This window comes from Sphingobacterium endophyticum, from assembly GCF_009733535.1.
Classification (GTDB): domain Bacteria; phylum Bacteroidota; class Bacteroidia; order Sphingobacteriales; family Sphingobacteriaceae; genus Sphingobacterium; species Sphingobacterium endophyticum.
This window is the reverse complement of record NZ_SMMI01000023.1, coordinates 1-51304: the sequence shown is the minus strand read 5'-3', so window position 1 is coordinate 51304 and position 51304 is coordinate 1. Positions and strand designations below refer to the sequence as shown.

46 protein-coding genes and 2 tRNA genes are annotated in these 51304 nt (G+C 35.7%); 20 read left to right on the top strand and 28 right to left on the bottom strand.

The annotated features are described in order from the left end of the window. Positions 1-973 precede the first annotated feature (973 nt). From E0Y80_RS19120 to E0Y80_RS19100, 5 genes are all read right to left on the bottom strand, one after another. Positions 974-1210: a hypothetical protein gene (locus E0Y80_RS19120; protein WP_156309261.1), complete on the bottom strand. Its 237-nt coding sequence runs from the start codon at positions 1208-1210 to the stop codon at positions 974-976. Positions 1211-1371: 161 nt separating this feature from the next. Further along, positions 1372-1653: a hypothetical protein gene (locus tag E0Y80_RS19115; protein WP_156309260.1), complete on the bottom strand. Its 282-nt coding sequence runs from the start codon at positions 1651-1653 to the stop codon at positions 1372-1374. A 218-nt stretch (positions 1654-1871) separates the two neighbouring features. Continuing rightward, positions 1872-4169 carry a GH92 family glycosyl hydrolase gene (locus tag E0Y80_RS19110; protein WP_156309259.1) on the bottom strand — a complete coding sequence of 766 codons (2298 nt, stop codon included), beginning with the start codon at positions 4167-4169 and terminating at the stop codon, positions 1872-1874. Next, entirely contained in the window at positions 4156-5304 is a 1149-nt protein-coding gene (locus E0Y80_RS19105) for a glycerate kinase family protein (RefSeq protein WP_156309258.1), read from the bottom strand. The genes E0Y80_RS19110 and E0Y80_RS19105 overlap by 14 nt, the downstream gene beginning before the upstream one ends. Next, the gene (locus E0Y80_RS19100; RefSeq protein ID WP_156309257.1) at positions 5297-6277 is read right to left on the bottom strand and encodes a 2-hydroxyacid dehydrogenase; all 981 of its coding nucleotides are present in this window, start codon (positions 6275-6277) and stop codon (positions 5297-5299) included. Before E0Y80_RS19100 ends, E0Y80_RS19105 begins: the two co-directional genes overlap by 8 nt. 164 nt (positions 6278-6441) lie before the next feature. Here E0Y80_RS19100 and E0Y80_RS19095 point away from each other — a divergent pair, with 164 nt between their 5' ends. Next, the gene (locus tag E0Y80_RS19095; protein WP_156309256.1) at positions 6442-6690 is read left to right on the top strand and encodes a hypothetical protein; all 249 of its coding nucleotides are present in this window, start codon (positions 6442-6444) and stop codon (positions 6688-6690) included. A 265-nt stretch (positions 6691-6955) separates the two neighbouring features. Further along, positions 6956-7573: a hypothetical protein gene (locus E0Y80_RS19090; RefSeq protein WP_156309255.1), complete on the top strand. Its 618-nt coding sequence runs from the start codon at positions 6956-6958 to the stop codon at positions 7571-7573. Positions 7574-7932: 359 nt separating this feature from the next. Here E0Y80_RS19090 and htpG read toward each other — a convergent pair whose 3' ends face one another. Beyond that, positions 7933-9822, bottom strand: coding sequence for a molecular chaperone HtpG (gene htpG / locus E0Y80_RS19085; protein WP_156309254.1), 1890 nt, complete (start codon positions 9820-9822; stop codon positions 7933-7935). Between the two features lie 149 nt (positions 9823-9971). Here htpG and E0Y80_RS19080 point away from each other — a divergent pair, with 149 nt between their 5' ends. The 4 genes from E0Y80_RS19080 (at position 9972) to smc (ending at position 15553) form a co-directional block, all read left to right on the top strand. Next, positions 9972-10541 (top strand): suppressor of fused domain protein, encoded by a 570-nt coding sequence (locus E0Y80_RS19080; protein WP_156309253.1) that lies wholly within the window; start codon positions 9972-9974, stop codon positions 10539-10541. Positions 10542-10635: 94 nt separating this feature from the next. Continuing rightward, entirely contained in the window at positions 10636-11337 is a 702-nt protein-coding gene (locus tag E0Y80_RS19075; protein ID WP_156309252.1) for a DUF4397 domain-containing protein, read from the top strand. A 100-nt stretch (positions 11338-11437) separates the two neighbouring features. Further along, entirely contained in the window at positions 11438-11911 is a 474-nt protein-coding gene (locus E0Y80_RS19070; protein ID WP_156309251.1) for a DUF6882 domain-containing protein, read from the top strand. A gap of 96 nt (positions 11912-12007) precedes the next feature. Next, on the top strand, positions 12008-15553 hold the full coding sequence (gene smc / locus E0Y80_RS19065; protein ID WP_156309250.1) for a chromosome segregation protein SMC: 3546 nt from the start codon (positions 12008-12010) through the stop codon (positions 15551-15553). A 9-nt stretch (positions 15554-15562) separates the two neighbouring features. Here smc and E0Y80_RS19060 read toward each other — a convergent pair whose 3' ends face one another. The 4 genes from E0Y80_RS19060 to E0Y80_RS19045 form a co-directional block, all read right to left on the bottom strand. Then, the gene (locus E0Y80_RS19060) at positions 15563-15745 is read right to left on the bottom strand and encodes a hypothetical protein (RefSeq protein WP_156309249.1); all 183 of its coding nucleotides are present in this window, start codon (positions 15743-15745) and stop codon (positions 15563-15565) included. Between the two features lie 106 nt (positions 15746-15851). Next, positions 15852-18185 carry a S9 family peptidase gene (locus E0Y80_RS19055; RefSeq protein WP_156309248.1) on the bottom strand — a complete coding sequence of 778 codons (2334 nt, stop codon included), beginning with the start codon at positions 18183-18185 and terminating at the stop codon, positions 15852-15854. Positions 18186-18323: 138 nt separating this feature from the next. Continuing rightward, complete coding sequence (locus E0Y80_RS19050) at positions 18324-21722, bottom strand: 3-keto-alpha-glucoside-1,2-lyase-like domain-containing protein (protein ID WP_156309247.1); 3399 nt, start codon at positions 21720-21722, stop codon at positions 18324-18326. A gap of 11 nt (positions 21723-21733) precedes the next feature. Further along, positions 21734-23002, bottom strand: coding sequence for a Gfo/Idh/MocA family oxidoreductase (locus E0Y80_RS19045; protein ID WP_156309246.1), 1269 nt, complete (start codon positions 23000-23002; stop codon positions 21734-21736). 513 nt (positions 23003-23515) lie between these two features. Here E0Y80_RS19045 and E0Y80_RS19040 point away from each other — a divergent pair. The 4 genes from E0Y80_RS19040 to E0Y80_RS20680 are packed head-to-tail and all read left to right on the top strand — an operon-like array spanning position 23516 to position 27518. Continuing rightward, entirely contained in the window at positions 23516-25084 is a 1569-nt protein-coding gene (locus E0Y80_RS19040) for a glycerol-3-phosphate dehydrogenase/oxidase (protein WP_156309245.1), read from the top strand. Between the two features lie 27 nt (positions 25085-25111). After that, a complete protein-coding gene (gene glpK / locus E0Y80_RS19035; RefSeq protein WP_156309244.1) occupies positions 25112-26605 on the top strand; it encodes a glycerol kinase GlpK in 1494 nt (497 codons plus the stop codon). A 35-nt stretch (positions 26606-26640) separates the two neighbouring features. Next, positions 26641-27366, top strand: coding sequence for an MIP/aquaporin family protein (locus E0Y80_RS19030; protein WP_156309243.1), 726 nt, complete (start codon positions 26641-26643; stop codon positions 27364-27366). Between the two features lie 5 nt (positions 27367-27371). Then, a complete protein-coding gene (locus E0Y80_RS20680) occupies positions 27372-27518 on the top strand; it encodes a hypothetical protein (RefSeq protein ID WP_197091683.1) in 147 nt (48 codons plus the stop codon). Here the strand turns inward: E0Y80_RS20680 and E0Y80_RS19025 are convergent. After that, positions 27515-28369, bottom strand: coding sequence for a mechanosensitive ion channel family protein (locus E0Y80_RS19025; RefSeq protein ID WP_156309242.1), 855 nt, complete (start codon positions 28367-28369; stop codon positions 27515-27517). The two genes, E0Y80_RS20680 and E0Y80_RS19025, sit on opposite strands and share 4 nt — an antisense overlap. 86 nt (positions 28370-28455) lie before the next feature. Here E0Y80_RS19025 and E0Y80_RS19020 point away from each other — a divergent pair, with 86 nt between their 5' ends. Continuing rightward, positions 28456-29625: a cysteine desulfurase family protein gene (locus E0Y80_RS19020; protein WP_156309241.1), complete on the top strand. Its 1170-nt coding sequence runs from the start codon at positions 28456-28458 to the stop codon at positions 29623-29625. Between the two features lie 73 nt (positions 29626-29698). Further along, positions 29699-30025 (top strand): HesB/IscA family protein, encoded by a 327-nt coding sequence (locus E0Y80_RS19015; protein WP_156309240.1) that lies wholly within the window; start codon positions 29699-29701, stop codon positions 30023-30025. A gap of 28 nt (positions 30026-30053) precedes the next feature. Here the strand turns inward: E0Y80_RS19015 and E0Y80_RS19010 are convergent, their stop codons facing one another. From E0Y80_RS19010 to E0Y80_RS19000, 3 genes are read right to left on the bottom strand one after another with little or no spacing between them, the layout of a single operon-like run. Then, a complete protein-coding gene (locus E0Y80_RS19010) occupies positions 30054-31130 on the bottom strand; it encodes a DUF3810 domain-containing protein (RefSeq protein ID WP_156309239.1) in 1077 nt (358 codons plus the stop codon). Positions 31131-31132: 2 nt separating this feature from the next. Then, positions 31133-32188, bottom strand: coding sequence for a nucleoid-associated protein (locus tag E0Y80_RS19005; protein WP_156309238.1), 1056 nt, complete (start codon positions 32186-32188; stop codon positions 31133-31135). A 9-nt stretch (positions 32189-32197) separates the two neighbouring features. Then, on the bottom strand, positions 32198-33103 hold the full coding sequence (locus E0Y80_RS19000) for a histone deacetylase family protein (RefSeq protein WP_231596106.1): 906 nt from the start codon (positions 33101-33103) through the stop codon (positions 32198-32200). Between the two features lie 420 nt (positions 33104-33523). Here E0Y80_RS19000 and E0Y80_RS18995 point away from each other — a divergent pair, with 420 nt between their 5' ends. From E0Y80_RS18995 to E0Y80_RS18985, 3 genes are read left to right on the top strand one after another with little or no spacing between them, the layout of a single operon-like run. Next, on the top strand, positions 33524-33850 hold the full coding sequence (locus E0Y80_RS18995; protein WP_156309237.1) for a hypothetical protein: 327 nt from the start codon (positions 33524-33526) through the stop codon (positions 33848-33850). 37 nt (positions 33851-33887) lie between these two features. Further along, entirely contained in the window at positions 33888-34538 is a 651-nt protein-coding gene (locus tag E0Y80_RS18990) for a TatD family hydrolase (protein WP_156309236.1), read from the top strand. Positions 34539-34540: 2 nt separating this feature from the next. Then, entirely contained in the window at positions 34541-35260 is a 720-nt protein-coding gene (locus tag E0Y80_RS18985; RefSeq protein WP_156309235.1) for a tRNA threonylcarbamoyladenosine dehydratase, read from the top strand. Between the two features lie 114 nt (positions 35261-35374). Here the strand turns inward: E0Y80_RS18985 and E0Y80_RS18980 are convergent, their stop codons facing one another. From E0Y80_RS18980 to E0Y80_RS18965, 4 genes are read right to left on the bottom strand one after another with little or no spacing between them, the layout of a single operon-like run. Beyond that, positions 35375-36646: a M16 family metallopeptidase gene (locus E0Y80_RS18980; RefSeq protein WP_156309234.1), complete on the bottom strand. Its 1272-nt coding sequence runs from the start codon at positions 36644-36646 to the stop codon at positions 35375-35377. Further along, a complete protein-coding gene (locus E0Y80_RS18975; protein ID WP_156309233.1) occupies positions 36636-37895 on the bottom strand; it encodes a M16 family metallopeptidase in 1260 nt (419 codons plus the stop codon). The genes E0Y80_RS18980 and E0Y80_RS18975 overlap by 11 nt, the downstream gene beginning before the upstream one ends. 22 nt (positions 37896-37917) lie before the next feature. Further along, positions 37918-38814, bottom strand: coding sequence for an oxygen-dependent coproporphyrinogen oxidase (gene hemF / locus E0Y80_RS18970; RefSeq protein ID WP_156309232.1), 897 nt, complete (start codon positions 38812-38814; stop codon positions 37918-37920). Beyond that, positions 38815-39810: an NAD(P)H-dependent glycerol-3-phosphate dehydrogenase gene (locus E0Y80_RS18965; RefSeq protein ID WP_262885886.1), complete on the bottom strand. Its 996-nt coding sequence runs from the start codon at positions 39808-39810 to the stop codon at positions 38815-38817. Positions 39811-40063: 253 nt separating this feature from the next. On the opposite strand from E0Y80_RS18965, the gene E0Y80_RS18960 reads away from it, so the two are divergent. Then, entirely contained in the window at positions 40064-40813 is a 750-nt protein-coding gene (locus tag E0Y80_RS18960; RefSeq protein WP_156309231.1) for a hypothetical protein, read from the top strand. A gap of 82 nt (positions 40814-40895) precedes the next feature. Here the strand turns inward: E0Y80_RS18960 and E0Y80_RS18955 are convergent, their stop codons facing one another. The 3 genes from E0Y80_RS18955 to E0Y80_RS18945 all read right to left on the bottom strand — a co-directional run bounded on the left by E0Y80_RS18955 (position 40896) and on the right by E0Y80_RS18945 (position 42693). Next, entirely contained in the window at positions 40896-41354 is a 459-nt protein-coding gene (locus tag E0Y80_RS18955) for a GyrI-like domain-containing protein (protein WP_156309230.1), read from the bottom strand. Between the two features lie 70 nt (positions 41355-41424). Beyond that, entirely contained in the window at positions 41425-42363 is a 939-nt protein-coding gene (locus E0Y80_RS18950) for an alpha/beta fold hydrolase (RefSeq protein ID WP_156309229.1), read from the bottom strand. Between the two features lie 3 nt (positions 42364-42366). Then, positions 42367-42693 (bottom strand): winged helix-turn-helix transcriptional regulator, encoded by a 327-nt coding sequence (locus E0Y80_RS18945; protein ID WP_197091682.1) that lies wholly within the window; start codon positions 42691-42693, stop codon positions 42367-42369. A 117-nt stretch (positions 42694-42810) separates the two neighbouring features. Here E0Y80_RS18945 and E0Y80_RS18940 point away from each other — a divergent pair, with 117 nt between their 5' ends. Together E0Y80_RS18940 and E0Y80_RS18935 are read left to right on the top strand one after the other, a co-directional pair. Next, entirely contained in the window at positions 42811-43215 is a 405-nt protein-coding gene (locus E0Y80_RS18940; RefSeq protein WP_156309228.1) for a nuclear transport factor 2 family protein, read from the top strand. 71 nt (positions 43216-43286) lie between these two features. Further along, positions 43287-43682 carry a VOC family protein gene (locus tag E0Y80_RS18935; RefSeq protein ID WP_156309227.1) on the top strand — a complete coding sequence of 132 codons (396 nt, stop codon included), beginning with the start codon at positions 43287-43289 and terminating at the stop codon, positions 43680-43682. 35 nt (positions 43683-43717) lie between these two features. Here the strand turns inward: E0Y80_RS18935 and E0Y80_RS18930 are convergent, their stop codons facing one another. The 5 genes from E0Y80_RS18930 to E0Y80_RS18910 all read right to left on the bottom strand — a co-directional run bounded on the left by E0Y80_RS18930 (position 43718) and on the right by E0Y80_RS18910 (position 47668). Beyond that, the gene (locus E0Y80_RS18930) at positions 43718-44401 is read right to left on the bottom strand and encodes an acyltransferase (protein WP_156309226.1); all 684 of its coding nucleotides are present in this window, start codon (positions 44399-44401) and stop codon (positions 43718-43720) included. Positions 44402-44577: 176 nt separating this feature from the next. Continuing rightward, positions 44578-45693, bottom strand: coding sequence for a YARHG domain-containing protein (locus E0Y80_RS18925; RefSeq protein WP_156309225.1), 1116 nt, complete (start codon positions 45691-45693; stop codon positions 44578-44580). 222 nt (positions 45694-45915) lie between these two features. Next, complete coding sequence (locus E0Y80_RS18920) at positions 45916-46419, bottom strand: anthrone oxygenase family protein (protein ID WP_156309224.1); 504 nt, start codon at positions 46417-46419, stop codon at positions 45916-45918. Between the two features lie 87 nt (positions 46420-46506). After that, positions 46507-47280: a helix-turn-helix domain-containing protein gene (locus E0Y80_RS18915; RefSeq protein WP_156309223.1), complete on the bottom strand. Its 774-nt coding sequence runs from the start codon at positions 47278-47280 to the stop codon at positions 46507-46509. A gap of 300 nt (positions 47281-47580) precedes the next feature. Further along, positions 47581-47668, bottom strand: a tRNA-Ser gene (locus E0Y80_RS18910). A gap of 286 nt (positions 47669-47954) precedes the next feature. On the opposite strand from E0Y80_RS18910, the gene E0Y80_RS18905 reads away from it, so the two are divergent. Next, positions 47955-48028: transfer RNA gene (locus tag E0Y80_RS18905), tRNA-Arg, on the top strand. Between the two features lie 144 nt (positions 48029-48172). On the opposite strand, the gene E0Y80_RS18900 is transcribed toward E0Y80_RS18905, so the two are convergent. Beyond that, positions 48173-48799, bottom strand: coding sequence for a hypothetical protein (locus E0Y80_RS18900; RefSeq protein ID WP_156309222.1), 627 nt, complete (start codon positions 48797-48799; stop codon positions 48173-48175). 369 nt (positions 48800-49168) lie between these two features. Continuing rightward, a complete protein-coding gene (locus E0Y80_RS18895; RefSeq protein WP_156309221.1) occupies positions 49169-49636 on the bottom strand; it encodes a hypothetical protein in 468 nt (155 codons plus the stop codon). Between the two features lie 155 nt (positions 49637-49791). Here E0Y80_RS18895 and E0Y80_RS18890 point away from each other — a divergent pair, with 155 nt between their 5' ends. Next, positions 49792-50979 carry a hypothetical protein gene (locus tag E0Y80_RS18890; protein ID WP_156309220.1) on the top strand — a complete coding sequence of 396 codons (1188 nt, stop codon included), beginning with the start codon at positions 49792-49794 and terminating at the stop codon, positions 50977-50979. Positions 50980-51304: the final 325 nt, after the last annotated feature.

Sequence of the window (51304 nt, the reverse complement as noted above, 5' to 3'; positions counted from 1 at the left end):
CAAAACTTAAAGCTTTCAGGAGCGTCTTTCGTGGCGTAAGGGACACGACATTCTTTCTGTACAGAGTGATGAAATTGTATGCTTAAAAATCTTTACCCCCCAAACTTTCGGTATGATCCAAAGCTATTCCAGAGCTTTAGCTCTGGAAACCATTTCTTCCCATCTATCCAACTAGCACTTCCAATTATCTCCTGTTACAAAAAACTATTCCTTAATAGATTTATTGAATCCTTTTACAATTAATTAAAAAAAATTGCAACAAATAAACTTATTATACATAATAATAATTATCTTTAATAGTTATATTTATTTAAATAAATAATATTAAATTTCTATTAACGAAATATTAATAGTTTTTCCTTAAATATTTACAACAATTAAATGTAAAAATTTAAAAACATGGGACAGAAGTTTTTAAAATATCTTCATTTACCGTTTCCAAGATATTCATCAAAAGATTTCGGATATTCATTTTTTATCTTTCTTCGAATTAAAATCCTTCAGAAAAAATCTATTCCATTTATTAAAAGCCCCAATTCATCAATGAGAATTGGGGACTTATGGCTTTTAAAAATTCCTGAAAGGTATTGCTCCTTTTTGAACCGGCTCACACTAACATACTCTGCTAACTCGGAGGTTTTCTTGCCCTAAGCTTACTTTTGAAGAGTACAAAGCTTAGGGCATATTTTTAGGGAAAAAGCCAATCAATCATCCAATATTGAAGAAAAATTCTCAATAAATTGTCCTTTTTTAATAGCTCGATTTCGAAGTTCTTGATGAAATTTAATCTCATTTTTATTGATAAATCCACGATCAATTTCCTTAATTATTTCAAAATTATTATCCGTTTTCCATATTGAAACACAAACCCCTCCCTCCATTTGTTCCGAAATAATAACATAACATCTTCCATAAATATTTAAAGCTGTTTGTATCACTATATTTTTCCTTTGTTTATTTTATTAGCTTTATTTTAGTCCATTAACCAATTCAACCCTTCTCGCCAATCGTCAAATTCCCGAAGCTCTATTAAGTTATGGTCGACATTTTCCAACCTCAGCATACTTTCCATAATGGCTTGAAACAAGTTTTGACCTGAAATCCTAATCATGGAATTATCAAGCAATGAAATCAGATAAAAATCATTTCCTTTATTTCTTACAATATATTTCGCTCTTTTTCCAGCATTGATATAAATAGTATGTAACATAAGTCCTTTATTCTTGAGGTACGCTAACAAAAAGAGGCTACCTTGGGGTAACCTCTACATAGCAACATTCTAACTTCAGTTTAGGCACTTTCATCGGCCCGATGTATTTTTATTCTCCTGTTCATAGAGGAAATAAGTTCTTTTTTAATCCTTTGTGATTTTTATATATGATCTATTAGTTTGCTTAATCCAATCAAAAGTGGTTTTTGTATATCAAAATATACCATACCTGATGGCACATCATAAGGCCGACCAAAATCATTGATCGTATACCTCCACTCAAATCCACCAAAAAAACTCTTGGTCGGTGTCACATATACAAAAATATGATGCTCTATAAATAGCCATTCCTGAACTGCATAATGACTATTGTCCGGCAAATCATATCCCTTTGCCCTAGCCTTTGCTAAAACAACCTTACTTAATTGAGGAATCGAATTCATAATAAGTTAGTGTTTACTAGGAACTAAGTTAACTATTAATTTATTTTATATAATGTAAAATAGCTATCTAAAATAAGGAAGAAATTCCTAGCTTGGCATTTTTTCTAATTTTTATCTATCTAATTACTAATAAGTTAACAGTCAATTTCAAATTACCGCCTGCATTTCAATTAAAGAAATCACGAGCAATTAATCTGGCTTATGGACTTAAAAATTTTCTAATTCTTAATACTTGATGCCATTTCTAATTTTAACACACCTCCTTTAATTAAATCTTCATGTTTTAACTGTCGTAAAGTATATGTTTTTCCATTTAAGGTTGCTGACTGTATGTAGATGTTTTCTTTCGAATTATTATTGGCGATAATACTGAACTTCTTTCCATTTTCGAGATTGAAGGTGACCTCCTCAAATACTGGACTGGTGATTTCATAAACAGGATCCCCAGGAGCTAGCGGATGAATTCCGGCTGCCGCAAGTACATACCATGCTGACATTTGGCCGACATCTTCATTTCCAGTCAATCCTTCAACTTCATTTTTGTAAGCATGTTCACAAATATATCGGGTCCATTTCTGAGTTAGTTCTGGCGCTCCTAGTTTATTAAATAAAAAAGGAACATGATGAACAGGTTCATTTGCGTGGTTATAATAAATATTCCATAAAAAGTCTTGAGGAGTCTTTTCAAAAAATTCCTGAAGGTCCTTCAACACTTTTTCCCTTCCCCCCATTAATTTTACCATCCCATCTACATCATGTGGCACAAACCAACCCTGTTGATATGAATTGGCTTCAATACTACCATACCATTCCTTTAAACGGCCTTCCTCTGGCCATTCCTGCCAAGAACCATCCTTTTTCCTTGGCCGAAACCAATTCTTTTCCTTGTCATAAATGTTCTGATAATATTGTCCTCGCAACATATACTTCTCAAAAATCTCTTTTTTTCCTAAACTTTTTGCCATTTGAGCAATACACCAATCGGTGTATGCAAATTCCAATGTTTCTGAAATACTGTATCCATTTTCCATAGGAACATAGCCTAGCTCACCATTCCCAAACTTTTCAGAAGTTTTAATCATGAGGTCCAATGCTTCATCCTTATCATAATCCCGAATCCCTTTTGCATAAGCATCTGCAATAATAGACAAGGCTGGATTTCCAATCATGCAGCCACTATATGCGTTGAAGAACTCCCAACGTTCCAGATAGTTTTTATTACTCTGCTTTGCCAAAGTGATCAAGGAATTGATTTCGTCATTGACAAGCTTCGGATTGATAATCGTTTGCAAAGGAAATTGGCTCCTAAAGACATCCCAACCACTAAAAATTGTCCTTTTTGTAAAGTTACCTGCCTCGTAAACTTTGCCATTTGGTCGCGGATAACGTCCATCTACATCTGTTATGCTTCTCGGATCAATCATGGTATGATAAAGTGAAGTATAGAAAATTGTCTTCTCATCTTCCGTTCCTCCCTTTACCAAAATTTTGTTCAGTTGTTTCTCCCAAGCATCTTTCGCAGCCATTCGCATATCGTCAAATCCTCTTCCTTTCACATCAGCATTGAAATTATTCTCAGCCCCCTTTAAGTCTGTGAATGATATCCCTACTTTCAAAAGTACCTCCTCCTGTTCCTCCGTAGGAAACTCAGAGAAAAATCCAACATGGTCGGCCTCTACTTCATAAGCTCCCTTAATAATCTTTGCCTGTTCTATCAATCTCTGGTATGGCAAACTGGCAACATCTTGGTTTTTCCTCCCTTGATCTTTTGGAATTTCAACCGCCCAAAATCCAAAATCCTTGAGAGGCTTGCTAAATTCTGCATAAAAAAACACAGTATAATCGGGATGTCCATCACCATTTCCCCAGCCTCCTCCAGTGGAGTCACATTTGATCCATCCTCGAATGGTATGATCATTTACAACTTGAACAGATTGTCTTGTGGAGGTACCACCAACTCTTCTTGCTAAATCAATCTGAATTCTTGAAGTATCACTCTTCGGAAATGTAAAACGGAGCATTCCTCCATATGGCGATGCTGTTGCTTCGGTTTTTATCCGGTATCGATCCAAAAAAACCGAGTAATATCCTGCTTCAGCTTTTTCCGAACTTTTATCGTAGGTAGATCGATAACCTTCAATTTCATCCGAACCTTCCTTACCAGCTACCACCAACAGCTTTCCTGTCGTCGGCATCACCAAAAAATTCCCAAGATCTCCATACCATCCTATCCCGCTCATCTGGGTAAAAGCAAAGCCTTCAATAGTTTTATGCTCATCACTATATCCAGGACCATTATCCCCTCCAGTTATGGTATTAGGGCTTACCTGCGTCATACCAAATGGGGTAGTCGCTCCAGGAAACGTTTTTCCAAGTCCATGATATGAAGTTGCTGTATTGGTACTTGCTCCAATAAATGGATTGACATATTTGCTGAGATCATTTCCAGACTGAGCTGATAATTGGAAAGTAACTGCTGTAAATAATATAATGGAGGCTGTTCTAATTCTTAACATAACATAATTGATTTAATAAATTCCCTACCTGTTTACCGGTCCTTCTCAGATTTTCCTTCGTATTTGCTATAGCCTCCTCCAACTTTTCTGGCTTCGACCCAATTGATAATAGCATCATGAACAATTCCTGCAATTCAGAATTGATAGTTAAGGGAATTTTTCCTGCTAATCCAATACAAGGTATTTTATTTTTTCGGGCTAATCGAGCAACTTCAACCGGACCCTTTCCATTCAGAGATTGGCTGTCAATACTTCCTTCTCCAGTTATCAGTAAATCAGCACGTTTTAATTCATCCTCAAAGTTGCTTAGCTCACAGAAGGTCGATGCTCCAGGTTTTAATTTGGCATTCAAAAAGACATCAAACGCTGCCCCTAATCCGCCTGCTGCTCCTCCTCCTACAACGTTATTCAATGACTTGCCTATCGACTTTTTTGTTAGAGCATTAAACAACTTCAAAAAACTTTCTAATTTGTCCACATCCAGTTCATTGGCACCTTTTTGTGGACCAAACACATGTGAAGCCCCCTTTTTTCCCAATAGTTTATTATCAACATCACACAGGACAGTAAACGAACATAAGGACCTTATTTTCTGCAATGCTGAAATGTCCATTGATTCAACCTGATCAAAAGAATCAGGCATTGCTATGAATTCCTTGTTATCTGAATCCATAAATTTCAGCCCTAACTCCTGTAACATGCCTATTCCCCCATCCACAGTCACAGATCCGCCCAAACAAATGATAAAATCATGAATTCCAGCATCCATATTTTTGCAAATCAACTGACCCAATCCTTTGCTACTTGATTTCAGTGGTGACTTCAGACGATTTTGTATCGATTTGAAACCAGAAGTTTCTGCTATTTCGATAACCGCAGTTTTCCCTTGATTGATTACACCATAAGATACCCTTGTCTTTTTCAAATAGGCTCCATGTACTTCTGCCCTTTTCATGCTTCCTTTAAGATGCTTGACTAAGAGTGATGAGGTTTGATCGCCTCCATCAGCAATAGGAAATGAAATAAGTTCTGCCCGAAGTCCCGAATTCCTTAGACCAGAAGCAATCGCTTCAGATGCTTCTTCCGCCGTTAAGGCATTTTTAAAACTATTTGGGGCGATCAGTATTCTATTCATTAGTATATACTTCTGGATTTAGGCAGGTATTCAATGGTTTTCCTTCTATAAATGCTACGATATTCTCAGCAGCAATTCTTGCCATTCCTGACCTCGCCTCAATTGTGGCTGAACCAATGTGCGGCAATACACAAACTCGTTCATGCTTTAGAAGAGGATTGTCGGGCAACATAGGTTCTGGATCAGTGACATCCAATCCTGCACCCCATAGTTTCCCAGCATTTAAGGCTGAATCTAAATCGATTTCATTAACAAAACCACCCCTAGCCGTATTCAGCAAAATCGCATTCGGCTTCATCTGATTAAATACAGAGGCATTAAAATAACCATGATATTCCGGTGAATAGTTCGCATGTATAGACAGAACGTCAGATTGATTTAATAATTCTTCAAAACTGACATACCGAGCCCCTAATTTTTCCTCCAATTCCATATTGCGGTTTCGGTTGTGATAAATTACTGGCATTTGGTATGCCGCTTGGCATTTGATCGCCATCTCATACCCAATCCTTCCTAAACCGAATATGCCCAATGTCTTCCCATATAGTTCCTGTCCCAAATTTGCAATTGGATTAAAATATTTAAAGCGAACACCGATTCTAACTTGATTTGTATTGAATGAAGCTAATCTGGAGGTCATCAACATCAACATAAACGAAATATCTGACGTTGCTTTACTTAGCACATCAGGCGTATTTGAAACCGGAATTCCGCGTTTTGTTGCCTCCTCTAAATCCACTTGATCATATCCAACGGAAAACAAGGATACAGCTTTTACAGACGGACAGAGATCAAAAAACTTTGCATCGATTTTGTATGCTCCAATATTTAATATAGCATCGCATTGCTGGCAATAAGAAATCCATTCTTCATATGAAATCTCAGGATTCTCAGGCATTAATAAGTCAATGTCTGGACGTGCGAGTATTTGCATCCCAATTTCTGGAATAAGTTTATTTATAAAAATTTTCATGTTTAGGAGATTATATTTTGTTATTGGCTTAATATACTAAAAACGAATGGTTTCTTTCCAATTATTTCCATAACATTAAGTTTCTATTAACTTTTGAATGTCTAAAAAATCGCAGTTAAACGTTTATTATATTTATATAATAATCAAATAGATACGTTAATAGCATGACCACAAAGTTTCAAGAATTAAGCGAAGCTGTTTTGGTAAAAAAGCTGAGCAGGTTGAAGACCATAATACTCATTCATGTAATAGCATTAAGTCTTTATTGGGTTACCTCCATTTCACTTGGGATGATAACTGATCATATGTTCCTTTGGCTATGTTCAATTATATCGTTCCCTATCTTAATCTTAAATATCAAATCCATGAATGAAATTAAAGAAGAATTTGAATTCCGAAAAAACATCATCTAATTTCTGAAAGGCCAATCTTTTTTTCAATCATTCATCTTCCTAATTCATAATGCCAGTAGAACAATATCTGCAGGCCTTACCTTCGACTAAAACTGCTTTTCAAGTCTTCAAAAGGACTTTAAACTTGTTTTCACTATATTTTTGTTACAATTGAGCCCCTTAAATTGCGGTTTATTGAATTTCAATGCAGATTGACATGTTAAGAAAAGTTAAGAGTTATAAAAACACTTGCAAATCCTATAGTTTTGTTTCTATGATTAAACATATGTATTTAAAAATATCTGCCGTAATAATAGCATTAAGCGTATCGAGTAGCGTGTTAGCGCAAGAGTCAGACTCAATTTCCTACAAGGAGAATAAAGAAAAAGCAATCAAATTAGCAGTCAACAAGAATGTAAACCAAGCCTTGCCCTTATTAACTTCATGTTATCATGAAAATAATAATGATAAGGAAGTACAAACGATGATTTCGGCGTCTTTGATCAGCTTAGTTTCAGATAAAAACAATTTACAAAGCTCATTGGATAGTATCGATGCATGGACTGAAAAATTTCCCTTCCTAAAAGACGACAAGGAAGTACGTAAAGTTTATACTATTAATGCAAACCAATTGGCATTCTTAAGTTTTCAAGAAAAGAATATAGAGAAATCTTTGGCCTACCATGATTTAGTTATAGAAGAACTTGCAAAAAACCAAGGTCTTGGCTTGAAAGATAATAAAGATCTTATTTCCATGGCGGTGAATCTTGCATCCGATCAATTGGAAAAGAAAGAGTTCAGAATGGCTCGAAAAATTGCAAGTTCAAGCTTAGCATATTTTGACGATCCGGAACTCAAGAAAATGTTAAAATACATGGATGATAAACAATTGGGACTTAATTAAGTCCCTTTTTTTTTCTCCTAAAATTACATTCCCTGCCCTATTCCTAGAAAATTTCCCAATCATAAATGACAAAGTTTCATTCCTAATTTAGGTATTGATTTTTCCTAAAAGAGGGATTGATATTTAGTCGTGTTTTGCTCGTGTTTTGCTCGTGTCTCGTCCACACCTTGTCCAAAACTCATCCGGAGCTCGTCCGCTTGTGAGCGGACGAGCTGTGGACAATGTCCAACCAAGGTGCGGATTATTCACGACTAAAACACGACTGAAACTTGGCCAAAACCCGTGTTATTTCAATTGAGCAGGAAAAAAAAAGAGTTGCTCTCGCAACTCTTTTCCGATATATGATATTTGATAATGTATTAAATAAGATCTACGCTTCTTTTTACAAATGCTGTTAATTCAGCACCAGTAAGTAATCCACGTGATAATAGAGCTAAATCAAATGCTTGCTTAGCAAGTTTTTCGCCATCTTCTTCCGAAGATTCAAGGATTCGTTTTACCAAAGGATGGTTACCGTTTACAGTTACCTTATAATTATCTGGCAGAGTTCCATAAAATCCCATACCGCCTCCAGTTTTTGCCATATCTTTCATACGACGCATAAATTCATCGATAGTTACAGAAACAGGAAGATCATTTGCATTCAAAGCATCAACCTCTACTTTCATATCAGGACGTGAGATTGCTTTTTCAAACAGCTCAGATGCTTTTTTGCTTTCATCCTCCGTTAATGTTTGCTCTATTTTTTCATCTTTAGCAATCAACTTATCGATAACATCAGCATCAACGCGTTTCAACTGGATTTTTTCACCTCCATGCTGCTCTAGATAGCCTGCAAAGTGAGTATCCAAAGGACCATCAAAGTTTAAGACATCGTAGCCTTTTGCCAATGCAGCTGCAATATATCCATCTTGTTGGGACTTATCCTGCGTATATATGTAAATGATGTTACCATCTTTATCAACTTGGATATCCTTCACCTTTTCGTAATATTCCTTGAAGGTGTAATACTCCTTATTTACGTTTTGAAGAAGACAGAAATCATTTGCTTTTTCCGCAAATTTTTCATCGCTTAACATACCATATTTGATGAACAAACTAATGTCTGGCCATTTTTCTTCAAATCCTTTACGGTCTGCCTTAAAGATTTCATTCAATTTATCAGCTACTTTCTTCGTGATGTAATTATTGATTTTCTTCACATTACTATCAGCCTGCAAGAAAGACCTTGAAACATTCAAAGGGATATCTGGAGAATCGATAACTCCCTGCAATAGCATAAGGAATTCAGGAACGATATCTTTAACCTCATCCGTAATAAATACCTGACGAGAATAGAGTTGAATTTTATTTCTTTGGATCTCTAATTCATTTTTGATTTTAGGGAAATAGAGAATACCGGTTAAATTAAATGGATAATCCACATTTAAATGAATCCAGAATAATGGTTCATCCATTGAATGAGGATATAATTCGTGGTAGAATTTTAAGTAATCTTCATCTGTAAGCTCTGATGGGGATTTAGTCCAGGCCGGGTGCGTATTGTTGATGATATTAGGAACTTCAACAGTTTTATACTTCGGCTTGCCTTCTTCATCTTCGCCATCCGGTTCAGACTCTGATTTTGTTCCAAATTGAATAGGAACAGGTAAGAATTTACAGTATTTATTCAGGATTTGCTGGATTCTATTTTTTTGTAAGAATTCCAATGATTCTTCATTAATATGAAGGATTACATCCGTACCACGGGTTGTACGTTGTCCGGAGGATATTTCATAAGTAGTAGAGCCATCACATACCCAATGTGCAGGTTCAGCTCCTTCTTGATATGACAGGGAGTCAATTTCGACTTGGTCAGCCACCATGAATGCAGAGTAAAATCCAAGACCGAAACGTCCAATAATCTCATTGGCATCGTTAGCTTCCTTGAATTTCTCCATAAATTCGGTTGCACCTGAAAAAGCGATTTGATTGATGTATTTCTTGATTTCATCCGCTGTCATTCCGATACCATTGTCAGAGATAGTTATCATTTTTGCAGACTCATCTACCTTCACTTGAATGGTTAGGTCGCCAACTTCACCATTGTATTGACCTAGAGAGGCTAATCTTTTTATTTTTTGAGAAGCATCTACTGCATTTGACACTAACTCACGTAAAAATATTTCGTTGTCTGAGTATAAGAACTTCTTAATTACCGGGAAGATATTCTCGGTGTGAATTGAAATCGTACCTTTCTCTTCTTGCATATGTTTAATGTTTATATTTTTCTTTGATTTATACGTACACAATTTATCAACTTATATTCCAATGTTATTTTTAAGTCAATTTGACAGCTTTTTCTGTAATTTTTGCATAATTAGCTATTTTAGCAATAAAAAACAGGTTAATTCTTCAGATGATTTTTAAAAAACCCGACTTTCTAAAGTCTCCATTGGAATATTATCGTGGGCAATTGGAGTCAGTTTTTGGACAGAATGCTTCGGTATTCCGTGAGAAAAGTGTTAAAAAGAAACTTCCTTTTGTCTATACTTTAGTCTTTCCAAATACAGGCAACCATCCAATGATTAGTTTTTCCTATGGACTGTCGTTTGCTTCGCACCCTGACCAACATAATAAGGTAGAATTATACCTTGAAATGGATTCTAATGATATGGCCTGGGCTCATATTGTTGGGTATCTTACTAATCAATTGCGAGGAGACTGTCCGTTTAATTCTGGAGAGATCATACGAATTGGGCAGAAGATTAGTGAAAACTCTGATTTGAATGCTTTTGTAGTTATTCCCCCAATGGATGTAAAATTATCAGAACGCATAAAAGACGGCCGAAAATCTGCAGGCGTTGTTTTGATGGAGTTATTACCTATTTATGAACATGAAGTTTATAGCATCCAAAAAATAGGTTTAGAGGAGTTTATAAAAAGGATCGGGAAGGAAAAATTAAACCCAAATAGGAAGACTATCTAAATAATTTATATACAGCTGTAGCGAATTGAAAAGCACAACCGTTTTTTTATTGAACGTTCAAAAATGTTATTCAAAAAAAGAATTTACTGAACAAATGAAAAAACATAGCTTATTCTTAATCATCGTCCTAAGTATATTAACCTTAACTAGCTGTTTAAAGGAAGACGATAATTATCCAGATTTAAATTATCCTGCTGTATCCCTTTTTAATTTCTATCCAAAGAATACCGGAATCGTGTATGCCGTTAATGGAAATTTATTGAATCAGATTAATCCAAATTATAAAGGCATTTCCATGTTCTATGCGATACCTGGGAATAAAAAGCTTCAGGTTATCGACAGGCTAGATAATAAGGCAATAATTGATACAACCTTAACTTTTGCAGATAGCGTGGTTTATAGCTGTATGGTTTACGGCACGCAAGAAGATCCTGAATTCATCCGTGTTCCAGATGTAGAATTAAAAAATGCCGGAACAAAAACTGGGGTGAGATTCTTTCATTTAGCAAATGGAGTTGAAAAGGTAAACTTTAAGGTTGGAACCCAAGAGATTGTTGGATCTACCAACCGCGTAAAGGAAAATCCTTCCACTTTGGCACAAACACAAATTTTCAGAGAATCGAACACTGGTAAGACTTCTGTTACTGTAACAGATGACAAGGGGGCTGTATTGGCAAAAATTGATGAGATTGAATTAGAAAAAAACAAGCACTACAATTTTGTCCTTATAGGATCGAAGGGTGATTCAAATTATCCTTTGGAGCTTACTTACAGTGTTTATTATATCACTGAATAATATTTTCAACATAGGCAGCTTTACAATACATCCATAAAAACAGAAAGGCCCATTTATTTGGGCTTTTCTAATTTTCAATGATTTGTTATATTTATGGCCTATGAGCCTTGAGAAACCCAAGATAGATGAATCTTTTCGTGTATTACATGAAAAGGCGCATGAGTATATTACCGACCAACAGGAGATTTTAGAGAGTGACTATGGCTTTGGTCAATTTTCAAATTATACAGTCGATTGGGAACAATACATTATTACCTTTCACAATGAGGACAATTCTAGCCTAAAACTTACGTTTCAGAAAGTGGGATCTTTGGATTCAGAAGAATCGAAGTGGACATGGCGCTGGAATGAGCCTAATCTAAAACCTGAAGAAAAAGAGGATATTGAGATCATAAGGAATTATGGTGATTTCTATGATTTTGGATACCTTACCAGTCCTGAATTGGAGGTTACTACTCCTATAGCATGGGCATTGACTGCTATTTCAGGTTATCTCAGAATATCCAAAGGGATTTTTAGGATCCAACAGGATGCCATTGCACATTTTGTGTATTTTAAGGATATCAAAGGATAAGCTAACTTCCTTATAACGAGCATCATCGGTTTAGGCTATTTCAATCATAATTGAAATTCCTTAATTTCGCGAACATTTTTTTACGAAAAAGAGCTAATGCAATTAACAAAATTAGAAATCAAAGGATTTAAAAGTTTTGGTGATAAGGTAACTATCCATTTTAACGAGGGTGTAACTGCTATCGTTGGTCCAAATGGATGTGGAAAATCTAATGTTGTTGATGCGATGCGTTGGGTACTAGGAGAACAGAGCACGAAGAACTTACGCTCTGACAAGATGGAGAATATCATCTTCAACGGTACAAAGAATCGTAAAGCAGCAAACCTTGCTGAGGTTTCTTTGACTTTCGACAACAGTAAGAATATATTACCCACAGAATTTGCTACTGTAACCATCACTAGAAAACTATTTAGAACTGGGGAAAGTGAATACAGATTAAACGATGTAAAATGTAGGTTAAAGGATATCACTGATTTATTTTTAGATACAGGAATAGGTGCTGACACCTACTCTATTATTGAGTTGAAGATGATCGATGAGATTATTGCCAACAAAGATAATTCGAGGAGGACGCTATTTGAGGAGGCTTCTGGTATATCAAAATATAAAGTAAGGAAGAAACAAACTCTTTCAAAACTTAAAGATACTGAGGCAGACTTGTCAAGAGTTGATGATTTATTATATGAAATCAACAAGAACCTGAAATCCTTGGAGAATCAAGCTAAAAAAGCTGAAAAATACTTTAAACTGAAAGATGAATATAAAGAATCCAGTATTGGTTTAGCCTATTATAAATTAGAAGGATTTCAATCTGATTTAGAGCGTATAACAGACCAAGAGGAAGAACAGCAGTCTAAGCTTCATCAAGTCCTTGGCCAAATGGACAATAAGGAAAAAACGCTTCAGGAAATCAAAACGGAAATTCTTTCCAAAGAGCAGAATCTTTCAGCACAGCAAAAGGCAACAAATGAGTATGTGAATAAAATCAGGTCCTATGAATCTGAAAAAAAGATAAAGAATGCGCAGTTGGTACATTTGCAAGAAAAGGAAACTCGATTAACGAATGACCTTCAAAACGACAGGCAACAGTTAAGCCATGTTGAGTATCAAATAAAACGTCTTAACGAAGAGCTGTTTGAAGAGCAGAACACCTTAGATTCTGTTAAAACGAATTTAGACAGCCAAAAGGATGAGGTTGAAGAATTGAGGTCACAACAGCTTTCTGCTAAAGCAAAATTGGATGAATTCTCAAAGAACAGCCAGGCGCTTCAAAGTCAGATCTATGCTTTGGAAAAAGAATTGGCAGTATTAAGTATTCAAAAGGAAGCATTAGAACAAGAATCACTGCGCACTAGCAATGATACAGCATCGAAGGAAATAGAATTGAATCACTTCAATCAAGTTGTTGCTGAATTAGAAGAGCGGGTGAATATTCAGCAAGATCAATTTGCTGAAGCGATGCGCGTAGAGGAGGAAATCCAAAGGCAAATTAGCCAATGTGAAGAAAAACTGAGGACAGCATCCGAAGATTTGAGCAGAAAAGCGAGAAGTGTCGATTCAAAACAAAATGAATATAACCTTACCAAATCCTTAGTTGATAATTTAGAAGGATTTCCAGAATCAATAAAATTCCTGAAGAAACATGCTGGCTGGAAAAAAACTCCACCATTGTTTTCCGATATTTTATTCTGTAAAGAGGATTACAGAGTTGCTATAGAAAACTTCTTGGAACCCATCATGAATCATTATGTTGTGGAAACAAAGGAAGATGCTGTTCATGCAATTAAATTATTAAGTGATGCTTCAAGAGGAAGAGCTAATTTCTTTGTATTAGAAACAATTAAGGATTTAAACAAATCAGAACATTTACTTTCGGAAAGACAAGGAATTATTCCAGCAATGGATATCATCACTGTTGACGAGAAGTATAAATCGCTTTGCCAGATTTTATTAAAAGATGTGTATTTGGTTGATTCTGAATCAGGCATTGACCTTGATTCGGACCTTCCATCCGAGCACTTGGTCATATTGGAGAAAGCGGGAAAATATGCCAAGAACAAACTCGGCATCAGCGGAGGTTCAGTAGGTTTATTCGAAGGAAAAAGGATTGGACGAGCAAAGAACTTAGAAATTCTAGAGAAAGAAATCAAGGATCTCAATCAAGAAATTGATTCAATTCAAGAATTGCAGGAGGATATAAACGGACAATTGATTGGGTTGAAAGGAAGTTCGCAAAAGGAATTCATTGATGAACAACGTATTCAACTGAATAGACTTAGCAATGAATTAACTTCTGTCAAAACCAAACAGGAACAGTATCAGACCTTTATCAACACAAGCCAGACAAGAAGGCAAGACATTGAGGAAAAAGTCATGACAATTAAGTCTCAATTAGAGAAATCTGAGCCTGAATTGGACAGTTTTAAAGAAACTGCGAAGCAGAACCAAAGTGTATTGAGTGAATTAGAAGACCGCCACCATGAACTTTCAGAGGTTATGAACGAGAAATCATCACTTTTCAATCAAGAAAACATTAAATACCATCAGCAACAAAACAAGGTCAACAGCATTCAAAGAGATCTTGAATTCCGCGAAACACAACGTGATAATTTTGAAGAACGAATTGAAAAATTCAATCTTGAATTCGAAAAAGTGAAAGCAGACTTAAAAGAAGCCTTGAGTTTTGTAGACCATAACGACACTGACCTAGGTTCGATGTATGAGCAGAAGGAACTTTTGGAGAAGGGATTGCAGGAGGTTGAGGAAGACTTTTTTAAAACTAGAAAAATCATTAACGACCTGGAGGACGAGGTCAATCAACTTCGTAAATCCAAAGACATCTCCGATTCATTGATTTCTCAGCTCAAGGATAAGAAAACAACTTTACAGATCGACTTAAATGCACTTAAGGAAAGACTTTCAGTTGAGTTTAACATTGAACTACAAGATCTATTGGAGGCAGAGATACCAGAGGAAAGACCGGCAATGTCAGATTTAGAGACCAGCTGTAGAAAACTGAAAAAGCAATTGGATGATTATGGCAGCATCAATCCAATGGCAAAAGAGGCTTATGATGAAATGGATGAGCGCCATGGATTTATTCAAAAAGAAAAGACAGATCTTATGGAGGCGAAGGCATCGTTACTAAGTACCATTCAAGAGATCGACCAGTCGGCAAATGATAAGTTTATGTATGCCTTTACAACTGTCCGTGAGAATTTCATCAAGGTTTTCCGGTCCTTATTTAACGAGGAAGATTCTTGTGACATCGTTTTAAGTGACCCCAATAATCCATTAGAATCTGATATTGACATTGTTGCCCGTCCTAAAGGAAAACGTCCATTGTCGATCAACCAATTATCAGGTGGAGAGAAAACATTGACATCAACTGCCCTCCTATTTTCGCTGTACTTATTGAAACCGGCACCATTCTGTATATTCGACGAGGTAGATGCTCCATTGGATGACACCAACATTGATAAATTCAACAATATTATCAGAGAATTTTCGAGCCAGTCACAATTCATTGTCGTTTCCCATAATAAACGTACGATTGCAAGTACAGATATTATTTACGGCGTAACGATGGTTGAGCAAGGAGTTTCCCGAGTGGTCGCTGTCGATTTAAGAGATGTTGCTTAAGGAATTTGATTATCTTCTATCCTTTCGCCAATCATTGGAAAAGAAAAAATAAAAGGCATTGGTTCCAATGAGTACCAATAAAGCAAAATAGCCTAAGGTTTTATTTTCCTTGTTGGGGCCAAATAAAAAGTAGAACATAGTTGCTGCTGCAGAGAATGAAATAATCAGGAGAAGTAGTCGATTATAATTCATAACATACTGAATAATTGGTTAATAATTAGGTTTAAGATAAGAATAAATATATAAAAAAAGAGGGATGAAATTTAGATTTCATCCCTCTTTTTGTCTTTTAAAAGGTTTACTTTTTCAAGGTGGTTTCAAAAAGTTTAAATATACGCTTGTATTCATCAGTCCAACTGCTTGGTTGTACGAATCCATGATCTTCTACCGGATACACTGCCAATTCCCAGTTTTCCTTTCCAAGTTCTATTAAACGTTGATTAAGGCGGACAATGTCTTGGAACTGCACATTGACGTCGACCATACCATGCAACATTAGAAGATTACCTTTCAACTTGTCTGCAAAATAGATTGGAGAGCTTCTTTTGAAAGCAATAGGATCTTCAACAGGAGTGTTTAGAATATTAGCTGTATAACCATGGTTGTAATGTGCCCAGTCGGTAACCGACCTTAAAGCGGCACCAGACTTAAAAACATCAGGTTCGGTAAATAGCCCCATCAAGGTGATAAAACCTCCATACGAACCTCCGTATAACCCTACATTCGCAGGATTAACATCATAATGATCCACCAAGTACTTTACACCATCTACCTGATCGGTAAGATCCTTACCTCCCATATGGCGATAAATTCCTGTTCTATGGTTTCTACCGTAACCTGAGCTTGCTGTATAATCAATATCGATTACCGTATATCCATTATCAGCTAACATATTATTGAACATATATTCCCTGAAATACTGGCTCCACCAATAATGTACGTTCTGTAAGTAACCTGCTCCATGTACAAATACAACAGCAGGTTTATTAGGATGTGGATTTTTAGCAGGATATACACGAGCATATACATCGTCGCCATATCTATTCTGGAACTTTATCATATCAGGTTCCCTCCATGCATAGCTATCAAATTCAGCAGATGTAGACTTCGTAATCAGTTTGGCATCAGCATCGGATTTATTATTCTGCAAATAGAGTTCCCAAGGCTTGTTCATTGTTGAATGATTGATCGCCAACCATTTCTCATCTGGAGACATCGTTACCTCATTGCCACCTTTCATTGAAGTAATCTGGATTAGATTTCCACCTTCAACTGGCAACTTATAGAAGTGAGTAATTCCTGGATGTTCCTTATTTCCGGAGATGAAGAATGTCTTATCATCCTTAGAAAGTTTCACAGATTGTACTTCCCAATTACCATTGGTAAGCTGTTTCTTACTATTGTTATTGAGGTTATAGGTATAAAGATGAGAATAGCCTGAAGCTTCACTTTGAAAATAGAAATTATTTTCATTCAGCCATTTGACATCCCTTCCAATTCCCGGGCCAGAGATCCAAGCATCATCATGCTGTCGGTCCAAAGTTTGAATGGTTCCATCTTCTGGATTTACTTTTAGAATCCAAAAATCCTTATTATCCTGCGATTTTGCGGTTATAACGGCATATTTACCATCCGGAGACCATGAAGTTATTCCCCAATAGACATTTCTATCTTTATTTTCTTTTTGAAGTTCTGCCAATCGCTCGGGATAATCGGAAAGATATTTTGGTAAATCTTTAATTCCGGGAATATTTGCGGCCTTAACTTCAATGGCAGTATCCTGCTGAACTTGATAGACAAATGATTTGAACTGAGTCAAAGCATTGCCTACTTTAGTACGCATATTGAGATCTTCAACGTATCCCGACCGGGTAATAAAATCAGGCACAATGGTGTTTCTGTTACCTTTAGCCGGATAGATCAATCGATAACTTACATATTTCCCGTCTGGGCTGACAGACACCCCGCCTAAGAATCCATCGCCTAAATATTGAGTTTTTCTATCGGATGATTTTTTAGGTTTTTCTTTTAAACGGTCCTCTTCCTTAAAAACATCAAAAAGTTCTTCTTGATCCTTTTTTAACCATTGGTCCTGATCACTTAATTTGGAAGCATCTTTTTGAGCAGATCCTTTTTGAAAATTAGTCAACTGACGAGTGGCATTATTTGCAAAATCCATCACATAGAGGTTTTCATTGCGCTGGAAAACCAGTTCATTATTGATTAAGAAGGCAAGAGGATTTTCACGATCTATAGTTTCGGTCAATCGGATAACCTTATTCTGTTTATTTTTTAAAAAAAGGTCACCCTCTTTTTCAAAAACAGCCAAGCTTTTATCCTTATTAAAGATATACTCCGGTGCCTCTTCTAGCTTTGCAATACTATCTGTACTTAACTCATATTTCTTGGAATTTACATCCAACCGATAGACTTGAGCATTATCCTTTGCTTCGGGATTCCAATCAAAGAATAAGTATTTACTATTTTCAGACCACCGATAATTTGATGGCGCAGTACCCATCCATTTTGGATCGCGCATGATTTTATCGACTGTTAAAGGTGATAATTGTGCGAAACTGTTCCCTATAGGACCAAGAATGAAAAGAGAGATTATTAGGTTAATCTTACGCATGAATAATTGATTGTTGTTTTATAAGGCAAGTATACGAGAATCCATAAAGAATCCCTTCTTTGTCAACTTTATTTTACGTATTTGAGCATAAAAAAAGCGCCAACGTTTTGTTGGCGCTCTATGATATTTAAAAAATCGTTACAATTTTTTAACTCTAATATTGCGGAAGAACACTTCAGTTCCGTGACCTAAGAATCCAATGTGTCCAGAAGCATTATTCAAACCAGGATGGCTTTTACCATCTGCCGATCCGTTTTTAGTTGCTTGTTTCAAATCACCATCAACAATTACTTTTCCATTGACAGTAATTTTGATTTTACTTCCTTGAACACGGATTTCTTCCGTATTCCATTCGCCAACAGGATTTAAAGCACCACGTTTAGCAGCGATAATTCCATAAACAGAACCATGGTATTGGTAAGGTTTAAGGTCTTTGTAAACATCTGCTCCGTCATCCAAGACTTGGATTTCCATACCTTCATAGGCAGCGTCTCCTTCTAATGGAGTACGAATTCCTACCCCATTGTTAGCACCAGGAGTCAGTTTGAAATCAAAACGATAAACAAAGTCACCGTATTGATCCTTGGTATAAAGGTTCTTTCCAAATTTAGCATCAGGATTTGAGCGGATGAATCCTTCCTGCGTAATTTCGTATGCAGGAGTATTTGTCCACTTATCTAAATTTGTACCATCGAATAATACCTCGAATCCTTCCTGCTTTTCTTGATTGCTCAATGCAAATACTTCTTTACGAGGGATTTCTTTGATGTAGATATCGCGATACCATACTCTAGAACCGTGTGCCTGAAGCTCAATCTGTTCTGTAGGGAAAATAGATTGATTGCGGTCCCAGTAATTTTCTAAAGGAACATTATCCACAACCAACTCACCATTTAACCATACAGATACATTTTCGCCAATCATTTTGATTTTGAAAGTGTTCCATTCACCCAAAGCGTTATCAGCAACTTTTGAAGGGTCTTTTGCGTTTTTAGCGTTATTATACAGACCTCCAGAACCTACTTGAGCACCAACCTCTGTACGAGAGATATCCCAAATCTGAACTTGAGGAGTACCTCTAAGGTAGATTCCTGCATCAGGCTCTTTTCCATTAGGATCTAATTTCCAATCAACCAACATTTCAAAATCGCCATATTTCTTGATGGTAGCAATGTTATCTCCATGACCACTGAATACTAAATCACCATTTTCAGCAGTCCAGCTTTCGCGCATTTTTTTATCTGCTTCAACCTGTTTCTTAGCTAATTCAGCTTTTGACATTGCTGCACGTTTAATAGGATTTTCCACAAGCCCTTGCCATCCAGAAAGGTCTTTGCCATTAAACATGGAAACATAGCCTTGTTCATTAGGCATTTCAGCTAAATGACGTACGATTGCCTCTTTCAAGTACGAGCTTTCGCTACCAGAAAGTTTAGCAGCTGCATCATTTAATATTTTGCGTACATCCTGACCAACGAATGCCTTATTGTCCATCGCAATGTTCATAGCAACATTACTAGCAGCACCGCCTAATTCAGCATCGTTCATATATTTTGCAGCGAACATCAAGGCTTGATAAGTACCAGTAGACTGCAGGTTGCCTAAAGCGGCTCTTTTTTGTTTAGAATCCTGCGCTAATGCAAAGGCATCTTTCAGCAACAATGTTTTTTGATCCGGATTAACCTTGCTAGCATTCAATTGCTTAAGCAATCCATTGAATACCGTATTGAATAAAGCTGGATCTTTTTCTGTTTTAGAAAGTTTGATTAGAATAGGCAATGATTCAGAATTCGACCAATTTGCCAATGCCTGAACTGCTTCAGCTTTAAGCGGGCCATTACTACCAACGTAGTTTTCAACAGCCTTTAGAGCGTCAGCACCACCTACCCCAGCAAAAATTGGGAAATATTTCCCTGCAGAAGGCGCAGCAGATCGAGAGATATTAGCTGCAAGACGTTGGATTTTAGCATCCTTGTCTGAGCTTGCATTGATCGCTAGTATTGCAGCTTGTTGTGCATATTGAGCTTCTTCACCAGAAGCTTTATCCAACAATTGAATTACGGCTTCTAAATTATCAGGATTAACTACAGTTGGCAATGCTTTAAAAGCAGCCAATCTCACTGCTGCATCGGAAGAAGCAGTCAAAGGCAATACAGCAGCTGCAGAAGCAGCATTCGTACGCTGAGACAATACATCCAACAAAGCAACTTGTGTCTTAGCATCCGCAGAAGCGACAGCAGCATTTACTGCATCCATCGCCGCTTTATCTTTCGATGATAGAAGTAAAGTTTTGATTACCGCTAGTTCTTTATCTGAAGCAGAAGGAATCTGTTTTATCAAAAAGTCTGAGTTTGTACCTTTAGAAAGAACAGAAAGAGCGTTTAATGCAGCAATTTTAGCTTCCTCATCTTTCAATGCCGGGAAACTTTTTTCAATTGCTTTAATAGAGCCCGTTGCATCTTCCGTTGCTAGGAAGTTTAATAGGCTTTCTTGCGCATCCCCATCCAATTTTCTAAGTGAACCAGCCAATTTAACTAGATCAGAGGCTTTAGCATCTTCCGCCAATAAGCCCAAAGCAACATTGCGAAGAAGTTTGTCTTCACTAGAAGCCAATTTAATCAGTTGTTTCTTTTGTTTAGCAGGGTTAACGGAAGTTAATACAGAAATAGCGCCAGCCTGAATGGTTGGGGCTTTTAATGCTGTTGCATTTTTATAGAGAAGCGTTGCAAAGCGTGTAGCTTCAGCATCTTTGTCTTTTTTAGCAAGACCTTCAGCATAGTCAACAGCTAAACTAGCAGCATTTGTTCTGTCATATTGGTAGCTTTTCTCTTCCGCTTTTTTCAAGAAAAGGTCAGCAGAATTAGGTCCGGCAATTTTACTTAAAGCAGTAAGACCAGCTAATTGGAAATTATCAGAAGTATATTTTCCGATTAATTCAATGATCTTTGCTTCCGATTCAGCTGCTTCCAGATCGCCTAATGCTGAAACAATGGCAGTAGCTGTTTTTTCAGTCGCTGAACTGTTCAAGGCATTGTTTAATGCTGCCGCAGCTTCTGGAGTGCGTACAGCGTTTAATACGCGTGCCGCTTTTTCAGCTAATTCTTCATCCGCTAAATAAGGTGCAACCTTATCGATAGCGTCATTCTTAGCGCAGAATTTTAAAACTTCTAATACGTATCCTTTATTGTTTTTATCGGTCAATTTATCCAATGCATCCAAAAGACCTTTTACATAGGTAGCACGTTGGCTTTCCATGTTAGGCTGCATCACAAAGAATGCATAAGAATTGGTAGCATATTCTACAGGAGCATTATTACTACCTTGAGGTTTCAAGCCAAGCAAAAGAGCAGAGACATCATCAGAAGTAAAACCTTCTAATTCCTTCATTGCCATTAAGAATTTAGCTTGTTCTTCAGCAGGCTGTTGGGCAAGCACATCAGCAATTTTGGTCGCTGTAGTTCTGCCTGTTGGTTGCTGAGCATATGCTGCAACCTGTAAAAATAATAATGCGGCTATGGTGTTAAATACTTTTTTCATGTCTTAAGGTTTTAGAAAGACCAAGGTCCTCTCATCGGCTGGTTAATTAATCTATTTGCTGCGTCATCATTTACAAACTCTTGTTTAGCAGAATCAAAATGCAATGTTCTGTTAAGACGAAGTGCTGCCAATCCTAAGTTGATCAAAGTACAAGAGTAATAACCATTTTCTTCATTTAGAGCGAATTTCTGACGAGTACGCACGGCTTCAACGAAGTCAGTCATTTGAGGAGCTGGATCAGGATATTGCGCTAATTTGCGTTCCAAATCTGGAATATCCGATACAAATCCACGGTACAATTTACCATTTGGACCTTCGATATATGCTTTACCTTCTTCAGTTCCTTCTCCATCTAAGATGATTTGACAACCATCCGCATAGGTATAGGTAATTTTTCTCCATATTCCTACCGCATCTGAATGTTGTTGCGGAGCATCAACTTCAATTTTTACAGGACTTTCATTATCCTTACCCAAGAAATACTGAACCGGGTCCATATAGTGTTGTCCCATATCTCCTAAACCACCACCATCATAATCCCAGTAACCTCTAAACGTTAAATGAGTACGGTGAGCGTTGTAAGGTTTATGAGGTGCAGGGCCTAACCACATTTCATAATCCAACTCTTTTGGAACTTGTTCAACCGGAAGGTTTGTTTTACCAACCCAATAGAATTTCCAATCGAATCCTGTATGCTTACTGATCGTAACTTTCAGTGGCCATCCTAACATGCCAGTATCCACTAATTTTTTAATCTTCTTAACTGGAACATTCATTCCATAGAAATTAGCATCAAAGCGGAACCAGGTATTTAATCTAAAAATATTACCATGCTGTTTAACAGCTTCTTTCACTTTTTTACCTTCACCAATAGTTCTAGTCATAGGTTTCTCACACCAGATATCTTTACCCGATCGAGCAGCTTCGACAGCCATCAAACCATGCCAATGAGGAGGAGTTGCGATATGCACGATATCAACCTCCGAATTGTGGATTAAATCGCGGAAATCATGATGTTCTTTGATACCTCCACCAAGAGCTTTTTGAGCTATTGCTAAATGTCTGGTATCCACATCACAAATAGCAACGGTTTTAGTACCGGCATACTCAAAGTGACCTCTACCCATGGATCCGACACCGATAACCCCTTTAGTTAAATGATCAGAAGGTGCTAAATAGCCTTTTCCAAGAACAAAGCGAGGCACAATAGTAAATGCTGCAGCCCCAATCAACGATTTTTTGATAAAATCGCGCCTAGAATTATTATTATTTTCTTTCATAAAATTTATGATTCAATTGGATATAACAAGCTAATTGACTGCGTAGAACTAATCCATTTCAGATTACCTTTCGCCATGTCATTAGATTATTGTATCATAAAAATTGTATAAATAGATTTAGTTTCACAAGTGTAGGAAAACTTTTCAGTTTTCGGTTATTATATTCAGTCATATCTTTATTATTTTAAGCCATACATATTGGTTTACACCCATTTAGAACAAATCAAACGTTTGCGTAAATGAATTATTACCAATTCTAATATGTATGATTTAATACAGATTAAACATTCAACAATATTAAAGAAAATTTAAGAGAAATAAAGTCTGTTAATCTGGTTATTTTAATTTAATATTTTTTTAACAAACTCTAATTTAATGAATTATTTAGCAATTAATCAACCATAAAGCACTAAATTTTAAGGATTTAATTTTGAAATTAAATCAAGTTAAAGAATTGGTCTGATATTTAATTTCTTCTTAAAAATGCTTACATTTAGCATAAAACACATATACATGCTCGCTGGAATCAACAGATCAGATCAACTCAATAAACTTAAAGAATCTATAATTTGGGACATGGTAATAATCGGGGGTGGCGCGACAGGTTTAGGAACTGCCGTTGATGCTGCTAGCCGGGGATTTAAAGTGCTTCTCATAGAGAAATATGACTTCGCAAAAGGTACCTCAAGTAAAAGTACAAAATTAGTTCATGGTGGGGTTCGATACCTGGCGAATGGAGATATTAAACTCGTAATGGGCGCTTTAAGGGAAAGAGGATTAATATTTAAAAACGCTCCCCACGTATCTTCCGTGCAATCCTTTATCATTCCGGTCTATAGCATATATAGCAAACTCAAATATCTAATCGGTCTAAAATTATATGATTGGCTTGCTGGGAAGCTAAGGATAGGGAATTCTGCAGGACTCTCAAAAGATGATGTGATTAAAAAACTTCCCCATATCAACCAGAAGAACTTAAAAGGTGGAATTCTATATTATGACGGACAGTTCGATGATGCCAGGTTGGCTGTAAATTTAGGACAGACAGCTTTTGAGCACGGAGCGACTATTTTGAATTATATGGAAGCAATAGAATTGCATAAAAATGAGACAGGAAAGATCAATGGAATTACCATAAGAGATACTGAAAATCAGGGTACATATCGCATTCATTCTAAATCTGTTATTAATGCCACAGGAGTGTTTGTAGATGACATTTTAAAGATGGATTCCCCTAGTCATAAAAATTTAGTTAGACCAAGTCAAGGATCACACATCGTTATTGACCAAAAGTTTCTGGATGGGCATGATGCGCTCATGATTCCGGAAACGAGTGACGGCAGGGTGCTATTTGGTGTCCCTTGGCATGGAAAAGTTCTCCTGGGAACGACAGATATTCCAATAAATGAGCATATGATCGAACCGCGACCTATGGAAGATGAGATCAAGTTTATACTAAAAACAGCAGACAGCTACCTAAACCCTGCTCCAAAGCGTGAAGATATATTGGCTATATATGCAGGTCTAAGACCACTTGCTGCACCAAAGGATGACGATGAAAGTACTAAGGAGATATCTAGGGATCATAAATTGATACGTAGTGAATCAGACCTCGTTACCATAACTGGTGGAAAATGGACAACATATCGCAAAATGGCAGAGGACACTGTAAATATGGCAATCCAAGTTGCAAGATTGAAAGACATTCCTTGTCGAACAAAACATCTTTCGATCCATGGATCTACACCCGATGTTTATCATGCCCATTGGAATCTTTATGGGAAGGATTACCAAGCTATTCAGCAATTGATTCAGGAAGACGATAGTCTGCGAGAATTATTGGTAGAAGGCTATGAATACAATGCTGCAGAGGTGGTATGGGCATGTCGGTATGAGATGGTAAGAAAGGTAGAAGATTTTCTAGCGAGACGCTGTAGGCTATTGCTATTAGATGCAAAAGCATCTATGATTGCCGCACCAAAAGTTGCTCAACTTATGGCAAAGGAATTGGGAAAAACAGAGGAATGGATACAAGAAGAAGTTAACCAATATATTGAACTAGCAAAGCGCTATACTTTATAGTTCAATAATTTATAAATAAAAATTATAATGAAGGAATATATTATTGCATTAGATCAAGGTACAACGAGTTCAAGAGCGATTCTTTTCAACAAGAAAGGCGAGATTGTCAATATTGCCCAAAAGGAGTTTCAACAGATCTATCCAAAATCAGGATGGGTTGAGCATGATCCTCAGGAAATTTGGTCGAGCCAATTAGCAGTATTGACAGAGGCACTTGCCAAGTCAAAGACTAAATTAGACTCTATCAAGGGTATTGGAATTACCAATCAAAGGGAGACCACGGTAGTATGGAATCGTCGAACTGGAGAACCAATTTATAATGCAATCGTATGGCAAGACAGAAGAACGGCAGATTATTGTGCAAAACTGATCAAAGATGGTCATTTAGATACGGTACAGGAAAAAACCGGTTTATTGATTGATTCTTATTTTTCAGCTACCAAGATCAAGTGGATCTTGGACCATGTCAAAGGAGCTAGGAAACTTGCGGAACGCAATGAACTAGCATTTGGCACAATTGACACTTGGTTAATTTGGAATCTGACTGACGGAAAGGAACATGTTACGGACGTGACTAATGCTTCCAGAACAATGCTTTATAATATTAAGGATTTATCATGGGATAAAGACCTTTTGAAGTTATTTGATATTCCTGAGTCCATGCTTCCGGAAGTAAAAAGTTCCTCCGAAATATATGGAGAGACTTCAAAAGAACTTGGAAGCAGGTCGATTCCAATTGCAGGAATTGCAGGAGACCAACAAGCAGCACTTTTCGGTCAGATGTGCATTAAGAAAGGGATGGCGAAGAACACATATGGTACTGGTTGTTTCCTTTTGATGAATATCGGCAATAAACCTGTTAAATCCGAAAACAAACTAGTGACGACAATTGGATGGAAAATAGGTAAAGAGGTTGTTTATGCTCTAGAGGGAAGTATTTTTATTGGAGGTGCTGTTGTGCAGTGGTTACGAGATGAGTTAAAGATCATGAAAAAATCTTCCGATATCGAGGCTTTGGCCACGAGTGTCGACAACACAGACGGCGTTTATTTAGTACCAGCATTTGCGGGATTAGGGGCTCCCCATTGGGACGCCAATGCAAGAGGGACCATCTTCGGTATTTCAAGAGGAACTACGGATGCGCATATAGCACGAGCAGCTATTGAAAGCATAGCTTATCAGACGCATGACATCCTCAAAGCCATGGAAGCAGACTCCAAAACAAAGATCAAGGAGCTTCGTGTGGACGGAGGAGCAACACAGAATCAGTTTTTATTGCAGTTTCAAGCCGATATACTGAAATCTACTGTAGTAAAACCAAAAATAACGGAAACAACAGCAATGGGTGCTGCATTCTTAGCGGGCCTGGCAGTTGGATTTTGGAAAGACTTGGAAGAATTACAGGCACTATGGCAGGAGGACAAAAGGATTGAACCGAATAAAAGTTTAAAGTTGTCTAAAAACCTTGAAGAATGGAACAGAGCAGTAAATGCCGTTATTTACTGGGCGAATCATGATTAAACTAAATTAAAAACATATTACAGAACCTTAATTATATGTCACCATTTATAGCTGAATTAGTAGGCACTGCTGTTATGATCCTCTTAGGAGGAGGAGTAGTTGCCAATGTAGTATTAAATAAAACCAAGGGGAATGACGGTGGATGGATCGTGATTACCACAGCTTGGGCTTTAGCGGTATTTGTGGGAGTGAATATTGCTGCCCCCTATAGTGGAGCTCATTTGAATTGTGCTGTGACCATTGCGAACCTTGCATTAGGAAAGATGGATTTAGCCACTTCCCTATCCTATATTGCTGCACAGTTCTTGGGTGCAATGATCGGTGCTACGGTTGTTTGGCTGGTCTATAAGAGCCATTTTGATGCAACCGAGGATCCAGGTGCGAAGCAAGCTGTATTCTGTACAGAACCAGCAATAAGGAACTTACCTATAAACCTTCTATCAGAGATCGTTGGAACATTTGTATTAATCTTTACAATACTTCATTTTACGGATGCCAAACTTGCTGATGACAATATTATAGGATTGGGATCTATCGGTGCAATCCCAGTAGCATTTTTAGTTTGGGCTATTGGACTTTCCATTGGAGGTACAACAGGTTATGCAATCAATCCCGCAAGAGATTTAGGCCCACGTATTATTCATGCTATCCTACCTATTAAAAATAAAGCTGGATTTGACGCAGGCTATGCCTGGGTACCTGTTCTTGGTCCAATTATTGGTGCTTTATTAGCTGTAGGATTAAATTTACTGATTCACTAAAAGATATGAAAAAGGGATTTTTTAAGTTTTTGAATAAAATCAACCAAAAAATACTTGCAAAGTATAGCAAGGAAGACCCTTCTAAACTAAGTAAGCTACAACAGGCCGTTGTAGCTTACAGATATTATGTATTAATTCAGTCTATGGATTAAGCATCTGCTTTTTCAGGCTCCTCTGCTCCAGGAGTTTCATCAATAATCTTTACCACATTGGATGGGAAAACAACATTCTTGCCATCCAATACATTTTTGATATCCTCACTTACTTGATTCTTCGTTGCCCAAAAAACTTCACGGTTAGCCCATGCACGGACAGTTAAGCTGATTCCAGATTCTTTTAAATCACTAACTATAACTTCTTTTTTAGGGGTATCCAAAATTCTTTGATCTGCATTTAGCACAGAAAGAATAGCCTCTCTTGCCTGTTTGATATTCGTATCATAAGAAATAACAAAAGAAAACTGCATTCGTCTAGCCGTAATCTTTGTGTAATTTTTGATTACCGAGTTTGCCAATGTACCATTCGGACTGAAAACTCTAATTCCATCATCATCAATAATAGTTGTATATAACAAATCAATTCGTTCTACAGACCCTACGGAACCATTAGCACTTGAGATATAATCCCCTACATCAAATGGACGAAAAACCAAGATTAATACTCCTCCAGCAAAGTTTGATAAACTTCCCTGCAAGGCCATACCAACAGCTAAACCAAAAGCTGATAATGCAGCAATGAAGGATGTGGTTTCAATGCCCATGGTATTCGCAACGGTCAGGATTAACAATCCATACAATGTGAATTTTACTAAGCTCTTAATGAAAGAGCGGATCGTAATGTCGACATCTTTCTTTACAAAACGTTTGTCAATAAATTTAAGGACAAACTTAATGACATACCTTCCAATAAATAGGATTAAAAAACCTACTGCAATACTTGGGATCGTCAGTAGGACAAGATCAAATAATTTTTCTAAGCTAGTTTCAATATTTGCAAAACTCATTCTGTCAATGTGATTGTTTCAGCCCAAAAATAAAAAATTACTTGTGTAAACAGGAATGGGACGTATATTTTAAATAACTTTAACATATGGATTACTGCTATTTCGATAATAATGCGACCACAAAAATAGATTCAAAAGTATTTGAAGCAATGCTACCCTATCTCCAAGATTCTTATGGGAATGCATCGAGTGTTCAACATAAATTGGGTCGTCAGGCAAGTCATGCTGTTGAAAAAGCAAGGATTCAAGTTGCAGACTTCATCAAGGCAAACCCTAAGGAAATCATCTTTACCTCCGGGGCAACAGAATCCATCAATACTGCAATTAAAGGTATTGGCAAGACTTATCGATCGAAGGGGAACCATATTATAACAACTCAAACAGAGCATAAGGCGGTTTTAAATTGCTGCGAGAGTTTGGAGAAAGAAGGAATTAAAGTTACTTACCTTCCTGTAAATCGCTTCGGCGTGATTGACTTAGAAGAATTAAGAGAAAGTATGACCGAGGAAACTATTCTCGTAAGCATTATGGCGGCGAATAACGAGACGGGTGTTTTACAACCTATTGATGAAATCGCTAGGATTTGTAATGATCAAGATGTTCTTTTCTTCTGTGACGCTACTCAATGGGTCGGAAAGCTTCCCTTGAGTATGCAGGATATACCTATTGATATCCTATGCCTGAGTGGACATAAACTACATGGCCCAAAAGGTGTTGGTGCTCTGTATATTCGAAGAAAGTCCAAACCTATCCAAATTCCGGGGTTAATTGTAGGAGGAAATCAAGAGTCCGGATTACGGGGTGGAACCTATCCGGTTCATCAAATCGCCGGCTTAGGTGAAGCGGCTGCACAAGTAAAGTACTCTGACAATGATTCGGAATTGAGGGATTATTTTGAGGAAAGGATGATTAATACGATTGAGGATATAGAAATCAGGACCAAAACGACCGATCGATTGCCCAATACCAGCAATATCCATTTTAAGCATGTGAAGGGTTCTGAATTAATGACCAAATTGCCTAATATTGCGATATCGTCAGGCTCAGCCTGTGTTTCTGGAAGTAGGGATCCCTCCCATGTTCTGAAGGCTATGGGCTATACCGATGATGAGGCGTATTGCAGTCTTCGATTTAGTTTTAGTAAGTTTACTACGAAAGAAGAAATTGATTACGCCGTTGAGGCATTGAGCATGGCAGTAGATTCAATCCGCAAGAATTCACCCATTTGGGAAATGTATAAGGACGGATTAATATGACAGAATGCAGATGATTGATTGTATTTATAAATTATGTTTTACGTAAATTTGTAAAATATTAAAGTTAGAAGACATGGTTACCATTACAGATAAAGCAAAAGAACGTATCGACTCAATTATGAAAGAGGAGAACTATGATAGCAACTATTTCGTGCGTGTAGCAGTAGAAAGCGGTGGCTGTTCAGGTCTTTCTTATAAATTGAACTTCGATAATGAGGAGAAAAAAGGAGATCAGTTTTTTGAGGATAGAGGAGTAAAAATTTGTCTTGATATCAAATCCTATCTTTATTTAGCAGGAACTGAACTTGATTATTCGGATGGATTAAATGGGAAAGGATTTGAATTCCATAATCCGAATGCATCTAGAACTTGTGCATGCGGAGAAAGTTTCTCTGTATAGCAAATATTATTAAAGTAAAATAGCCTTTCTAGGTAGAGAGGCTATTTTTTTTCTCCCAAGCGATAATCAACCTGCTAACCATCCCATACCTTGCCATTCCTTCCGCTTGGTTGTTATGTTTTAAATATTGATTATAAAATAATCCAGAGGCATCTGATATCCAACCTGCATATCTCTTCCAGAAATCCTGATCCATTTTGATGTCTGCTCTTACTTTAGCCGATAATTTTGCTTTATATTCTTCAAATCTGCTTTGATCTACGAGGTACAATGTCCTCAACAAATAATTCAAGCTTTCATAATATGCGGCATACTGAAACCAGGGATTATTGACATTTCTAAGTTTAACAAAAGCAATAAAATTACATTCATCTTCAAAGCCAATACCCATCTGATGGCTAAGTTCATGTGCAACGGTAAACGGATAGCTTGTCAATGGCATATCTCCATTAACATGTGCCTCATTACTAAATGGATTAAAATATCCAGAAACTCCAAAATAGGAAGCAAAAGAACCTACCAAAGGTGTTTTAATCTTAATTTGAGATTTTGAAAGCATTTTAAACTGCTGATCGCTTTCCATTAATTCTTCAATCATGTGGTTTGCTTTTTCTCGATCCTGGGAAGATAAATCCAATTGAGCCCTTAAGGAATTAGCCATTTGTATATGCTGATCTAACACATTTAAATGGTCTTCTAGAAGAATGGTATCAACTTTCAGATCAAGCTGTTTACTAATCGGCACTCTAAAGTAGTTTAAGGCCCAAGCTGCGTAGAAAAAGACATAAACTGTTAAAACTAGAGCTATAAATTTTAAAAGCTGCCTTCCAGCAATAGCTACATTCTTTTTAAATAATTGTAGAATTGCAGTTATAAGGTAATATCCTAACCCTAAAAAAATTACCGCATAAAGGATATCACCTACGCTAAAGGGAATCCAACCAAACAAAATTTTAGGAATATAGGAATAGATTGGATAAAACCCTCGACTATAGGAGTGTTCTATCCAATTAGGATTAGATTGAAAAAATTGAAGTCCAATAAGCAAGATTATACTTATCCCAATCCATTTATAATAAATAATATTAGACTTCGTATTAGCCATCTTTAATCTTCGTTTTCGAAATACAATTTATAATAGTTCATACCCTTATCCTCATCATATCCCTTTTCCAATAGCTCTTTCTTACCATGAACATAAATATGAAAATTCTTATCTAATTTAAGGACAGATTTATAGCTGCTTGCCATTTTCTTTACCGCTGGTGCAGCAATATCGAAATTCGATTGGAAAGAGGTTTCGAATTCATCCTCAAAGTTGCTCTTATAATCTTTAAATAATGATATAGCTTCTGGATTTCCAATGACCTCCTCATTAAACTCATCCTCAACGAAAGTTTCCTTGGTTTTAAAGTAGTTCATTGACCTATTCATCAGATCAATCTTATCAGCTTTATCCATTTCAAAAACTTCATCTATTTTATCATTAACAAAGTTTTTATAAACTTTCATTAGGTTTCCTGTTTGCTGAAAATTATCATTTCTAGTTTTTAACTTCAAGAAATCATCTTTCCAATACACCGCTTCAGAGCCATTTGTTTGATCAACGCATAATACCTTATAGCCCTCCTCCTCTTCCGTATTCACTATAACAACACCTTTATCCAGCTTATTGATATTGATTGCCTTCTCTTCATAATTAAGTCCCAGCCCACTTACTTCACTGTAGACTTTTAAATAAGCTTCTTTGTTTTCTGATTTGAAGATTCCGACAGCCTTATGCTCCTCTCCTTCCATTTGAACATTATCTAAGGCAACTACATATAATTCCCCGGACTTAATTTTCGGATGTTCAGTTACTTCATAAAGAAATTTTGCAATAGACTTGGAGTATTCAACAAAAGGGAGTTCTCCTTTAAAATATTGCCTAGTAAAATAGAAAACCTCGTTAAGATCCAATGTATCATTAGGATGATAGAAACGATAAACCTCATTAGCCTTAGCAAAGGGTTTCATAAAATATTGCATCAGTAAATCTGCTAATATCTCGTCCGATTTAACATCCACTTCTTCTTCAGATAAGGTAAAATACTCGTCTTGGCTTTTATTTCCGACATGATGAATAATCAGGTTCAGAAAACTAGCATCTTGGTGAAAAAACATATTAATTATTTATAAATCGTAAATATCTATTGCGGTCCTGTAGGTATTGACATGAGCATTGACGATATCCTTTAGGTGAACAGAATATCCACCACCCATACTTACTTCTACAGGAACTTTAAATCTCTTACAGTTTTGAAATACAATCTCATCCCTTAATCGACAGCCCTCTAAGGTCATTTTAAATTTCCCAAGTTTATCGGTTGCAAGTACATCTACTCCCGACTGATAATATACAAAGTCAGGCTCGATATGGTTGAATAACTCAGGAAGTTTATCATTTAGAAGATTGAGGTATTCTTCATCTTCAACTCCATCGTGAAGAGGGAGGTCAAAATGGGATCTTTCTTTTTTAAACGGAAAATTCTTCTCGCCATGAATCGAGAAAGTTATGATGTCAGGATGGTCTTCAAAAATATGAGCTGTACCATTTCCCTGATGTACATCCAAGTCAATGATCAAAATTTTCCTTGCCAGTCTTTCTGAATAGAGATATGCGGCCGCAATGGCTTGGTCATTTAAGAGGCAGAAGCCTTCGCCAAAATCTCTACCAGCATGATGCGTACCTCCAGCAGTATTAAATGAAACACCTATTTTCATAGCCTCTAAGGAAGCTTTAATACTTCCATCGATGAGATACAATTCTCGCTGAACCAAAGTTTCAGACATTGGGAAACCAATCCTGCGGATCATTTTAGGATCTAGAGTTTGGTTTAATAAATTATCGGTATAATCTTTATTATGAGCTAAATAGACAATTTCTTTTTCGACCATTTCTGGTTCAAAAAAATTATCCGCCTTAACCAATCCTTCGTACAAAAGTTGTTCTGGAATAAGCTCATATTTCATCATAGGGAAACGATGACCTTCAGGCAAAGGATGAATATAAGCGGTATGGTGGGCTATTTTTAGCAATTTCCAAATTTTGTAACGAAGATATGGATTCCAAATCCAAATAGAAATGCTAACCTTAAATTCTTGAAATCTATTGATAATACCAATGCATTATATTAACTTTATTATAGCACTTACAATTCTGGAACTCATCCATTTGTAATTATTTAGACCACTATAAACACAAAAACAAAGGAGGCAAGATGTTCAATAAGAAAAATAACACCTCTAATCATGAATTCCATTCTTCAGGAAAGAACCATCCTTTTATCAAAAAAATAAAGACTAAATTTATTTCTGATCGTCCCAAAGAATTAATGAAACTGATTATTGAAGATTTGAGAACGAAAAATTATGTATTCAGTAATAATTAAAATTTTTTAAAAACGAATTTCCTTCTATGCTGTTATAAATGTAGAAATACCTAGATAATGTAGCATTATGGTTATAGATATTGATTCCCTTTTAGGAGCAGAAATAATTAGGACTGAGGAAGATTCTAAATCACAAACCTTATTTGTCACCTTACTACTTGACGAAGATTCAGCGCATGAGTCCTTGGAAAGAAAGATGAGGTTTGACCAAGTTACCCATTATTCACGTTCTGAAATTGCCCATGAAGGCTATCCGGTTATTCTCGAAATATCCGAATCTGTTCCAGATATTGAGAAGAATTTTGACAATGACCATTCAAGAAAAAGATTTAAGATCGATACAACTTCCGGAATTATCGTATTGGAATTTGAACGCTGCGAAATAGTGGATTAATATTTGTAAAATATCCTTAGTTTAGAATAAAATTAAGATGTTGCTCATAGATATTCATACACATAAGCATGCTGAACCTGACCCAGGGGTTCTGACCTTACCTAATGTTATAGTTTCAAAAGAATCGATTTACAGAACTCCCTGCAGTGCTGGCATACATCCTTGGTATATTGATGAGAATTTTGATCGACAATTCGATACTCTTAAAATGTACCAACAGAAGGAAGGTGTTATTGCCGTTGGGGAGTGTGGTTTAGATAAAATGACTCGAACTCCATGGGACAGACAATTAATGGCTTTTGAAAAGCAGATTGAGCTGGCCAATGAGTTAAACAAACCTTTAATTCTACACTGCGTCCGCGCCTACTCAGAAGTTTATGCTGCACTAAACAACAAGCACAATCAGGTTCCGGTGATGATGCACGGTTATTCGAAAAATTGGTCATTGGCAGAATCTCTTTTGGAAAACGGATATTACCTATCCCTCGGGCCTCATATCCTTAAGGGAGGAATGATGGAGGTCATAAACAACATTCCCTTGGATCGTCTTTTCTTAGAATGTGACGATAAGAATGCAAAAATCTCTGAAATTTATGCTTATTTTTGCCGCGTTAGAAAACTGCCTTTGCAGGATCTACAGCAGCAAATATTGCTAAACTTCAAACGAGTTTTTAATTATACAATATAGGAATGATGGATATATCATGGCTCTCAAGAACCGAAGCTCTTGTCGGTAGGGAGGCACTGGAAAAATTGGCAAATTCTCATGTCATGGTTTTAGGATTGGGTGGTGTAGGATCGTTTGCCGCAGAGTTTATTGCGCGTTCAGGCGTTGGCAAAATGACTATTATTGATGGTGACACCGTTGATCCGAGTAATAGAAACAGACAATTGCCCGCATTAGCTACAAATCATGGCCAACCGAAGGCACAGATTATGAAAGAACGTTTGCTGGCCATCAATCCGGAATTGGAACTTAATGTAATCCAAGAATTTATCCTACCACAGAATATTCCAAGTTTATTGGATTTAAAACCAGACTACTGCGTCGAAGCAATAGACAGTATTACTCCCAAATTATTCTTTATCAGATTAGCATTGGATGCAAAAATTCCATTTGTAAGCTCAATGGGTGCAGGTGGCAAGGTAGATCCTACCAAAATCAAAGTGGCCGATATCGGTAAAACCTACAACTGTAAACTGGCTCAGCACATCCGTAAAAAACTTAAGAAACACGGAATTAAAAAAGGTGTTAAATCAGTTTTTTCAACAGAACTTCCAGATAAAGAATCATTATTATACACAGACGGCAGTAACTTCAAAAAATCTGCATATGGTACTATGTCCTATTTACCAGCAGCATTTGGAGGCACACTAGCTTCTGTAGTTATTAGGGATTTGATGGGGTAAAAAATATACATTAGACAAGAGACATAAGACATAAGAGCCGAAATAGTTTTCTAAAAACTATCACACCTATAAATTCTTATGTCTACTTTCTTTTGTCTACTGTCTCAAAAACATCTACCCTACTACTACTTTAACCATATCTTCAGTAGATAGGTATTTTTGGGCTATATCTTGAACTTGATCTGCATTCATATTACGCACTACATTAGTGTAATAAGTGTAATAATCGAGGTTCAATCCTGAATAATAAACAGATTTAAATTTATCTACATGAGAAAAGATGGACTCTAAACTTCCAAGCATTGCACCTAGCATATAGTTCTTTACTAACTCAATCTCATCATTTCCTACTTTTTCTTCCCTAAGTTTCCTTGATTCCAAAGCGATCTGATTTAAGGTATCTTCGGTATATTCAGAACCCACATCGGTCACGATAGATATAAATCCTGCATGATTCAAATTTGCTATCATTGATCCTATACTGTAGGTATATCCTTTATCCTCACGGATATTACTCATCAACCTAGATCCAAAGAAGCCTCCAAATAATGTGTTGACAAATTGTAATGCCGGGTAATCCGCATGGGACCTTTGAATCCCTACTTTACCTAATCGAATGGATGATTGAAGCGCTCCTTGCTTGTCAATTTTCAGTAAGTCAGAGGATTGCTCAAGCTTTTGGATATAAGGAATATGATGAATTTGGGTATCCCCTTCCCATTGGTCTTCAAAGTAATTTCTAAAACTGAATAATAATTCTGGAGTGATATTTCCAGACAGAAATAAAGTCGCGTTTTTAGGTTGTATCTGTTGCCTATACAATCTAATGATATCTTCTCTATCCAGGTCTTTTAATAACTCATCGGTAACCGATTGACCATATCTTGATGACCCGAATAATTGTTGATAAAAGTTCCTTCTTGCAACAAAGTCGGTCTTTTCCATCGAAATCTGCAGGCTTTGCCTATTGTTGCGGATATAAGTATCTAATTCTTGTTGAGGGAAAATAGAATTGTTTAGAATATTATTCACAATAGGTAATACCGCATCTACATGCTTTCCTAAGGTATAAAGCGTTAAAGCATTGTGGTCAAAACTAAATTCTGGGATCAGATAAGCACCATAGAAATCAATTTTTTCCGCTATCTGTGCACTATTAAGAGATTGAGTTCCTTCCTTTAACATTGAACTCAAAGCAGTATTCCTTACAGGATTTTCGGGCCCCTCAAAGACGTTCTTAAAAACAAATTCCGCTTTGACTAATTCTTGCTCGGGTGCATGAAATACAAAAACCTTAAGTCCATTTTTGAAAAGAATCTCTTCAGGTTTTTCAAGTAAAATATCACCGATTCCGTTAACCGATGGAGCATCTATTCTATTCAGCATGAGCAACCTCCTTTTTTCTAGCCTGATACATTAATGTTGAGGAATTTTCCCGGCGAAAAGTTTCCTGAGCAACTCGATGTATATCTTCAGCAGATACATTCAAATATTTATCAACCTCTTTATTATAAAGCTCAGCATCACCTAATAATTCATAATAAGAAAGATTCATGGCCTTATCTAATATGGAAAGCTCTGCAAAAACAATGGTTGATTCAATCTTATTTTTAACCTTGGTTAATTCTTCAATCGAAACCAATTCGTTTTTGATCAAATCCAATTCTTCCCAAATAGCTTTTTCCGCGTCTTCCAATGAAATGTCTTCTACTGGCTTTCCTTCCACAACAACCAAGTTATTGTCCAGACTACCTAAGACATAGGCATTGATCTCGCTAAACATCTTCTTATCTTTTACTAAGCGGCGATATAGTCTTGAGGAAGATCCTCTAGCTAGAATGTCTGTTACCATGTCAATAATCTGATAGTCTGAATGCATTCTATCAACTGAGTGGAATGCGATATATATGCTGCTTACAGGAACATCTGCAGATACCTCTTCCATTCTGGCTGCTTGCTGTTTGGGTTCTTTTGGAAGGTTCCGCTGATTAGGAACTCCTGATGGGATATCTCCAAACCATTTTTCCGACAATCTCTTGATCTCTTCCAACTTCACATTTCCAGTGATCGCAATAATGGCATTATTTGGGGTATAAAATTTATTGAAAAATGCCTTAACATCTTCCATTTTTGCATCTTCGATATGTTTAACTTCCTTACCAATAGTTGCCCATTTGTATGGATGAACTTTATAAGCTAAATCTCTAAGTTTCAGCCAAACATCCCCATAAGGTTGATTTAGATACCTTTGCTTAAACTCTTCAATAACAACATTCCGCTGCACTTCAAGACCTTGTTCATTAAAGGCTAGGCCCATCATACGATCGGATTCCAACCAAAATGCTGTCTCAATATTGTATGCAGGAAGTGTAATGTAATAATTTGTGATATCATTAGATGTAAAAGCATTATTTTCTCCGCCTACGCGTTGCAATGGTTGGTCATAATTAGGAATATTTACTGAGCCACTGAACATTAGGTGCTCAAATAGATGAGCAAATCCTGTTTTATCTTCTTGCTCATCTCTTGCCCCAACATTATAAAGGATATTCATGCATGCCATCGGACTATGAGTATCCTCATGCACCAATACCTTCAATCCATTTTTAAGAGTAAATCTCTCGAATTTTATCATTGAATATGGTTATCAATATGTATTAAGCCCAGCTTATCCCCTTTTTCAAAAGGGACAGTGTTTTTTCTTCTTTAGATCCAGATTCGGTTTTGAAATTGTAAAACCAATTGGCTTGTTCAGGTAAACTCATCAAAATAGATTCAATCCTTCCGTTGGTTTCCAGTCCGAATTTAGTACCGGCATCATATACCAAATTAAATTCAACATAGCGCCCTCTTCTTAAATATTGCCAGTTCTTTTCCGCTTCAGTATATTCTTTTGAACGACTTCTATTAACTAATTCAGTATAGACCTTCGGAAATAACCTTCCTAAATCACAGGAAAAATCAAAAATCTCTTGGAAGGAAATGCCTGCCTTTTCTGGAGTCAGTTTATCATAAAATATTCCTCCAATACCCCTAGTTTCCTCTCTATGCTTGATATAAAAATAATTATCAGCCCATTCTTTAAACTTAGGATAAAATTCCGCAGAGTATTTTTCACAAACCGATTTTAATTCTTGATGAAAATAACTAGCATCGTTTTCATCCACATAGTGAGGTGTTAGATCAATTCCTCCACCAAACCATCGTATTTCTTCATTCAATTCGAAATAACGAATATTCATATGAATGATAGGGACCCAAGGATTATTGGGATGGATTACAATAGAAACTCCAGTAGCAAAAAACTCATCCTCTTCAACTCCAAAAGCTTTCTTGATTTGTTCAGGTAGTTTTCCGTGTACGGCAGAAAAGTTTACCCCTCCTTTTTCCAGGATATCCCCGTGTTGAATAACACGTGTCCTTCCACCACCACCACCTTCTCGTTCCCAAATTTCTTCTTCAAAATGAGCTTTTCCATCCAAAGCCTCTAATGCTTCAGTAATCTCATTTTGAATAACTTTATATTTTTCCGCAATTTCTTCTTTGCTAATCATCTATGTTAATTTATCTGCTAAAGTTTTCACAGCAACTGTTGCTGATTGATTTTTATATAGAATATTGTAAACTGTATTACAAATCGGCATCTCTAATTGATGATCCAAAATTATATCCTGAATACATTCAGATGCGAAGTAACCCTCCGCTACCATGTTCATTTCTAATTGGGCAGATTTCACACTGTACCCCTTACCAATCATATTTCCAAAAGTTCTATTTCTACTGAACTGTGAATAAGATGTAACTAATAAATCACCTAAATAAGCAGATTGGTTAATTTCTCGAGGTTGAGGATCAATGGCGTTAACAAAATATTCCATTTCTCGGATTGCATTTGAAATTAATACTGCCTGGAAATTATCACCATAGCCAAGGCCATGGCAAATTCCACATGCTAGGGCATAGATGTTTTTTAATACAGCTCCATATTCTACCCCTAAAAGGTCATTTGAAACTACAGTTTTAATATAATGCGTTTGAAAATATTGAGCTACTACAGCAGCATTTGCCGTATTTTTAGATGCAAATGTTAGATACGATAATTTTTCAAGAGAAACTTCCTCAGCATGGCATGGACCACCAACAACCACTGTATCTTCTAATGGAACTTGAAATTTCTGGTTTAAAAATTCTCCAACTATCATTTTAATAGACGGAACAATCCCTTTAATTGCTGATATCAAAAGTTTGTTCTGAAAATCTACTGGAACAAGGTCTTTCAAAGCATCTTCAAGGTAAGCGGCTGGAGTATTTAAAATAATGATATCAGAGTTTGCAAAAACATCTTTAGGATCTGAAAATAAACTGATACGGTCCAATTTTACCTCAACAGCACTCAAATAAGATGGATTATGATGATATTGTTCAATATATTCAATATCCTCCTCTTTTCGAACCCACCAATTGATTTGTTTTTCCTGATGATTGTCGGTCAACATTTTTATCATGGCAGTTGCCCAACTTCCACTACCTATCACTCCAATATTTGCCAATAGAAACCTCCTTTAATTGTTTAAAATACAAAGATACCAATAAAAGCCTGTTGCAAATGAATATATAGGTTAAAATTATGAGGAGCTCTATTAACACCCCCACTTTGTGACTTTGTGGAAAATAAGTATTCTGGAAAAATTGGGTTTTTCATCTTTTAATTTATATTTTTAATTAATATTACATAAAAGTTAAATTATATTCAAAATTTTAATAAATATACGCATGACCTATTACTCGAATAAACCAAGACCAATGTTAGAGCAACCAACTTTAAGTTACTTTATTGAGGATCTGGAAAACAACGTGATAGAAATCAAAACTGAAAGATTTAAAAGTGGGCAAGACAACCAAAATACTGATTCAGAATTCTACACTTTTAATTCGCCTAAAGGAAGATTCAAATTTGTAATCTTAGCCCATTGGGGAAGTATAATAACAGATCCAAATGATTTAGAAAATCAATCATTAGACCTCAACACCTTTAACTATAAATTTAATGGATTATTGATCATTAATAATCCCGAATCTTACGTTTTAAGGATTAATGATTTTCATATTAAATCAGATTTAACGAAATATCCAATCTCTTTATCACGATTAAATTCAGTTATCGAGATCCTTATTAAAGATGAAATTCCCCAAAATATTGGGTACATATTGTTTGGAGGAAAATTACCTTCAAGGATTTACCCATTCAAATTTGGAATATATAAATTTGATGAGCCTAGGTATCTACTTTTTAAAACAATTTCACTGGACATCAAATCTGGTAATTCACTCAGGTCGATTATTTATGGTAGTCAAGATGTACAGGAATACGAAATACAAGTCTATGATTTCGACAAGAAGTTAGTTTTTTCTAAAAAAATTCCAAATATTATTTTTAAAGAAAACCACATTACCAGATTAACAGGAAAACTTTTTGACAGGACTGATCAAATAGGATTCAAAATTCAATTGGTAAAGGACTATTCAAATGATATTATTAAAGTGAATTATTAAAAAACTGCCTTCTGCAATGCTCCAAAAAAGTGTCTACAATTGGGGCACTGCAGAAGGCAAATTTTAATTCTCAAAATCTCTTCTATTTTATCGATACAAAAATATCCATTGATGGATTTTCATTCTGACAACTCTCTGCCGAATAAACTTCAAAATCTGCTTGATAGCTCCTGTCTATATCTGATTCCCAAATGCGCGACCAGGCGTTAAATATAGCGTCTCCAGAAATATTTCCTTCCACTTTAATCTTCACATAATTAGATTTTGCGATTTTTTCACCAACCATCCCCTCCGGTATAATATCTAAATTTTCAACTTTACAGCCCAAAAGGGTGACATAAGGATACTGAAAATCACCTTCATAATCCGTATAAACACAGTAAACCGCATCATCCATCCTATTAGGTATTTTAGATTCCATACCTTCTGCCATAAACTTTCCCCAAAGTGCAGGAATGTCTCGCGCTGCACTCCCATCGGTATTGCATGTCCTTACAGCAATTCCTATTACATTAAATGATTCTATTGTTTCTTTTTTCATTTGAATTCCAATTAACTTTTCAAAATAAACTGATTTAATGACAACCCTTTGTCAAGAGGATTCACATCGATTAAACTCGTTCCTGAATCCATTCAAAAATCTCAAAGTAAACTTCCTTCTTAACTTCTTCATTTAATAATTCATGCCTCAGTTTTGGATAAAGATGAAATAAAACATCCTTATTCCCATTTTTCAGTAAATCACCAACGGATTGTTTCACTCCATTTCCAAAATCACCAATAGGGTCATCCTCACCACTTATTAATAAAAAAGACAGACCCTTTGGAACATTCTTGCACCAATTACTCTTTGTACCCCAATGGGCAACTTGGGCAGCACCATAAAAGGCATTATTGGAAAAGTCAATCCCACTCAATTGATCATCAAGATAATTTTGCCTATTCTTTTCACTTAAGCTTAGCCAGTTAAGGTCTTCAAAATTCGGCTCATCCTTGAACTTGGCATTATTAATCTGCCCAAACTTATCATTCATAAATTGTGAACGAACTGTTGCTGACACTTTATTAAGCAACCCGAGAAACAAAGAACCGATTGATCCGCCATTCATGGAAGAACCAGTTCCTACCAGAACTACACCTCTAAATTGCTCTCCAATCTTTTGAATTACATTCCTTGTAATAAAAGATCCCAAAGAATGTCCAAGAATAAAATGAGGTAATTCAGGATGTTGGGAATTAAAAAATTCTGACATGGATATTCCAACTTTTATTAATAACTCACCAGGCTTCTTTTTATAAATAAATCCTAATTCTTCCTCATTTCGAGCAGTCTTTCCATGTCCTGGATGATCATAAGTTAATACAGCTAGACCATGATTTGCTAAATAATTCGCAAATTCATCATATCTGCCGCTATGCTCCTGCATTCCATGCAGAATGATTACAGATCCTATCTTTTTTTTACCTTCAGGAAGATATTGGGTATAAAACACCTTTGTCACGATATCCTCAAATTCTACCCGATGATATCCAAAATTCTTAATCGCCATTCCTTATAAATTATGCTTGATACTATAATCAATAATGTTATTGATAACGGGCAATAATTCCTTACCTGCATCTGTCAACGAATATTCTACCCTTGGTGGTATCTCGGCATATGCTTTTTTATGAACCAGGCCTTTCTCAGTCAAAAACTTCAACTGGCTGATCAACATTTTCTCACTAATCCCTACAACACTACGTTTTAAATCCCCATAGCGTATTGTTCGCTTATTTATTTGATAAATAATCAGCATCGTCCACTTGCCGCCAATGATTTCAAGCGATTTTCTTAATGGACAATGCTCATCAGAAATATTTAATTCAATTTTATCCATCTGATAATCAATATTTATTTAATCAAAGTAAGTACCATACTTTTAGGTAGGTACTTGACATATATAATGTGAATATAGAAATTTGTATTAAATAATAGAAAATAAATATTTAACGATATGTCTAAAAACTTAAAATTAATTGAATCTTATTTCAACGCATTAGCTCAGGGAGATTTTGAAACTGTAGGAAATCTATTTTCAGACGATGTAGTTTGGCATCAACCGGGAAATGCTGTGCAATCCGGAACTTACTTGGGAAAAGGAGAAGTCTTCAATCACCTTGGAAATTTCTCAAAATGGAGCAATGGAACTTTTGCCATTGATGCATTAAAATACATTGCAGTTAATGGAGACTTAGTTGCTGCTACTATCCATTTCAAAGCTGAAAAGAACGATAGAAGTTCTGCAATGGACGGAATTGATCTCTTCAGAATTGAGAATGAAAAAATCAAAGAAGTTTGGTTATTCTCTGAAAAAATCGAAGAAGAAGACGAATTCTGGAATTATGCTTCTGCTAATTAACAAACAAAGCATATTGGTCTTAATTGAACAATATGCTTTTTTCGGTGTTTATAAAGTCTAAAAAGGATAATATGAATGCATCAATGATTTGGGCTAATTCCAGTGTCAAGGATGTTGAAAGAACGAGAAAGTTTTATGGACAATTAGGATTTAATCCTAATGGAAATAACAATGACCCTCGATTAGCAAGCTTTAAATTTGGAAAGGACGATTTTGTTATTCACTATTTTCAAGAAGGTTCTCAAATTGACAATTACCTTCCCTCTTGGCCGATACATAGCAATGAGATAATGTTTACATTATCTGCTGAATCAAAAAAAGAAGTGGATGAATTTTACAAAACCGTAAAAGATGCTGGAGGCACTATAATTAATGAACCATTACGGGATAAAGCAGGGTATTATGGGTTTGTTTTTTCTGATCCTGATGGACATAAATTCAATGTCCTATTAATGGATAATATGTAAATAATTTTGGAAAATGTATTGATCGCTAAAGAGTTTTACCTCTTCCATGTAATATCCCTTTTTACTATTCGTCCAGGGTTTCCTGCGATAACTACATTTTCTTCTTCATAACTTTTGGTAACAACTGCACCTGCACCTATGATATTATTGCTTCCAATTGTCACTCCTTTTAAGATTTTAGAATCATATCCAATCCAAACGTGATCTTTTATTATTACACTTTTGGATTCATTAATTAAGTTGCCCTCTAAATCATAAATGTGATGCCAATCTTGAGTCCAAACAAGAATATTACTACTAAACATACAGTCTTCACCTACCTGAATACTTAAGTTATCCTCGGAAATCTGGAGCATCACATTATATTCAGTGGTTGTTCCAGCCCCTATTTCTATTTTACCTTTATTGCCTGTTAACCAAAAGAGGCCATTGAATTTCACACTTTCATTAAGAACCAACAAATTATCATTACCCTGAATATGAATCTTCAAATTATTCAATTGACAGTTTTTATCAACAATAACAGTGTTGTTATTTCCATCAATATCTATAACACAATTATTAAAAAAAGCTGTTGGGTCTATTTTAAGACTATTTTCTTTCCCAATAATATTTTTGTCAAATTTAGATGAGAACCGCTTCTTCTTTTCCCGCATTTCATCTATAATATCCTTTAAAAATGGGTTTTTATTAACCAGTTTCTTAATTTTTTCTTTCATCAATAGTATGGTAGAAAATCTCTTTACCTAAAATAAATCCGCTTGATTAATAAAAATAAGTTTATAAAAGGATAATAAAGAAATTAATTTCCTGCAAAACTAAAAAAACAATTTATTCGGTAAAATTTATTTTAAAAATTCAGGATATCTATTAGGAATAACTAATATCAAATCCATCATTTTCTCGACCATCTCTTAATCCAATTTTGTTCAGTAGTTTTCAAACCCGTTAAATTAGGAACATAATCAGGGTTAGGAATATACCAATTCATATTTCTGAAGTAGGAATTTAATTCCTTATCCTTAAAAAGATAACCTCTTCTAGCATAAGGCAAGTTAACCAAAACTTTCCTTTGAAAATCTGAAATTGGCTCATCGATGTCTATATGTCCTTGCATGTAAATCGAAAAAGGCAGATTAAAATCTTTCCCTTGTTTTACATTTGCTTCGATGTATGGGTTGAAACTATAAATGGATAACTCTCCTTTAGGTTTGAAGTTTTTCTTTTGAAACTTTAAACTACCCTTTTGCATAATAAACTTTAAAACGTTTTTATCATTTGGAGTACCATCTATTCCCTTAACATCATCAACTTTTCCAATACCATCAATAATCCACTCATTCTTATTTGTAAAAAATGTTTTGGCAATATTAAAAATTTCAAAATCTTCCATTTCTACGATCAATGTAAAATCATCAATCTGATGATTAGCCCAACGGTTTGCCGCTGTTAGAACATAATCGAAATGATAATTATAGTCGATACCATTTGATACATCAAACGTGTAAGTATGCTTTATGATATTCAGTCCTTTTTTGAATTTTGCCCTGAAATGGTAGACATAAAAAAAGTCTACATAATTTCCGCTTTTATTTCCTTCAAAGGTCTTGAGGTCTACGCTTTTAATCTTTCCATTTTGATTATAAAGTGAATCAGCAACATGCGAAACTTCATATTTTAACTGTTGATCATTCATGAGTACCGTAAAATCTCGCATGTATGGATGCAATCCCTTTTTCGGTGTGCCGTCAACATCTCCTTCTGGAGAAACTGCCTCAAAACCTACAATAATCTCCTTCTCTGCCGAAGGATTAAAAAACTCATAATACACGGTAACCTCAATGTATTTATTATTCAGTTTCTTAACTTTCAAAATCTCCTTTTTCACAGAAATATCAGTTTCCTGAATAGGAATTAATTGATTTCCAGATGCAAAATATGCCCCATCATTCCCATAAGATTTAAAAGTAAACAGCACTAAAAGAAGAATTAATAGTTGGCTTATCCTCATTGCTAAATTGTTTTAAATAAAATCAAATATTGATAGATGAAAGATAATTCGGATAATTAGAATTATTTCTCATAGGTATTAAAGCATAACAATATAAGCAAACAAAGTTCATCTAATGAAATTAAACAAAAATATTATCGGGTGAAGCAATGAATAACAAACTCAAATTTTATCGTTTTATCATCTCAATGCCAATACAGGAAACAATACTTAAACCTAAAATCAGTTTTTTGAATCGGTGCCGAAAAACACAATTCCTACAATCAAACACACTACAGCAATAAACGAAGCCCAAGTTCGAATGGAATTCCAAAATACCCATGCATCTTCAAAGATGTCCCTCATATTTTGAATGGAAGCTTCTGAAGCTTTAGATATGACAAATGCATCCAATTGATTGTTCAATGGAACATTTCTAATACCTGTAACTGCAAACACTCCAATTGCATAGGAAATACAAGCAAAAAGTATCAAATAAAATTTTGGAGAATGTATATCGAAATATAGAATTGACGCAACAATTAGAAATATCAACGCTCCAAAAAAACAGAGGTAAAATATAGGATTCAATACTTCTCTATTTATATTTTGCATAGCCATTAAATAGCTACGGTTATCCAACCTATGGAGTCCCAAATTGACAGAAAATGAATAGGAAAAAAAGAAACCTGACATCAATGCGGTCAAGATTGTGGCAATTGCCAACATTATTTCGTGTGTCTTCATAACAATTAAATTGATAACGTATTCTACTTTGTTTCTGTAAAGTTGAGAACTTGCTGAAACTTAAAATAGAACAAAAACGACAGCGAATTATTTTGAACTAAATGATTTAGGGGTCTCTCCTGTAAATGCCTTAAACACACGAATAAAATGCGATTGGTCAGAAAAGCCGTTCTCATAAACGATATCCGTCAATTTTTTATAGTCCTTTGCTGTAAGCTGTTCAAGCGAGGAATGAAATTGGATGATTTTGGCAAACTGCTTTGCCGGAAGTCCGGTTTCTTTTAGAAATCGTCTTTCAAAAGTACGGATGTTTAACTTTTGTTTTTCAGCAAGACCTTTGATTGAAACTAAACCCTTACAATCTATAATATCCTGAATGGCTTCTCTTACTGAAAAATCAAGGCTGTTCTTTCTTCTTTCAAAATACATCAGTAGTAAGTCAGATAGGATAGTGATTTTATCATCAATAGTAGCAGCCTGATAAAGTTCATCCGTCAATTCTTCAATGCTTTTTTCCAAAGTATTGTTCAAATAATAACAACTATCATTGATGCTTTCAGGAATAATTTCCCAGAATGCTTTCAGAACAAAGGGATAAAACTGAAAAATAATAATTTGGTAACTACCACCTATTTCAAGTGTTATGGGCTTGATCGTCTGTCCGTACAAAAAGATTTCTGGCATTTTTTTGTTGTGAGGATTAACAGTTAAACCGTTTTCAGATTGTTGAAACATCAATCCTGTATATCCATCCGCAAAAAATGGTAGTGAAGTGTGTGTTTTGCCATCATCTTCATATACCCATATATTCCTAACAAATAAGGCTATTGATTGATCAGGAATAATGCTTCGAAAATTCATTTGGACAGTTTTAAAATATGGGGGTATTGTTGATTATCGCTTGAAGGTATAAAGTGTTACTAAATTATGAATAAATATAGGATTTTCTTAATGAGGACTGGTCTCAGTTTAGGAGGGATTAGTTCAGCCCCGCGATTCCCGCGCACAAACCCTGAACTATCCCATGTTGGGGGTGGCTTAAAATAAATCAAAGCCGCTTTCTACGCTCTCGGTTTTGTTGTTTCTGAATCTTTTGCTGAAACAAATTTGGCAAAGCCCCAGAAACAACAAAACCCGACTATCGTCGGGCTTTGTTTTATTTGGCGGAGAGTGAGGGATTCGAACCCCCGAACCTGTGACAGTTAACGGTTTTCAAGACCGCCGCATTCGACCACTCTGCCAACTCTCCGCGACAAAAGTACAAATTCTGACTTGATCTCCAAATAAAAAATGAAAATAATATGGATTAAAACCCCTTTTACTGCTCAATTAGACTGATTTTTAACCTATTATAAGCATAAAAAATTTTATCCTCACCCCTATTTCCTAGTCCTATTCATATCGTAAACATATATCCACGTCAACGACTAAAAAATATATACTTGTATTGCAATTAGTTAATGATTATCACATTAAAAAAACACATTTTATTTTGCTTTTATCAAGCAAATACCTACTTTTGCTTCACAAAATAAGCGCCAATAGCTCAGCTGGATAGAGCAACGGTTTTCTAAACCGTAGGTCTTAGGTTCGAACCCTAATTGGCGTACTTCTTTTTAAAGCCTTGCAATTTCTTGTAAGGCTTTTTTTATTACCTCTAAAAATGCCTGAGGTTGGGTATATTTATTTTTGTTTAATAATAAAGCCCCAACCTATTAAAGAAGGTCCTTAAAACTCAAAAAATAAATCAGTATTAGACTTTATTTAAATAAAGTTTGAATTTACCTTTTATTACATCAAATCCGTCGTTTTCCGCAAATGATGGAATGGAGAATTCAAAAGTTCCTTCAATATCCTCAACTCCATTTTCATTCTTTGTTATTTTGGTAAAATAGACCTTTCCATCACCAAATAAGTATTGTGAATTATTCAAATATGAAATAAATCTAATATATGACATATTACTATTTCGGTAAATTTCCAATCCTTCATCTTTCGAATTAATTATTCTCTTATCCGGAAGTGATTTAATCACATACTCGTGGTTAAGAAGGATCTCATCCCCTACAGGTATCTTTATAAAAACCCTATGTCCCGGACCATCTTTAGAATCTTTCTTTCGCAAAGTAGCATTTAATTCAATATACTTAACCCCATTAGCAGATTGAGGTAAATTGTAATAATAATAATCAAAGTTTGGTCCGTTAAAACTGCTTAAAACAAAAGCTTTTCTTTGCTGTATAAAAGTTTCTCCATTATAGGTTATTTCAACAAACCTCCCATCTGGCAAAGGGTTTCCTTCCTTGTCACAACTATAAAAAAGTGATGTTGTTAAAAGTAATATAAATAGTACAAAAGTAGTTAAGGTTTTATTTTTCATAATACATTAGGTTTTTTAAATGTAGCGAAATGTTTAGAATGTATGCTACATGAATAAAATGTTTTTTCGAATTATAATAAAAAGCCTCATCCAATTAAGGAAGAGGCTATTACTTACATAAATATTTAATAGAATAATGTTGTAAATAATTTTCAATGGAAAGTTGTAAAACAAAAATCTATCGGGATGGAGGAGCGTCAATTTAAAATATCATATATCACTTGGTTGTAGAATGATATTGTTAATATTTCAGATATAGGCATAACTATATCCGAATTAAAATCATCAAAACTACTTCCTTTACCATCTTCAATAAGGAGAGAATAGGCTTCAATATATTGAGATCAATGTCAGCCTTCACAGCGGCATCTAATTTCTGGATTTCAAGATTCCATCTTTCCACGGGTGATAACCAGTACCACCATCATAATCAAATTCCATGATTCTAACAACTGTTCCCTTCGATAGCGTAACTTTTTTATAAGTGTAAGCATCAGTCAGTGTCGGATAACGTTCATTATGCTCACTAACTATCATTATTAATACGTAGTCACCAAGAGGCAATACATCGCTAAAATCTACTGCTGCCTTAGTTTCATTCGATATTAATTTTTCAATCTCGATTTTGGTAGGATTCACTGGAAATTCATCAGCCGGTACAATGGAAAACCTAGCGTATAGCCGGTTGTTCTTCACCCACTGATCTCCAGAAACAGTAGCATATCCTCTTATTACTTCTGTTAAACCAATTGTTGACTCTGATTTACTACATCCAGTAAATCCTATGCTAATAATAAGAAGGACAGGCAATAATATTCTTTTCAATGTATAGTTCAATTTAGAATTTCAATATAATAAAAAATCCCCTAAGAGCGATAAAACCGTAGATCTTAGGTTCGAACCTAAATATACCTCAGGTTAGGTATTTCAAATCTTCAATTCCCAAGATAAATTTGAACATAATTACCAACAATTATTAATTCTTCTAAAAAATGAAATATCTACCCTTTATTCTGGCTATATGCCTATTTATCGCCTGTGATCCTGAAGGTATTAATGTAATAGACGAAGAAACCGACCCCATCAAGGAACCTAAGACAGATCCTATTGCTGCTATTTTTGGCGAATGGGTAAATCTTCCTGCCGAATTTCGATTCGATGGAGCTGTTACAGATATTCAAGCTACGGACAATGGTCTTTACATGGTTAAATTCAGAGTTGCCCAAGAAGATTTCCATATCCTAAGATATGACCTCGTTCAAAACAAAATCGTAGCAGGAACCTGGGAAAAATATAAACATGAAGAAACCAGTGAAAACTACATATTAGATACTTACACTCCATTGAATAGTAATACAGAATCATTAAAACCTCATGATATTTTTATAACTAATACCATCAGGAACTTTCACACCCCTTCATTCTTCACGGTGAATATGTCCAAGGGTAATTCAATTAAAAAAGAAGTTGCTCCAAAACATAATTTTGGAGCGTATGAAGAATTTGGAACAGTAAAGAAAGATGGTAAAGGTAATGACTGGCAGATATTTTATGGTAAAACAGTAAGCGATGCAGACCTAATAGTAATCAAAATTAAACAAGGGTCAGCTCCAGCAAAAGATGTCTTCCGCTTTAGGGAACCATTAGCCGATTTTATCACTGCTCCACAATCTGCCCTTTTATTAGGATATTCCAGCAATAAAAGATTCCATATCATAACCCCCGAAGGAAAAGCCACCTATTACGACCTCAGCAAAACCCTCAAAGAACCACTAAACCTTGGCATTAAGAAACTAAGAGAAACAAATCGAGGAATATTCTTTCAAATCGAAGATAAAATATTCAGATACTATAATAATACTCTTTCTCTTTTCTATACAATTAAAGAGGATACTTATAGAATGGGTATAAATCCAAACTTCTGTATCGATGATCGGTATATGTTTACATCGGATGGTATTCGCAAGAAATTGACAGGATTTTATGAAGAAACATCCATGTTCCCTACCGAACCTACTACTGGCAACGCTGACAAGCAACTAGATTATTATGACAGATTAACAGCACACAAAACCGGACACATTGAAACATCAACTGATTCAGATGATAAGTATTACTATATTATAGATGGTTTAAAGAATAGAATATTAGTTATTGCTAAGGATTATCAAAGTTTATAAACAACAACCGTTAAAAGATGTTAATCTATATAATGAATAATACTTACGGCATATACTTTGCGTTTATTTAGTACAAGCAGAGTAAAAAAGAGTAAAAAGTAAAAATTTCATAATTTAGGTTAATAATTGGTTAGTTAAAAAAACCTGAGCTTCCCCAGCTCAGGTTTTTTATTTTTTGAGATTAGTTATCAAATAATACAATAATGGGACCAAGCTGAATTCTTGGGGGGAATGTTAAAAATTTCTTAGTTTAGCATCTTTAATACAGATATCCCTTGCAAGAAGCCGAACGTAAATTACTCTCCCTATTGATGCCCGAAGGGCT

Coding starts and splice junctions, on each gene's coding strand:
- hemF (WP_156309232.1), bottom strand. CDS start 38,814: ATGATTAGCAAAGAAGAAATTGCGGAAAAATATAAAGTTATTCAAAAT.
- E0Y80_RS19045 (WP_156309246.1), bottom strand. CDS start 23,002: ATGAAAGAAAATAATAATAATTCTAGGCGCGATTTTATCAAAAAATCG.
- E0Y80_RS19030 (WP_156309243.1), top strand. CDS start 26,641: ATGTCACCATTTATAGCTGAATTAGTAGGCACTGCTGTTATGATCCTC.
- E0Y80_RS18940 (WP_156309228.1), top strand. CDS start 42,811: ATGTCTAAAAACTTAAAATTAATTGAATCTTATTTCAACGCATTAGCT.
- E0Y80_RS19115 (WP_156309260.1), bottom strand. CDS start 1,653: ATGAATTCGATTCCTCAATTAAGTAAGGTTGTTTTAGCAAAGGCTAGG.
- E0Y80_RS19010 (WP_156309239.1), bottom strand. CDS start 31,130: ATGGCTAATACGAAGTCTAATATTATTTATTATAAATGGATTGGGATA.
- E0Y80_RS19100 (WP_156309257.1), bottom strand. CDS start 6,277: ATGAAAATTTTTATAAATAAACTTATTCCAGAAATTGGGATGCAAATA.
- E0Y80_RS18995 (WP_156309237.1), top strand. CDS start 33,524: ATGGTTATAGATATTGATTCCCTTTTAGGAGCAGAAATAATTAGGACT.
- E0Y80_RS19020 (WP_156309241.1), top strand. CDS start 28,456: ATGGATTACTGCTATTTCGATAATAATGCGACCACAAAAATAGATTCA.
- E0Y80_RS19050 (WP_156309247.1), bottom strand. CDS start 21,722: ATGAAAAAAGTATTTAACACCATAGCCGCATTATTATTTTTACAGGTT.
- E0Y80_RS18935 (WP_156309227.1), top strand. CDS start 43,287: ATGAATGCATCAATGATTTGGGCTAATTCCAGTGTCAAGGATGTTGAA.
- E0Y80_RS18920 (WP_156309224.1), bottom strand. CDS start 46,419: ATGAAGACACACGAAATAATGTTGGCAATTGCCACAATCTTGACCGCA.
- E0Y80_RS18915 (WP_156309223.1), bottom strand. CDS start 47,280: ATGAATTTTCGAAGCATTATTCCTGATCAATCAATAGCCTTATTTGTT.
- E0Y80_RS19055 (WP_156309248.1), bottom strand. CDS start 18,185: ATGCGTAAGATTAACCTAATAATCTCTCTTTTCATTCTTGGTCCTATA.
- E0Y80_RS18945 (WP_197091682.1), bottom strand. CDS start 42,693: ATGGATAAAATTGAATTAAATATTTCTGATGAGCATTGTCCATTAAGA.
- E0Y80_RS18975 (WP_156309233.1), bottom strand. CDS start 37,895: ATGATAAAATTCGAGAGATTTACTCTTAAAAATGGATTGAAGGTATTG.
- E0Y80_RS19015 (WP_156309240.1), top strand. CDS start 29,699: ATGGTTACCATTACAGATAAAGCAAAAGAACGTATCGACTCAATTATG.
- E0Y80_RS19005 (WP_156309238.1), bottom strand. CDS start 32,188: ATGTTTTTTCACCAAGATGCTAGTTTTCTGAACCTGATTATTCATCAT.
- glpK (WP_156309244.1), top strand. CDS start 25,112: ATGAAGGAATATATTATTGCATTAGATCAAGGTACAACGAGTTCAAGA.
- E0Y80_RS18960 (WP_156309231.1), top strand. CDS start 40,064: ATGTTAGAGCAACCAACTTTAAGTTACTTTATTGAGGATCTGGAAAAC.
- E0Y80_RS19070 (WP_156309251.1), top strand. CDS start 11,438: ATGAGCCTTGAGAAACCCAAGATAGATGAATCTTTTCGTGTATTACAT.
- E0Y80_RS18890 (WP_156309220.1), top strand. CDS start 49,792: ATGAAATATCTACCCTTTATTCTGGCTATATGCCTATTTATCGCCTGT.
- E0Y80_RS18925 (WP_156309225.1), bottom strand. CDS start 45,693: ATGAGGATAAGCCAACTATTAATTCTTCTTTTAGTGCTGTTTACTTTT.
- E0Y80_RS19080 (WP_156309253.1), top strand. CDS start 9,972: ATGATTTTTAAAAAACCCGACTTTCTAAAGTCTCCATTGGAATATTAT.
- E0Y80_RS18950 (WP_156309229.1), bottom strand. CDS start 42,363: ATGGCGATTAAGAATTTTGGATATCATCGGGTAGAATTTGAGGATATC.
- E0Y80_RS19120 (WP_156309261.1), bottom strand. CDS start 1,210: ATGTTACATACTATTTATATCAATGCTGGAAAAAGAGCGAAATATATT.
- E0Y80_RS19095 (WP_156309256.1), top strand. CDS start 6,442: ATGACCACAAAGTTTCAAGAATTAAGCGAAGCTGTTTTGGTAAAAAAG.
- E0Y80_RS18980 (WP_156309234.1), bottom strand. CDS start 36,646: ATGCTGAATAGAATAGATGCTCCATCGGTTAACGGAATCGGTGATATT.
- E0Y80_RS19090 (WP_156309255.1), top strand. CDS start 6,956: ATGTATTTAAAAATATCTGCCGTAATAATAGCATTAAGCGTATCGAGT.
- E0Y80_RS19105 (WP_156309258.1), bottom strand. CDS start 5,304: ATGAATAGAATACTGATCGCCCCAAATAGTTTTAAAAATGCCTTAACG.
- E0Y80_RS19040 (WP_156309245.1), top strand. CDS start 23,516: ATGCTCGCTGGAATCAACAGATCAGATCAACTCAATAAACTTAAAGAA.
- smc (WP_156309250.1), top strand. CDS start 12,008: ATGCAATTAACAAAATTAGAAATCAAAGGATTTAAAAGTTTTGGTGAT.
- E0Y80_RS18990 (WP_156309236.1), top strand. CDS start 33,888: ATGTTGCTCATAGATATTCATACACATAAGCATGCTGAACCTGACCCA.
- E0Y80_RS18985 (WP_156309235.1), top strand. CDS start 34,541: ATGATGGATATATCATGGCTCTCAAGAACCGAAGCTCTTGTCGGTAGG.
- E0Y80_RS18900 (WP_156309222.1), bottom strand. CDS start 48,799: ATGAAAAATAAAACCTTAACTACTTTTGTACTATTTATATTACTTTTA.
- htpG (WP_156309254.1), bottom strand. CDS start 9,822: ATGCAAGAAGAGAAAGGTACGATTTCAATTCACACCGAGAATATCTTC.
- E0Y80_RS19025 (WP_156309242.1), bottom strand. CDS start 28,369: ATGAGTTTTGCAAATATTGAAACTAGCTTAGAAAAATTATTTGATCTT.
- E0Y80_RS20680 (WP_197091683.1), top strand. CDS start 27,372: ATGAAAAAGGGATTTTTTAAGTTTTTGAATAAAATCAACCAAAAAATA.
- E0Y80_RS18955 (WP_156309230.1), bottom strand. CDS start 41,354: ATGAAAAAAGAAACAATAGAATCATTTAATGTAATAGGAATTGCTGTA.
- E0Y80_RS19075 (WP_156309252.1), top strand. CDS start 10,636: ATGAAAAAACATAGCTTATTCTTAATCATCGTCCTAAGTATATTAACC.
- E0Y80_RS18930 (WP_156309226.1), bottom strand. CDS start 44,401: ATGAAAGAAAAAATTAAGAAACTGGTTAATAAAAACCCATTTTTAAAG.
- E0Y80_RS19110 (WP_156309259.1), bottom strand. CDS start 4,169: ATGTTAAGAATTAGAACAGCCTCCATTATATTATTTACAGCAGTTACT.
- E0Y80_RS19060 (WP_156309249.1), bottom strand. CDS start 15,745: ATGAATTATAATCGACTACTTCTCCTGATTATTTCATTCTCTGCAGCA.